This window comes from Scytonema sp. NUACC21 (genome assembly GCF_054684315.1).
The window spans coordinates 57672-106968 of sequence record NZ_BAAFZH010000075.1; the positions used below are offsets into that span (position 1 = coordinate 57672).

A 49297-nucleotide genomic window follows, 5' to 3' on the forward strand; every position below is an offset into this window, starting at 1 on the left:
GATAAGTCTTTACCCGGACATGATATGACCCCCCAATCTACTTGCCCTTCCCCTTATCCAAAATGCCAACACAACCAATAATAGCAAGCCCATCAACCCAGCTAGGGGATTCTTATTTACACCAGTTACCCAATCTGGTACCTGTCCGGAATATGTAATTAAATTCCCGACATTAATAATGTAATATCCCCAAGCCAAACCGCCATGCAATCCCATTGCTAAACCCAGGCGTCCTCTACGCCAGCGCTTACTCCATACCTGCGTTAAGCCAAGCAGAACCAACGCGGGAAATTGAGGAAGTGTATGAATAATTGCCTCTATTGGCTTAATAAAATGCAATACAGCAAAAACCACTCCATTTATCCAAAGGCTGAGACTTGGACTGTAATCCCGTTGCAACTCATCAAGCAACCAACCTCGGAAAAACAGTTCTTCGGCAAATCCTATACCTAAGCCTATAATGAAACCTTCTAAAACTATTTTTAATAAAAAAATGTTGGGCTGTTGCCAAACCAACCAACCTAAAACACCTTCTATTCCAAACAAAATTAAAACACTAATGACTCCGATCGCCAAACCGCGTAACAAATCCACACCATTGTGTCTTGTAAATTCCAAGCCATAGTGCTGCAGTATTTGAGGTTGACCGTAAATGTGCTTGCCCCACAGCCCAATCAAAATCAGAAACTCAACGTATAGCAACACCATTGTCACTATACTAACTAAGTTGGTATCACTAACCAATAAGTAAAAAGGTGCAGCTAGGGGCAACCACAGGGCTAGCAAACAAATCACAAAACAACCCAGCCTAATAGGGGCGGGGCGCTGTGACAACCGATGAAGTTCCGTTTTTAACAACTGTTGTTTTCTACTCTTCAGGTTCTATTGTGCTAATCAAACCATGATTTTTCAAGGTTTCACAATAGAACTCAGCATGCTCTTGAGCACAGGTAATGACTAAAGCAAGACCATTGGTGTGTGCTTCCATCATAATACTGACAGCCTGAGGCTGGGTAAGGTGAGGCACTGTGGTCAGTAGAACTTGAACGACATACTCCATAGCGTTGTAGTCGTCGTTATGGAGCAAAACTTTATATCGAGGCGCTAGCTTGCGCGATGTTGAACGCTTTTCTAGGGTTTCGACAGACACGGCTCTTTGCTCTTATTTTAGTGATTTACTACAACAAACTTATCTAACGATTGCTTAAGACTTATTAACCTATTGTATAGCATGGACACGTCGATCTCGGCGCAGTCAAAATTTTTGCTGGCACGAATTTGGTCATTTTAAGGGCAGTTGTTGCACAATCGTAGTGAAAGAGGTTTTAGAGCAAATTTTGCTATTCCAGCATCACTATGGACATCAGCCCAAACTTTCAACCAGGTCAAATTGTGTGTTTAGAGCATGGCGACAGGAGGCTGTATGCAGAAGTTATTCAAGTGGTGCCTTCCCGTGATTTATGCTGGGTGCGTCCTTTACTGTTAGCCGCTTTTACCCAAGACCCACCACTAGTAACTGACTTGCGAGAGGCTTCTGACTTGCTTTGGTCTCTTGGCTTATTTCAAAGTGCTTTGGATGTGGAAGTTATTGGTCTGTTAAGTCAGGTTCTGGGAAAAGAACCAAAACCCGAACTAGACTCTTTTGCCAAGCAGCAACTCAATCAATTTATTCACCAAATTTGGCACTCGCAGAAAAATAGTTCTTAAGCTGTTGCGCTTTTAATTTGCACGGGCGTCCTCGCCCGTCCAATTTGGCACAATGTCAGCAGAACAACTCAGTCCTTTTTCCCATACCACTTTCGGAAGAGCTGCTTTGTGGAAATATAAAGTCTTTCTTACGAGAAAATACCTAGAAGAGGTGGTGATGCCAAGATGAATTAATATAGATGTGCATCACCATAACTGTTAAAACAATTATACGTAAATTTAATATAAGGTATTTTAATAAGTTATATTAAATGCTAGGAACTAATTGAACGCGTCCGGCGTCCATCTCTGCCATAAGTAATTCTAAAGCTTCGTAGTCAACGTCAGATATATAACCCCTTTGGGTCAACTCTAAGTTAATTTCGTTTTCTATCTCTGGAGTTAGTTTTTTTATGTCAAGAGCTTTTTCTACTAAAAGACGAATAGAGTATCTGGCTTTCATATCAAGATAAACCAATTGTTTTATATTGTTATTATCCAAGGTTATATTTGGGACGAAAAGCGATCGAAAACCCTATTGTGCTGCGATCGAGATCACAGCTTTTTGGAAATTCAGTTCAGCTAAAAGCAGCAATCTTTATAAAGAATTGTATATAGCTTGATAGTTATAGAATGAAATATTTTGTCATATTGAAAGAAAACGTGAATACCCATAGCAAGGAATGTTTGTATGTTAACAGTTGTTGGTGTCAAAACCCCGTTAGCTGCAAAATACTGGGGTTTTCATCTCAATGAACGATTGAAGTTTGCCATGACTAGATGAGATTTCAAGCAAAGCAAGTCAAAAAACAGTTTTATCTTATAAGATACGCTTTTAAGCTATATACCTGAAGTTAGTGATTTGATAAGTCAAAATGTATAACCGAACACAGATTTCTCAGATTTGAAACAATCTTTAAACAGAAAGGCGATGGCAATAAAGATTCGGCAAAGATTCAGCAAAGAGACGTAAGACGAATGGTCGATGTGAGGAAAAAAGGATTATGGTCAAATACATCTAACTTTAAAATTACTTGGCTTAAACTAAGGATGTCACAATGCTGGCAATAGATTATCCGAAAATTACAGTTATTCACCCACAAGGCAGTTTAAATGGAACAAAAGCTCTTGAGTTTGAAAAAGACCTGAGAAATACTTTAACAAAAGATGATGTTTCTATCTTGCTAGTGGATTTAAAATATGTAGAATCGTTAGATTGCTCGGGGTTGATGGCCATGGTGGCTGCGCTTAAACAAGCTCAGACAATTGGAAAGCGCTTTAGCCTTTGCTCTGTTTCCCCATCCCTGAGAATGATTTTTGAGCTAACTCAACTAGATAGGGTTTTTGAAATATTTGATGGTGAAGCCGCGTTTAAAGCTACCTGCCCACCTTTAGAAGCAGCAACACTGGTGTGTGCCTGAGAATGTAAACAGTTAAAACGAGAGACTCTCTAGAAAGACCGAATAAATGCTAAGGTTGGAGGTGAGTAGCTGTATTATAAGGTAGCTCGAAGATAGCACAGTGGCTGTTGCATTTTCCAAGTTAATCTCACCGGATATATTAAAGCCAGCTCGTTACCTGGGTAACGAGCTCTTATCAGTTCATAAGCCTTGGGAATCAGCAGTAGTACGCTGGGTTCTCACTTACCCAGAGGTTTATGAAGTAGGCGCATCCAATCTAGGGCACATTATCCTATACAACATTTTAAATACCCAGCCGCGTCAGTTATGCGATCGCGCCTACTTACCAGGATCTGACTTAGCGGCGAAGTTGCGGGCAACAAATACACCGTTGTTTGCAGTAGAATCAAAGCGATCGCTCCTTGAGTTTGATATTTTAGGATTTAGCCTTAGTTACGAATTAGGAGCAACCAACATTCTGGAAATGTTGGATTTGGCTGGTATTCCCTTAACCTGGAGGGAACGGCTTGAGGCGGAGGAAAGGGGAAAAAGGGACAAGGTAGAAAATCCCATTTTGTCTCCCCCTACCCCAGAAGGAGTAGCCGAGTCTCCCCTACCCCAAGAGGAGTACCCGAGTCCCCTCTGCTACCCGTTAATCTTTGCGGGTGGACAAACTGCGACATCAAATCCCGAACCCTACGTCGATTTCTTTGATTTTATTGCCTTGGGAGATGGGGAAGAACTGTTACCAGAAATTGGTTTGGTGTTGGAAGAAGGGAAAAAAGCGGGGCTCAGCCGTAAAGAATTGTTGCTGGACTTAGCACAAATACCGGGCGTATACGTTCCTCAGTTTTACGATATGGCAGAGGATGGCTCAGTACACCCCAACCGTCCGGATGTGCCAAAGCGAATTTTGCGGCGAGTTGCAACTCCCATGCCAGCCTATTCCATTGGGTTGGTGCCCTATATGCAACCAGTGCACGATCGCCTGACCATTGAAATTCGGCGCGGCTGCACTCGTGGCTGTCGCTTCTGCCAACCGGGAATGCTCACCCGTCCGGCGCGAGACGTGGAACCGGAGCGTGTGGTGGAAGCAATTGAGCAAGGAATGCGGCAGACAGGTTATAATGAGTTCTCTCTGCTATCTCTAAGTTGTTCTGATTATCTGTCTTTACCAGCAGTAGGGATGGAAATCAAAAATCGTCTGAAACAAGAGAACATTACCCTTTCTTTACCAAGCCAACGGGTAGATAGATTTGATGAAAATATTGCCAATATCCTTGGTGGTACAAGGCAAGGGGGACTGACTTTTGCACCGGAAGCCGGAACTCAGCGGATGCGAGATATTGTCAATAAGGGTTTGACGAATGAAGAACTTTTGCGGGGTGTCAAAACAGCTTGGGAACAGGGATGGGATAAAATCAAGCTATATTTTATGATTGGCTTACCAGGTGAAACTGATGCTGATGTGTTGGGAATTGCGGAAACGGTAACTTGGTTACAAAGGGAGTGCCGCGCAAAAGGTAGGAAACCACTGTCATTTAACTTAACAATTTCCAACTTTACGCCCAAACCCCATACCCCTTTCCAGTGGCACTCAGTTTCAACAGCCGAGTTTCAACGCAAGCAACAGTTATTGCGCCGAGCTTTCCGTGGCGTCAAAGGAGTTAAGGTAAATTTCACTGATGTCCGGATTTCAGCAATGGAAGATTTTGTCGGCAGAGGAGATCGCACCCTTGGTCGAGTAGTACGTCGTGCTTGGGAACTCGGTGCTGGCATGGATTCCTGGTATGAGAGTATCGAGAGAGCATACAACGCTTGGGGGTCTGCAATCTCCGAAGCTGGCTTGGACTGGAAATACCGCCTGGTAGAAAACGGTGAATGGAATTTGTTTGCAACCGAAGCAACAGGGGAACAAGAAGACCGGGGCGATAAGGAAGCAACAGTTTCTCTACCTAATTGCCTCGACAAACCTCTTCCTTGGGATCACCTAGACACTGGTATAGATAAAAAATGGCTCAGGGAAGATCTGCAACGCGCCTTAGATGCAGCAACTGTACCAGATTGCTCTTTTGAGGGTTGTTCTCACTGTGGGGTTTGTAGCACTGACTTCGGTCACAATGTCGTAATTTCACCACCGGACATTCCAAAATTTGCTGGTGAGTTTGTCCCAAATACTAATAAAGTACAACGCTGGCGTGTTTGGTTTGGAAAACTCGGTGACATGGCTTTGGTCAGTCACTTAGATTTATTAAGGTTGTTTGACAGAGCTTTGCGACGAGCAGGATTGCCAATTTCTTTTACAGGCGGATTCCATCCCCATCCTCGCATCTCTATTGCCAGTGCTTTGCCTTTAGGGGCTACTAGCAGTGGTGAAATAGTAGATTTCGATCTGACAGAGCCAGTTGAAATGGAAAGTTTTCAGCAAAGATTAGCTGCGGTTTTACCATCAAATATTCCCCTGTATAGACTCGAACAGTTGGATTTAAAAGCTCCCGCATCTGCCCAAGTGTTGGAAGCAGCAGAGTATTTGCTGGCTGTAGCTTATTCTGGCGGTGCAGCGACACCCGTAGAATGGCAGAGTTGGATTGAGACAATCAAAGCAAAAGATGAAATTTGGTGGGAACACACTACAAAATCAGGCAAAAGCCAGAGGGTAAATCTGCGCGATCGTTTGAAAGAGTTAGAAGTGGTGGAACCATCAAGTTTGTCCTTAACTCCTGTGGTTGAGTGTTTTGAACGTCAAGGAGAATCAGCAGTCATTCTAGGTTATACGGGTAGTTATCGACAAGACGGAACAGTGTTGCGTCCCGAGCAAATCCTATCTATCCTAGAACAAGTAGCAAATGCAGAATTTTATCTGCTTCACATTCACCGCAGTCGGCTGGTTTTAGGGGTATAATCTTGATGAGGGCAATTTGCTAGTGGTTGCCGTCTAGATGCACATCTTGGTAATTGATTTTTGACAAGGTTGCGTTAGAATTAGATGAAGAGAAATTTTCTGGCGCTGCATTGAGTGACCTAAAGCAACAAGAAAGAAACCTTGAAAAACAAATTCAGAGTATTCAGTCACAACTATCCACTACCAGTAAAGAATTGCTCTTACAACAAAATGTCAGAGTTCTAGCACCAACAACAGGCGCGATCTGGTCAATTGATTCCCAGCCCCAGGAAATAGTCGAAGCTAATAAATCGATTATTCAATTACTCAATTGTCAAAATCTTTGGATAGAGGCATTTATAAATGAGACTGATGCATCGAAACTTGTCGTTGGACAAAAAGCCCAAATCAACTTTAATAACTCAAGTGATGTTCAATGGATTGGACGAGTAGAGACAATCAGAGCAGGTACGGGTCGTATTGAAGTTGGGCAATATGTTGTAGAACCACCACCAGAAATTGCCCGCCGTCAACTACCAGTACGGGTAGCGACAGTGCGAATCAAAGTTGATTGGCACAAAACCCCTAGATTTGACGATTTTTGTCTGGCAGGGAGGAGTGTCTTCGTTCGCTTTCTCGAGCCAAAGCCCTCTTTTGCACCAAACCGTTTGATGGATGCGATCGCTCCATCGCCAAAAAATTAGCAAAGATAGAGTTGAGTCAATATTTTCATAGTGTCAATTCTGAATTTAACGACCGACCTTCTGCGATTTCTGCTGTTGTTTTGTTCTAAACGCAGCATAGGCTGTTAAACTTGTACTAGTAAAACTATTCTAACGTTTTGCTTCTCTAGCTCAAAACAATACTTAGTTTATTCCGACACCCCAGTAGCTCACCAGTGCTGTCTTAAATTGCTCACAAACCTCAGACGAATAATTTGGATACTCAATTTCTACTGAAGGTGCAATTTCACGAATTTTGGAAAAGAGCGCAAACATAGCGTCTACCTCTGCACTTCCCCACTCAAGCCCCATGCGGTAGTCCAATGATATCGAGTCCTTAAATACAAAAATCCCCAAATCTGGGATAACTGTCTCTCCAAAAGTGAGTCCACCTACAACAATATGAAAGCATTCAGCTTCGTCCCTAACAACTAAACTTGCAGCGTTCTCAACTGAATCTACAGGAACTTCCTCTTGAGTTGCGATCGACCAGAAAGATGCTCCGCAAGAAACAATTTTAGAATTTAGTCGCAAATAGGCGTAAATATTCTCAATCTCCTCAGCCGTTAGATTGTTAAGTTCAATATCTGGCAATGAGCCATCGTCGGTGTCGAATAGATCGTATAACTGGCTCCATAGCTGACTCATCTACTTAGTCCATTCAAGGAAATTACAAATAGGTCTAACAGGAAAATTCATCGGCTGCAAGTAACTTCTCAATCCTAAGCGATCGCTCTTAGCACCTGATGCCATTCCCGAAGAAATTTTTACCAGAGGCGGGACCCAATTGGGGTGCAATCTTAGCCAATTAGTAGGCAAACCCTTAGATTTTGTGAAAGTCGTAGCAGAAGCGGGACGGTTTTCCCTAATTTACCGCAACGCAACCAATAAAACCTTTGATATTCACCGCCTGGTGCAGTTTGTTTTAAAAGCCGAGATGGATGAAGACATCTGCCGATCTGACTCCTTGAGGGTTCCTTTTGGTTTAAATACTTTGAAGATTAATGGAAAAGTTATGTTAGCATAAACTCCATAGGCGTTCACTGAAACTATTCCCGAATCTACTTTACCTACGCTTCCCAAATATTGTCTAGCCACATAATCTATCTTTTTACCTTTTTTCCTGTCTCCTGTTTCATCTATTACTACCGTAATTGCCTGACCATTTAATGCTCTTTTTATTTTCTTTAATCTTCGGTTTTTCAACTCATTTACTGACCAGTCTGAATTGGCTAGAAAATGATGTAATGATTGGGCTGAATTTATACTTACTACTTTCGCTATCTCTGGTAATGATTTTCTTTTGATTGGAGAAATTATCCCTAAGTGCAAATATTTCAAACATTCATAATTTCTTACTTCTTTGAACAGGTCTAGGTACTCTGCACAATATTCATCTACGAGCGCGACTGTTGGCTGGGCATCTCTTGCCAAATGTTTCAGGATTTGTAATTCTACATCCATTGCCTGCTCACCTTCCAGACTTTTTTCTTTTAATCCTTTTATTTAGAATACTCGGAAAGTGACAGAAGAGGGGTAATACATTAAATAAATTTAAAATGAATTTTTTTATCACTATTTTTTTAGTATTAGATAATAAATAGTTTATTTTATAATTGTAAAAGAATAATTTTAGTAGCAAAAAATGCATGACTGCCGATCCTCTTTTCTATGAAATATTTAAAGAAATACCTGAATTATTCTTTGAACTCATTGAGCAACCAGAAAAAGACCCCTCCATCTACAAATTCAGCGCCCCGGAAATTAAACAGAGGGGGTTTCGTTTAGATGGATTGCTGTCCACTTCCGAATCTTACCCGAATGAACCAATTTATTTTATTGAAGCTCAATCGTATAAAGATGATAATTTCTACAACCAGTTCGTTGCAAAGATTGTTCTTTATTTGACTCAATATCAACCTCCTAATGAAGAATGGTATGCTGTTGTCATCTATGATGCAAAAAGTAATGAAGGGGATTTCCCTGGATATTTGAATTTCTTTTTACCAAATTTACGTTGCTTTTATTTGGATGAACTGGCAAAAACTCCTAACCAATCTCTAGCCGTAGGAGTCATGCGATTAATAGTTGAGAAGAAAAGCCAAGAAAAAACAGGAGAGCTGGCTAGACAGTTAATAAGTCAAGCTCAACAGGAATTAACTGATGCCACCTTAGAGGAAAAGGTTTTAGAATTTATTAAAGCGGTGGTAATTGATAAATTTTGCAACTTGAGCCGGGAGGAACTTGAAGTGATGCTAAATTTAGATTCTTTGAAAAAAAGTAGAGTTTATCAGGAAGGCAAAGAAGAAGGTGTACTAGAGACAAAGTTAAAGACGATTCCCAAACTAATGAAGTTAGGGTTAAGCATTGAGCAAATTGCAGAATCCCTAGAAGTGGATGTAGAAACTGTGAGACAAAATACTCAACCGTAAAACCTAGTTGATAGGGCAGGCTGTAAATAGGGGCACTTCGGTTAAAAATGCCCCTATTTACAAGCTCTCAACTTCCAAGCAGAGTTTCTGGTTCTGACGAAGACCAGTTTTACTTCTAGATGGTTTCGTGCTACTTGTTGAAATGAGATAGCAGTGCTATTATGAGCTAAAGCTTCACTGCTCAGTATTCTGGTATTTTATAGTTATTCACAATTCCCAATCAAGGGTAAAAGTTTCTTCACCATCTTCAGATTCAACTTGGGGGTTATCTGGGGTATAAGTTGACTGAACCACAGGAGGAGGATTTTGTTCTGTGGGGGTTGTATGGGGGTTAACTACTGTAGACTGTACTGGTAACACACCCTGCTTGAATGCAAAGTAGCTATCTATTATAAAGTAAAGCGTCTCTAGATAACTTTTACCCAACCGTTGCGATTCTGCAAAGATACGCTCGCGATAGCTGTCTTTAATTCGGACTTTTTCTGGAGTTTTGTCGTGTTGAGAAACCATTTGAAAAGGGGTGTGGGGTGTAGGGGAAGAGATTTTTGTGTAGGAAAGTTCGCTCTCGGCGATCTCAATTTGAAATGAGCGGCTCATGAGTATCTCAATTTACCAAGTTTGCTTTCCACTATTATATGCAGCTTCATATTAAATTGGTATTAGAAAGACTAAAAAGATAAAATTTGTCCAATTATGTCTGCAAAATTTAGCTGTAAAACTTGAATCTCCAGATGGAATCGGAAAATATAAGAGAAGAATTTGGCGATTAAAGTTTAATCCTACCCCATACCGTTTCACTATATTGAGGAAGCGACCAATGGCTAGCATCACAATTTTCCACCTGCATCCTATTGATAACGAACGGCTTTTCGATGAACTAACTGCTAGGGAAATGAGGACTGTAGTTGGTGGAGCGTTAGTCTTTACACTAAACAACGTTAGTCCCAAACAACTAGAAATATTTAAGTTGTTTTCTGTTTTTAACAATACAGATAGAGAACCGATAACTATTACTTTGAATACTTTGGATCATTCTGGGAATTCTTATTAATTTTTTAGGTTTCATAACTTGGCAATGGCATAGTCAACAAATTTATCATCTACTGTACCTACAACTAACGTGAATTAGCTGTAGGTATAATTTATTGAAAATATTTTTTTAATAGACTATTTGCAAAACTTTTTTGATGTCTCAAACTGGAAGTTTGAGGCTAGTTACCCTTTTGGGAAATTCAAAATATGCCCACCGCACGCTACGCAAAAATAAATCTCTTAAAATTCAGTCCCCTTGACTCTCGGAGGTGCGGGTATTTAAGGCTAACTATTTTGAAAAAGACATAATTTGTCTATATATGTCGATTCCATCAGAGCGATCGCCTTGAATTTTCAAAATTTCTATTTAACAATGGCAATTATAAGGTTAAGCAATCAAAGCTTAATTCTCACACAAAAACTACTTAACTTCCGCTATTTTTTAGGAGAAAAATAATGGCGAACATTAAAGTTTCTGACATGAATCTTGCTGGTTCTGAACTGTTCATGGACTCCGAAAGCTTTCTCAACGACCTAACCGACATGGATGTAACATCCGTTCAAGGTGGTGAAGGCTACGGATTAGGTGAATTTTACGGCTTGAATTACAAGGTTCTTGAGGCTGGACTGGTAGGATTGGGAGTTACTAACGTTGTCTCCCTAGTCAAGTCATTTAGCGCCAACGGTTTAGGTGTTACTGGTACTGGTGGCATCATATAATGACCTCCTCTACTAATTTGTAGGTCGTTATTTAGCAGGATTTAGGAATGTCATCGCTTAATCCTGCTGAAGCTGCCAATTATCAGGATTAGTGCTTTTCAAACCACTAATCCTGCTCCAATTAACCAATGATTGTTTGAGGAGTGGAGGCATAAATGGCTAAAATCACAATTTCTGATTTACGTCCCGCTGACTCTGAAGATTCCGAAAGCTTTTTGCATGAAATAACTGATATAGAATCCACGATTGTACAAGGTGGTGTGGACTACGGACTCTCTCAGTTTCTAAACTTTGGTGTTAAGACTTTAGAGTATGCATTAATCGGGTTTGCTATCTATAACATTGTGTCGCTAGTCAAGTTATTTATGACCTCTCCTCGACATCGGTTTTAGTTGGTATCTCCTTTTCCCGCTTGTTTGCACTTACAAAATCAGCACTTGTTATCGCTTTAAATGTCTTGAATTTTAAGATTATTCATGAAATTTTACCTAACTATACAGTCATTAAAGCTTGAAAAAGCTCTGACATCATGACATTTCTATTAAGTTCTCAAAATGTTTTTGAGTACCTAGTTGAAAAGGGACTCTCTACTCACCAAAAGCAGTCTCTGAGCAAGATTGAACTAAAACCTGCCAAAAACTTTAACTTGTTACTCAGTTTGCCAGAAGGTCGTCAACTCCTGATTAAGCAAGAGCCTCACGACCATCAAGGAAAAACGGCAGGTGAGTTTTTGCGAGAATGGCAAGTTCAAAGGTTGTTACAACAATTCCCAGAACTTAGCCACATTCGTTCATCCGTTTGCGAGGCGATTTATTTTGATGCTGAGCATTCAATCATTGTGTTCAATTATCTCAATGATTATCGTGATTTAGCGGATTTCTACATCAAGGAGAATATTTTTCCCACTGCCATTGCAGCTACGGTGGGAGCTACTTTAGCTTCAATCCATCGCCTGACTTTAGACGCTCAAGACTATCGGGAATTCTTACAATCTAACACAGGAGCATTTAGTCACCAAGCTTTTAACCTAACGAGTGATTTGGAACGAATCACTCCGGAAATTTTTGGTACTGTTCCGGGCGATGGTTTGAAATTCTTTGTACTCTATCAGCGTTTCGACAGCCTGAGACAAGCGATCTCACAATTGAACGCGGCCATCGAACTGTGTTGTCTCACCCATAATGACCTGAAGTTGAATAATATCTTACTGGCCAATAATTGGGAGGAAGCGGTTTCTCAAACATCGTCGCCAACTCACAGCATGATTCGCTTAATTGACTGGGAGAAATCGAGTTGGGGAGATCCGGCTAGCGATTTAGGAATGCTAATTGCCCATTACTTGCAAATTTGGTTGTATGGCTTGACAGTTAGTAAAACGATTACGCTTGAAGAGTCTTTGCGCCTGAGCACGACTCCTTTGGAACGCCTCCAGCCTTCAATAGCAGCCCTGGCTAGTGCTTATTTAAATAACTTTCCAGAAATTTTGCGGCGGCGTCGGGATTTTTTGCTCAGAGTTGTGCAATTTTCCGGTCTTGCCTTGATTCAAGCAATTCTAGCAACAATACAGCACGAAAAAACCTTTGGTAATCTCGGTATCTGTATGTTACAGGTTGCCAAGGCTTTGTTATGCCGTCCGGAACAATCCATTGAGACTGTGTTTGGCATGACGGCTTTTGACCTGATTCACCGCAGAGTTTTGCGCTTGGTTAAGTAATTTAAGTTATGGGCATACAATTATGCAATTACTAGATTCACCGACATTACTAATATCAGAGACTTCGCTTAAGCAAGTACTATCTACTCTACAAGACATAGCCAAAAAAGTTGAAATTCAATCCAACTTTTGTATTTGCCATCCAGATTACAAACCCTTAAAACTTCCAGATGAAGTCGTATCCCGCTTTCAGCAATTACCATTGAACCTTCAGCACAAGTTTCTCAATTCGCAATTGTGTAATTTTCTCTACGGCATCTATTATAACGGCGCAGGTCAAACTCTCCTTGCTTTAGATGCAGAGTTAATGGATTCGACAAAGCTCCAGAATCTAGAGAACAATACCTTTTTAGGAGTAGATTTGGGGTTTTACGAGCAATTGCACAGAGCCAACAACGGTAAAGGCTATTTTGACCCCGGTTGGCAAGTGCTGAGGTTTGAGAGCGATCGCACTTTAGCGGTGAAAAAGGGCGAATTGACTTTGCATATAGAACGCGAGCGCCATCTCCAAGGCATAGAGCAATGTGCGCTCGTTGGCGACTCGGTTGCTATCAAGATGCCTCCTAATTTGGTGCAAAATGGTTTTTACATGGCAGTTGGTGATGCGGGACCACAAAGTCATGCTCATACACTCATCAATTCGCAGCTTGTGCGCGTCTACTTTAATTTAAGTCCTGAAGGTGCAGTTGCGGTTATGGGTAGCTTAACACGGCAACTCAACACTATGTTCATTCCCTTCAGTTTTAAAGCGCTATACAATCCTTCCGACTACAAGCGCTACGATACAGCCGTGCTTTACTTTGAAAGAAGTGACTATCGAATCATTCGGCTAGTGCTGCAATCTGTTTATACAAAGTATCAGTCGTATTTTAGTCAGGAAGTGCCACTCTTCACAAAATTGCTAGCACCAGGACTTGCTCTGGCAGAAGAACCAGACAATAAATTTAGTGAGAAAGAAAGTTTTGGTTTAAATCGCTGCCAAATTGTTGCCAATAGTTTGCTGGAAGCTTGGCAACAAGGAAATGAGTCAAAAGCCAATCGGATGGTACTGATGATTAAGCACTTCGGCAAACAGGGAATTGAATTGCAGCGTCCTTACCTCAATGCCGAATCTGAAGATATTTACGAGATTTTAGATTTATCCGATTCACAGTGATTCGCCTCAACTGACATCACTGTGAAGGACAGAGGTGTAATACAGATACCCAGGCGATTTTGAGAGTGATGCATGTTTCACGGACACATCTTGTGCTCCGCGAAGCGTCAAGCCTCCAGCTTATCGCCTGTTTTTTTGTTAAGTAGGTTCTAGCAAGTGCCGTGCGATGGGAGCATCCAAATTTGGCACATTGCCCTCAGAATATAATTCTGGGGCTATACAAACAAAGCCTGCCTTTGCAAACTATGATACATGAGTCCGCGTAGGCGGACTTCGTTTGTGTAGCTGCGATTTCCAATTGTAAGCGTGTTTTTCCAAATTAAGATGCTCCCTGTGCGCTGCGAAAAACCTTATCAAATTTATCCATTAATTTTTACCCCGCCCTCAACCATTATGTTGCGCGGGGTAGTTCATTATCTTAAGCTAGTTTTGGCAATTCCTGGGATGATTTAAAATTAGCATCTAGTTCAAGCCGCACCACAACTTTAACTTCCTCAAGTTGTTGCTTTAACCAAGTAGAAAACAAATCTCCCACAATCTTCAAGCGCAGCGCTTCGTTTAATTGCGGTGGAATGATTTCTTCAACCCTCAGGAGATGGACTCCTTTTTGGGTGACAATTGGCTTGAGAATCTGTGGCGGATGGGCGGCAAAGATACAAGCTGCAATCTCCGGTCTAAAATCACTACGGTGTCGTATCCCGCAATAACCCCCAGCGCGTCGCAGTTCTGGCTCTTGTATGTATTGACGGGCAATCTCTTGGAAACTGATTTCGTTTTCTTGCAGCGCATAAAACAGTTCCCAAGACAAGTCTTCATCATCTAACACAACTTCATAGGTTACAGCCCCGGCATAATCAAGTTGGTGTTCGTAAAAGAACGGTTCGACTTGCTCCGCAAATAAATAATTCGCTAACTTCGCAGAAAGCAGGTTAATATGGGCTAATTCCTCAAAATCATCGAGGGAAAGAAAATGTTTTTGCAGCCATGTCCAAGTGTCTTCAGCTTTTACAAGTTTGTTGGCTAATCGTAAGCTATCTGCTGAGCGCTGAAGTTCTTCTGGCTCGACTTTAATGTTTGCTTGAGCAGCAGCATCAGCAATAATTTTACGGTTAGCCATTGCTTCAATTATGTCAGGAATTTGGCAGGAAAGCTTGATTTGATGCTGAATGTCTTCAGCGGAAAAATTAAAAGTTTTTGCCATGCTTATGCTCCTTGAATTATTAACATTAGTTATTGTTTATTGCCATCTATTTGAGTTGGGAATTACCTCATGAAGGGAGGAAACAGGAAACAGGATTTTTTATAAATGATTCAGGATGGCTATATTAGGTAGTAATTATGAGTGACTACCTAATATTAATAACTAAAGATCTAAACCGCCTTTTTGCAATTTTTTAAACGGATCTAACAAGAAGTCAATCACACGGCGCTGACGGACAATCACCTCTGCTGTTGCTGTTTGACCAGGTGTTAACTCTATGCGTTTGTTTGCCGTCGGAATATAAGGCTGCTGCAGGGCTATGTCTAACTCATAAGTTTCTAACTTGCCAGAGTTAGTTTCACTGACTTTGGAGTCTGGTGAAATCCAACTCACGCGCCCTTGCACCACTCCATAATCTTGGAAGGGATAGGCGTCAAATTTAATTTTGACAGGCATCCCTGCTCGCAAAAAACCACTTTGTTGGCTAGTCATTTGGGCTTTAAGTATTAAAGTAGAACCCTTGGGCGCAACTTGTGCAATCATTTGACCGGGTTGTACCACGGCTCCGGGTTGTTGAATCGGCAACTGAAAAATTGTGCCATCAATGGGAGAACGTACCACTCGTTGAGCTAACTGAAGATTGAAAGATTGAATTTGGCTTTTAATTTGACCTACTTCCGATTGCAAAACGGTTATTTGAGATAACAAATCTTTCAGTTGTTGCTGACTTTTTAACAAAGTCAGTTTCCCTGCCTGAACCACACTTTGATAGTTATTTTCCTGCTCAGTTAAACGTAGCTGGGCTTGCTGGATATCAGATTCAGCTTGATGAATAGTTCTCTGATAATTAGTCTGTTGCTCTTTTAAATTGGACTGGGCTTGAGAAATATTGGACTGAGCTTGCACAAGTTGTTGGTAGTTTTCTTGTGCTAACTGTTCCACTTCTAGAAAGCGATCGTGTGAAATCGCACCCTCGTTCCAAACTTTTCTGTAGCGCGGTACTTTTTCCTGAGCGCTTTTCAAACGAACTTCTGCTAACTTATAGGCTGCAAGGCTAGAATCAAGTGCTTGCCGCATCTGGTTGACTTTAGCCAGTTTTTCCTCTTTTTGTAAGTTATAGCCCGTCTTAAGGGTATCAAGATTCTGTTGTGCCTGCTGTACTTGCGCTCTTTTTTCCAATTGTTGAGCTTGGTTTTGTTGCTCAGTGACGTTAACCGCCAGCATCAGTTGATTTTTAAGTAGCTGCAACTGCGCCAGTTGATTTTTATCTCCTTGGAGTTTTGTCTGGCTAGCCTGCACATTTGTTCGCAGTATATCAGACTCTTGTTCCACCAGTATCTGTCCTGCTCGAACTTGCTCTCCTTCTTTTACCTTCACAGCAATAACATTTCCCCCCACAGCAGCATCCAATCTTTGTGTTGCTCCTTTAGGTTCTATCCGCCCTCTGGCAGTTCCTGTCTCATCAACTTTAGAAAGCATTGACCAAGGTAAGATAATTCCTGCAAAACCTATTATTAAATACAGTAAAGAACGTGTCCAAACTCGTGGTAATGCATCTAGCAGTTCTTCGGTGCCGTAATGCCAATCTTTAGGATGGCTTGCTGTTAGCGTCTGATGATGAACAGTGGTAGAGTCTAGGGTATCAAGTTGTTCCTGACGTGGTTTGCTAAGAACAGACAATGAATTAAAAGATGGATTTGCCATAGCAATTTTTTACCCTTGAGTTTTTGGTTGCCTGGGAATGCCCTAAAATCTTTGTGAAACCCTCGTGTGGTTTTTTGCCCGAGAAGGCAGAGCCTTCCGGAATACGTTACCAAGCTAAGTCCGGTAATGAGCGTAAAACTCAAGCAACTTGAGGCAGTTGTTGTTGGTTGAGGTAGTAGAAATGACCTTTTCTTTTAATTAATTCATCGTGAGTACCGCTTTCAACTAATACGCCGCTGACCGACTATGGTTGCTAATGTTTCAATTGTTGGGTTTTCAAAAAGAGTCGATAGGGTAAGATTGTGCCTAAATCTGTCCTGAATTTGAGCCATTAAACGTACAGCTAAAAATGAGTGTCCCCCCAAGTCAAAGAAGTTATCTGTTACCCCTATAGGGCTAGTATTTAGGAGATTTTCCCAAAGTTTGACTAACGATAATTCTGTAAAATTACGCGGTGCGACGAAGGATTGAGCCGTATTCGGTCGAATAATGTCATCTTTGGGAAGGGCTTGCTTGTCTACTTTGCCATTAGGTGTTAGGGGTAGCTCCTCTATTACCACAAAGGCAGATGGTAGCATATAATTAGGCAATTTCTGTTGTAGATAGGGCAATAGTTGTGCAGTTATTTCCTGTTTTGCTGTGACGATGTAAGCAATCAAACGCTGATTGTCTTGAGCATCATCGCTGGCTACTACAACAGATTCTTGCACATCTGGGTGTTGTGCAATAACGTTGGCAATTTCACCCAGTTCTACTCGAAAACCTCTAATTTTTATTTGTTCATCATGGCGACCCAAATACTCAAGATGACCATCTTTGAGATAACGGACTAAGTCACCTGTTTTGTAAAGCTTAGTTCCTGGGATAAAGGGATTGTCAATAAATCTTTCCTGAGTTAATTCAGGACGATGTAAATAACCTCTCGCCAATCCGTCACCCCCTACATAAAGTTCACCGACAACTCCTAGAGGTGTTAGTTGTAAATCGCGATCCAGCACATAGACCAGGGTATTGTCAATAGGACGACCGATGGGAACACTGTTTGCTTGTTCTTGCAATAAACTCGTGTCGTAATATGTGGCATTGGCGGAAACTTCCGATGAGCCGTAGAGGTTGATTAGTTTTGCTGAGGGCATTAATTCTCGGAAAGTTTGAGCTAACTTAACAGAAAGTGCTTCCCCACTCGTTATCCAAATTTTTAGCTGCGACAATTTTTCGGTCAAATGACTGTAATTATCCAGGAGTAAGCGCAATAGTGAGGGTACAAGTATAAGACGGGTAACTTTGTAATGCCCCAGAGCTTTTATAAATAGTTGTGTGTCTAGTAAAGTTGCATCATTAATAATGACAGTAGGAATTCCTTGAAGTAAGGGAGCAAAAATTTCCCACACAGAATCTACAAAGCTAATAGCTGTTTTCTGACAACAAACTTCTCCTGGGGTGAAAGGATAGGTTTTCCACAACCAGTGTAAGCCGTTTACTGTACCGCGATGAGTGCCAAGAACGCCTTTAGGAGTTCCCGTTGAGCCAGAAGTGTAGATAATATAGGCAAGATTGTCAGCTTTTGAGGCGCTAATAAGGTTTTGTTGACTCTCTTGCTGAATTATTTCCCAGTCACTGTCTAGGGAGATAAGCGTCATTTGTCTTTTATCATTTGTCATGTGTTCAAAATTCTTAACAAATGACGAATGACTAATGACCAATGACGCTTGAGAATCCGAGAGCATAAAATTTAGACGCTCAACAGGATAACTTGGATCGAGGGGAATGTAGGCTCCGCCGGCTTTAAGAATAGCTAAAATTCCCACCACCATGTCTACGGATCGTTCCAGACATATAGCGACTAGGGTTTCTTCTGTGACACCCTGTTTTTGTAAATAATGTGCAAGCTGATTAACTCTGTGATTAAGTTGACGATAAGTCAGTTTCTCAGATTGACTAATTAGCACTGTTAGCTCGGGGGTTCGCTCAACTTGTTGCTCAAATAATTGATGGAGAGATACATCTTGAGGATAATCTGCACAAGTTTGATTGAAGTTAAATAATAATTGCTCTCGCTCTTGAGTAGTTAGTAGCGACAGTTCCTGAATGGGCTGTTCTGGATGAGCAATGATACTTTCCAATAAGGTTTGGAAATTGTCGATAAACTGGGTAATTGTTGCTGAATCAAAAATATCGGTATTGTACTCCAAACAGCCTGTTAACCCTGCTTGTGATTCAGACATTGATAGGAAAATATCTAGCTGTGCTGTACCACTATCAAACTCTAAAGGACGCAAGGTTAAACCAGAAACTTCCCGCACAGATACTGGGCTGTTTTGCAGGACAAACATGATTTCATAAAGGGGATTTCGGTTTAAGTCTCGTTCGGGTTGCAATTCTTCTACAAGCATCTCGAAAGGCAAATCTTGATGTGCATAAGCATTAAGAGTCACCTCTCGGACTCTATGTAGAAGTTCGCGGAAACTGGGATTACCACTTAGGTTATTACGGAACACCAAAGTGTTAACAAATAAACCAAGCATCCCTTCTAATTCAGGTCGGCTGCGGTTGGCAATTGGAGAACCAATTAAGATGTCTTCTTGGTCTGTATAGCGATATAGTAATACATTAAATGCCGCCAGCAAACTCATAAATAGAGTGGTGTCTTCTTGCTGGTTTAATTGTTTTAGTCCATCAGTTAGGGCTTTTGAAAATTTAAAGTATTGCTTGGCACCAGCAAATGTAGCGATCGCCGGTCGCGGACGGGCTGTGGGTAACTGTAGTACTGGTAACTCGCCTTTTAGTTGTTGCTTCCAATAATTTAATTGAGTTGCTAGGAATTCACCTTGCAAGCGATCGCGTTGCCAAACTGCAAAATCTGCATACTGAATGGGAAGTTCAGGTAAAGAAGAAGGTTGATTTGTAGAAAAAGCTGCATACAACGTTGACAACTCCCCCAAGAACACACCACAAGACCATCCATCCGTAATAATATGGTGCATGGTCACCAGTAGAACGTGTTCTTCTTCACTTAAGCGAAGTAAAGTGGCTCTAACTAAAAGCTCTTTAGCTAAATTAAAAGGTTTTTTTGCTTCTTCCGCTACAATTTGTTTAACCTCAACTTCCCAATCTTGACCAGACAAATGCTCAAGATTAATAATGGGTAAATCCCAAGTTAATTCTGGTACAATCTCCTGTACTGGTTCTCCATTAACTACGATAAAATTGGTGTGCCAAACTTCGTGACGTTTGAGAATTTCATTCAGGCTTTGCTGAATTGCTGTAACATTAAGCTTTCCTTGAATATGAAAAGCGATGGGAATATTGTAGAAGGCACTACCTTGGTAAAGCTGGTCAATAAACCATAGTCTTTGTTGTGAAAAAGATAAGGGAATATTCTTTGAGGCTTGACGCTTAGGAATAGTGTCAGCTTGAAACTTGCCTCTCTTCCATTTTTCTAAAAGAGCTTTTTTGGCAGGTGATAAATTAGAGTACTGTTTATCCATCGCTAAGATACTATAAAGAATTATGATTGAGGCGTAGAAGCTTTCATACACACAAAGCAAGCCATACCTGCTTCTTCACTACCACCGAAATCTTTGGTATTATAATAATTAATTTCTGTGAAGCCTACATCTTTTAAACTAGACTGAACTTCTGCTAGAAAGAAATCTTTTCTTAACCATGTAGTATCCGAGCGCTCCCAAATTTTTTCTATTAATTCAAATCCGGTCACTTTGATTTCCCACATTCTTTCTTCCGGTTGATAATAGAATAATTCAATCAAGGAGCATTGGTCATTTACATAGACATGATTGAAATTTTTCTTCTTAGCAATTTCATGTATCCAATCTGTTATTGGTATTGTGAATACAAACACACCATTATCTTGCAGTGCAGAATATACATTTCGGAAGACCGTTTTCAAATCTTCATTGTTAAGGATGAAGAGTAAAACATCGTTTGACAGAACCGCATTAAAGATGCCTGGGAATTCAAACTTACGTATATCACTAAGAATAAATTCACTTTCAGGCGAATTTTTTCGAGCATAGCTCAACAGTGCTTCAGAAGCATCAATTCCAGTGACTTTGTACCCTCTTATATGAAGCTGTTGTACTAAATGTCCGCACCCACAACCAAGGTCAAGAATACGTGCTCCCTTAGGAAGATGTGATAAGAGCATTTGCTCTAAGGCAGGTATTATACCTTCTATTAAAGTTTCACCTGTATTCTTGAATTCATTTTGTAACCGAGCAATGGGTTCATAGTTTGGAGGGCTAGTTAGTAAATACATAAGCTGTTTTTCCTGTTTTTAATTGAGTAATGTGAGATTTTGAAACGAACAAGGCTGTTTCTTTACCCTAAAAGAGCTTCTACCTCTTCCTCGGATAATTCTTCAATTTTTTCCACTAGAAGTTGCTCAATCATTTTTGCTTGTGTGGCTGGTATTACTCCTTCCAATAAAAAATTACGAAGTGGGATTTCTACAGGAAATCTTGCTCGCAACCGAGAGACTAATTGAGTGGCGATTAACGAATCTCCTCCTAAGTCGTAAAAGTTGTCGTAAATACCAACTTCTGCAATCCCAAGTACCTCTTGCCATATTTCTGTAATTTGTTTTTCCAACTCATTTGTCGGAGGAACATAGGAATTACTCAGGTTAGGTCTTGAATAGCGAGCAAATGAACCTAAGTGATGGGAAGATTCAGAATGAGCTAGAGAATCAGGGTTAAAGGTATGCTGGTTTCTAGCATTGAGATCTACTGTAGAAATAATAATCTGATTTCTTTCGCCTAAAGAAAATATTCGTTTAAATACTTCTACAACTTCTTTGCCAGTAATGGCTAATTCTACTCCAGGTACTTGTCCAAGTGTTGTTGCTTCTAGGGTTTTATTTAGTTGTAATTTGTCCCAATTCAGAGTGTACCACGGCAGAGAATCAGCCTGGTTGTGCCGATTAGTAAAGGTATCTATGAAATGATGAACTGCTGTATATAAGCCTAACCCAAATCCACCTAAAATGGAAGATAAAGAAGAACAAATGATACAAAAATCAACTTTTTTGTTTTGTAAAGTCTTTTCTAAAACAGTCAGACTATAAAGTTCCGAATTCAAAAACTTTCTTAGTTCTATATTATCAATTTCTGGAATCGAGTTAAATATACTTTCACGCTTGATTCCAATCGAATAAATCACCCCATGAATTTGCTCGATATTCTCAGATACAAGGTTCTGGTGTATTTGTTCATAGTTAGTTCTATCTGCACGTACCACAACAATTTCTGCACCCAACTGAGCCAAGGCTTGCAATTTTTGGATTTTGCGGCTCACTTCATTTTCTTGGGAGTGGCTTTCAATCCACTGTAAATAGTCATCTTTTTCTGGAAAATGAGAATCCTCAATAAATACCAGTTTTGGTTGTACAGTTTTTGCTAAATATTCTGCCAGTACAACTCCAAGACTTTCTAATCCGCCATAAAACAGGTAAACCCCCTGTTTTCTCAATGGTGCTTTTTCTTCAACTACTGGCTTTAACTGAACTGGCTCAAATGTTTGTACCCAACGGTGGCGATCGCGATAAGCAACAACTAAGTCTGAGGATACACTTGTAAACTCATTTAAGAGTTGGTCAATAATATTATAACCATTTCCCTTGCTACTGTTAATATCTTGAGGATTGGTCAAATGAATGTCAATATTCCGACAAATGATGTTAGGATACTCTTGAGGAATTACCTTGCATAAACTTAAGACTACTGATTTCTCTGGGTCTAGAATTTCATTGCCATTGACTTGTTGGGTGTTATTAGATACAATCCAAAGCTGCAAACTTTGGTTAGTCGTCAGTTTACTAAAACTTTGTGTTAAAAACAGTAAAGTGTTGAATTCTAAATAATTTTCCAGTGGACGATTTTCAAAATTACTTACGCTCCATAAATAAGCAATATTTTGGAGGGTTTTACCTGATGACACAAGCTCTTGGAACAAAGTATGATAGTCTTCGCGTAAGCATGGGTTAATTGTATAAGTATCCTCACCTATTTTACTAAACCTATCTCCCTGCTTAACCGTAATGACATTTTTACCTTGATTTTTCAATTTACAAATTAATTGGTCTCCCACACCGCACTCATCAACAAAAAACAGCCATTGCTCCTGTGCAGATTCTATTTGAGCAGCCTCTAAACTAGGGAGCAACGAGCGTTTCCATGAAGGAGTATAGAACCAATCGGCAATATCTTGTTTATTATCTAATGTTGCTACCTGAGGGCTTGAAGAAGGTGATAAAGATTGAGGATCGATCCAATATCTTTGTCGCTCAAAGGGGTAGGTAGGCAAAGGTATACGATGACGGAACTCGTGGGTATAGAATCCCGACCAATCTATCTCCACACCAAAAAGCCACAATCGACCTAATGTTTGCAATACAAAACTGATATCCGATTCTTGTTCTTTAACATGGTTTAATAAAGTCAACACCTGTTGTTTGGCATTTTTATCTAAATGCTGTGTTGTTAATGTGCTTAAAGTTCGTCCCGGTCCCACCTCTAAAAACACACCTTCAAACTGCTTTAATAGTTGGGATATGCCATCAGAAAATCGCACTGTTTGGCGCAAATGTTGACCCCAATAGCTGGGATTTGTGGCTTGTTCATCCGTAATCCAGGTGCCAGTCACATTGGAAATAAAGCGAATGCGAGGTGGTCTGAGCTTCACTGTTTTCAACAACTGTACAAATGGTTCCAATATTGGTTCCATCATGGCAGAATGAAAGGCATGGGATGTATGCAACAGACGACATTCAACCCCTTGGTCAGACAATTGGTTTTGTAGTGCGGAGATCGCCTCATTTGCACCAGAAACGACACAGGAAGATGGGCTGTTAACTACTGCTATTTCTACAGAGGCGCTATCTTTTGTCTCTCTGTTTAACAGGGATTGGACATCTTTATATGCTAGTCTAATTGCCAGCATACTGCCATCTGGCAATTGTTGCATTAGTTTACCTCTAGTTGCTACAACTGCTAAGGCATCTTCTAGAGAAAAGACACCTGCAATGGTTGCAGCGACATATTCCCCAATGCTATGACCGATGGTGGCTTCTGGACGTACTCCCCACTCCATTAATAATTGAGCCAGGGCATATTCGAGGGCGAACAGTGCTGGTTGGGTAAAAGCAGTTTGTTGTAGTTGTAAAGAAGCTCCTTCAGTATCTTGTTCTTCTGGATATAGTAGAGAACGGATATCAAGACCCAGGTGAGGCTGCAAAATCTCAGCGCAAGTATCTACGTGTTTGCGGAAGGTGGGTTCGACTGAGTACAACTCCCTCCCCATATTGACATACTGCGCCCCTTGTCCTGAAAACATGAAGATTACCGGACAATTAGTTGGTTTGCAATGGTAACTAAAAACACGTTGCGGGTCTTGGTTGTTAAGCAAGTTGACCGCATCTTCCCAGTTTTGGCAAAGGATCGTGCGGCGATGGTCAAAAGCGCGACGACCCACTTGTAGGGTATGAGCGACATCAGGGATGGAAAGATCGGGATTTTGCTGGAGGTAAGCAGCTAAATTGGCTGTTGCAGCTTCTAGGGCTGTACTGGTTTTCGCTGAGAGAACTAACAATTGCCAGGGACGGGAAGTGGCTGAAGGTTCAATAACGGGAGCTTCTTCCAAGATGACATGGGCATTGGTACCCCCTACACCAAAAGAACTGACACCTGCTCTTTTTGGAATTTCGTTAGTTTTCCACTCCAATAACGAAGTATTAACATAAAAGGGGCTATTGGTAAACTCTATCTCTGGATTTGGTTGTTCAAAGTGCAAGCTGGGCGGTATCATCTGATGCTTCAGCGCCATGACCGTTTTGATTAAACCAGTCATACCAGCCGCTACATTCAGATGCCCAACATTGGTCTTGACGGAACCAATAGCACAAAATCCCTTCTTCTTGGTGCGGGCTTCAAACACCTTCTTGAGGGCACTAATTTCAATAGGGTCTCCCAACGCTGTACCGGTTCCGTGGGCTTCAATATAAGTAATAGTCTCCGGATTCAAGCCAGCGATTGCAACAGCTTCAGCAATTGCCGAGGCTTGACCACCAACACTAGGAGCTGTATAACCTACCTTAGCAGCACCATCATTATTGATAGCTGAACTCTTAATCACCGCATGAATACAGTCCCCATCTGCTAAAGCATCCTCTAATCTTTTGAGTACGACAATGCCTACGCCATCGCCAAAAACAGTTCCCTGTGCTTTAGCATCAAAGGCGCGACAGTGACCGTCGGGAGAAGTTATCCCCCCTTCTTGATAAAAATACCCTTGCTTTTGCAGAGATTGTATGGAAACTCCACCCGCTAAAGCGAGATCGCACTCGTAGTTTAGCAATCCTTGGCATGCCGAGTGAACAGCGACCAACGATGTGGAGCAAGCCGTACTAATATTGATACTTGGCCCTTTCAAGTTTAATTTATACGAAACTCGTGTGGCTGCAAAGTCTTGAACATTGCTAAAGAAAATTGAGGAACCCATTGATTTGATTACGTCAGGGTTAGAACTCAAGTTATCAAGCATATAGATACTCAAGTTAGTTCCCACGTAAACACCTGTCAATTCTTTGCCTGCGCCTGGGGCATAACCCGCATTTTCTAGAGCTTGCCAAGCACACTCAAGGAGAATGCGGTGTTGGGGGTCCATGATTTCGGCTTCCCTTGGGGAGAAATCGAAGAAGGAAGCGTCAAACATCTCAATGTTTGACAGACGAGCACCCGCTTTGACATATTGGGGGTCATTCAGCCACGCTGGATCTATGCCTGAAGCTGCTAGTTCCTCGTCACTGAAAAAGGAAATTGACTCCTGCCCATCACAAAGATTCTGCCAAAATTCCTCAACGTTTTTGGCTCCTGGAAAACGACCAACCAGACCGATTACGGCTATACCTTTGACGGAATCATCAATTTCTTGGTTATCCATCTGCCATCCTCCTTTGTTTCGCTAATTTTCTTCTTTCTTGCATAGCCGCTTCTTTTCTGCTGGCACGTTCATCTGCTTGCTGCAATGTTGTTTCGTCAGCCGATTTTCCACCGAGATACTCTGCTAAAGCACCGATGGTTGGATATTCAAATAGGTTAGCAATTGAAATGTTTTTATTTAATGTTTTTATTAGTTTATTACGAACTTGAATTATAAGTATTGAATCTCCTCCTAATTCAAAAAAATTATCATGGAGACCCACATCTTTTATTCCAAGAATTTCGTGCCAAATGTTAGCAATGACTTGCTCAAGCTCATTTGTAAGAGGAACGTATAGGTTTTGTAAATCGGGTCTGAGATGAAGCGATCGCAAATCTGCTTGTTGGGATGATTTATCTTGAAAAGATTTGAGCTGAATCCATTGGTCAATTCTAGCTTGAAGTTCTGCAGTAGAAACAATGACATGGTTGAATTCACTAAAGTGCAAAATCCTTTGCAACGCTTCTACACCTTCTTGGGCGTTGAATGCAAATTCAGTTACACTTGTTCCAACTGATGTACCTTGTTTATTTTCTTTTTCAAGTTTCCAGCTATCCCAACTTACACTGCTCCACGGAACAGGATGGCTCTGATTGTGTTTGTGTACAAAAGCGTCCATGAATATATTAGCTGCTGAGTAAGCAGCAAATCCTAAGCCTCCTAAAACAGATGATAAGGAAGAAAGCAATAAACAAAAATCCAAATGCTTGTCTTGCAAAACTTTGTCTAATGCAATCAGTCCGTATACTTTTGGTTGAAATTGCTGCTCGCAATCAGTTTTAGTTATATTTTCAACAGCTGCAAAAGACTTGCCTTCAAGAATTCCAGCCGCGTGGATAACACCGTTTAGCGGTCCAAACTGCTGTTGAGCCAGACTAATAGCGTTATGCATTTGTTCTATGTTGCTCACATCAGCACTCACCACCAAAACAGATGCACCCAATTGTTGGAGTTGTTGAAGTTGGCGAATCTTGCGACTGGTGCTATCGGTCTCATCGTGAGTCGCCAGCCATTGCGACCACTCGTCTGGTTTGGGAAAAGCCTTTCGTCCTACCAACAAGAGTTTTGCTTGTACTGTTCGCGCCAAATACTCTGCTAAAACCAGTCCAATCCCTCCGAGTCCACCTGTAATTAAGTAGACTCCCTTTTCCCTGAGTCGCGGCTTTTCAATTTGAGTTTGCTCGAAGCGTACTGGCTCAAAAGTTTGCACCCAACGGTTTAGTCCTCGGTAAGCAATTAGCTTGGACGAATCTGAAACTGTCAAGTCTATGAGTAATTTTTCTAAGAGTTGTTCTTCTTGCCAAGTTCCGGGTGAGGGAAGAATAACATCAATACTACGGCAGTTAATATTTGAATATTCTTGGGGTATAACTTTAATCGGTCCAAGTATTGTTGCTTTGTCTGGACAAAGCACTTCTGTTCCACTCACGGGTTGTAGGTTGTTAGAAATCACCGTGATGTGAAAATCCTCAGTGGTTTGTTGTTTTCCTAAAGCTTGAGCAAGAAACAGTAGACTGTAAAATCCTGTTGTTTGAGCGGTTTCAACTTTTTCAAGGTCTAATTGTATCTCATCGATAGGTGTGACACTCCAGCAATGCACAATCGTTTTTGGTAATTTGTTTTGTTTGAGTAGTTGGTCGATGAGGAGATGATAATCCTGATGATTTTGAGGATTGATAGTATATTGTAACTCCCCTAGTTTGGTAAAATTTTCTCCAACTGTGACAGCGATCGCATCCCAGTTCTGTTTTTCTAGGGATTTGAGCAATTTTTCACCCAATCCACACTCATCCACAAACACTAAGGCGTAAGATTTTTGGTCGGTTAATTGATTGCTATCAAGTTGTACTGGGGGTAAAGCGGGCTTCCAAAAAGGGATGTAAAACCAGTCCGCGATATCGGGTTTTTTCGCAAATGATGTTGGAAGGCGATTGTCTCCAATCAGGTTTCTCTCCGAGACGTTATGCCCTCGCCCATTGCCATTTTGTCCAAATCCTGGTTTTGGCGGTTCAATCCAGTAGCGTTGTCGCTTGTCCTTGGTCATTTGTTTTTGGTCATGTGTCATTGGTCATTTGTCATTGGTCATGTGTCATTGGTCATTTGTCATTGGTCATTTGTTTTTGGTTATCAGCTATTAACTACTAACCACTAACCACTAACTAATTGCTGTAATTCACTAGAGGGGGTTGTGCAGGCGCTACGGTAGGCCAGCCCGATTTTACTGGCTCTTGTAATGCTTGAGCATATTCGGCAGCTGCTTGATTGGTTGCAGGGGATGGTTTACGACTAGCTGCTTTTTTAAGCCACTTTTTGTAATCTTCAGAGGACTCAACAACAACATCTGCCTGCATGGTTGCAAAGTAAGTACCGCTGAATTCGGAATCGGTCAATCTATATTGACCAGTGCGGATGGGTGTGAATTCAAAGTCAATTTTGCGGTTGGGAATAATGTCTTGCTTAACTCGGAAAGCCGGAATATAAAAGCCGTGAAGCACATCCTCTGACTGCATCGCTAAACGAATACGGTGATTGACAGGTAAGTGCAGTTCAGTACTTGTGACTCCCGTTTCTGGGTAGCGGAAGACCCAAGCCCATTGCTTGGCATCGACTTCAATGTCTTCAACTGGCAGTACACTGGCTTCAGAAGACTCGTTGGCTTTATCAAAAACATTCCCCGTGTCCTCATTCTTAGGCGCGGCATATGCTGTTTCCATTGCCATTGGTATATGGACGTGAACAGCTGAGCTTGGTCCTTGAATCCCCATTTGCTCGTAGACTTGGTAGCTGTATCCTGCAATCCAAAACACTAGCAATACAGGAATTGCAGTCCAGACAAATTCCAAAGTTAGGTTTCCTTCAATAGGGGGACCATCGCTTGTATCATATTTTCCGGCTCGATGGAAAATGATTGAATAGGTGAGTGTTCCCGTCACTCCTAGGAAGATAAATGCCCCTAGTGTTACTAAAAAGCTAAACAATTCATCAATAAGTTGCGATTCTGCTGCGGCTTGAGGAGGTAGCCAGGAATATGCTAGATGCCCTATCCAAAGACTAACAGCAGTTAAGACGAGAGCACACGCACTCAGTATCAAAATATTTCTGATTTTCATGGCGACAAAAGTCATTAGTCATTGGGTATTAGTCATTGTCATTAGCCATGAGTCATTAGTTAAAAACAAATGACACTAGACAAATGACGAAGGACTAATTTAGTTACTTCAGCAGTAAATTGGGGTCTTGACCCAAGCGCAATAGCATATCAGCAGTGTTGTGAACCCCAAATTCTGCGGCTAGATGTGCTCCTAAAGTACCGTGGACGTACATGAGGAACATAATGAACAGCCCGGAAAGTAAATAAGTCCACCGCACTTCTTGGCTGTTGTCCCTGCGCGAAAAATAGCGTTGGAATCCTCTCCAAGCAGTCATACCAACAATCACTGCTAGAAGAAAAACACCACCTACACCATGCCAAAGCATTGTTTCCATTGCCTGCAATCCCCAAGCACTCTTTACGTCTGTAGATGGTTCTGCCAACATCATTTCGTAAAAACCTGCAGCCACGGTGAAAAACGTGATGACCGCCGAAGCTAGCATATTGTACCAACCAACATCAAAGAAGTTGGAACGAATAACAGGAATTGCCAAAAACTTAAAGACTGGTTTTTGTAGGGGGAACAACGCACCAATAACATCCAGAGTCACCCCAAGGATAAACAAACCCAGAGTGAGATGGACTAGGTTTGGATGAATGGGTATCGTATAGGGTAACCCATTTGCCCCAAGCTGGCTTTTCAATTGATCCATAAGTTCAGGGTTCATTGCAGCAAGCCCTCCTTCACGGCTTCAACAACTGGTACAGTATGCAACCCATACACCCAAACCAGTTCATCTCCGTAATAGACCTGTATACCTACCAAAACAGTCAATAACAATCCTGCAGCTAGATAATAAATAGGCACTTTGTCTGGGGTACGGGCGCGAATCACATAACGCCAAGCTGTAATGGCAGCAAGAATTCCTGAAAGCGACCAGCCAAGAAGCGTGTGTACATTTAGCACTGGTCGAGCTGCATTATAAGGTTCTGCCAAACCTGCTTCAAATTGACCAAAAATTATGGCGACGAAGATGGAAATCGTAGCGAAAAACATATTCCACCAACTCACCTCAAAAAGACGCTGGTTCCGGGTAAAATATCCAACGACATCACAGAAGAAAGCAAAGATTACCATCGCAATCACAAAGTGAACGACGATGGGATGCATCGTATCGGGATACGGTAAATTATGGTCATTCAAAATTGGAAGATACGCAAGCATGGTATTCTCCTTAATGGTTCGTGGTTAGTGGCTAGTGGTTAGTAGTTAACAATTAACAACTAACTATTAACTACTAATTTCTAATTCCTAACTATCTAAATAGAGTCACTCCTAAATCAAATTTTCCAGTTCAAAAGTCCAAGGAGTTCTGACTTCAGTCAAAATTGAGTATTCCTACTTTTGACTTTTGAATTTTGACTTCTATAAGAACTTAGGTTAGACCTAAACCCTGTCTAATTAACAGCACCATGCCAGACTAGTTTGTTTGTGAGGGGTAAACTCTTCCCTTTGAGGTATTTACCACTGTTAGCTATCTTAAACTTATGTTAATTAATTTTGTGTATCTGATGATATTTTTAGATTTTTTTCATTTTGATATAATAGAGAATAAATTGAGTAACGCACCATCTTTTCGTTGAAATAGTCAAGGTGGTTGACTCGGTATTTTTTATTACTCTACAGGTTATGAATATAGCAGGATAAAAACAAGCATGTGGGTATCACGAAGCAACAGAAAGCGCTTTGAACAATAGTCTCTTAATATTCCTTAACATAATTGCTTTGATTTCTGCCGATCCAGTTATCTGGATTTTGTCAACCAATGGTTTACAATAGGGAATTTAGTAGGTGAGCGAGAATAAATCTTACTTTTTATGTTATCTGAATAACCTCTCTCTAAATCTCTCTCCTTATAGGAGAGAGACTTTGAATTTTGGGTTTGACAGTTAGATTTTTTGTGGGCTAGTCCATATAAGGTGAAAAGTCAGGAGAATAACTAAAGCAGGTACCAATGATGTCGAAGGTGACTGCGGCTGTTGTTTTCATTGAGAATGGGCTTTTAAGACAACTTAGCAGCATTATACCTGCTTACAAAGCATAAGACCTCATGATAAAGTTAGAGAATGGCGATCGCTCTAGAGGTGTTCGCTAGCACTAGGCATTTAGAAAAACTGCCCCAACACCATGTCTGCAGCCCCATACAAAAGACACAAATAACAAAAGGACGAGAAATAGATCGATGGGCTCAGGCTCTTGGAATACATGAAGATTTTGAGCAAGCGATCGTTGCGTATGATTTAGTGTTTGTGCTGTTGGGAGATAAATACCTACGAGCACTTGACCTTCCAGTGAAAACTGATTCAGAACAAACTCTCATTTTTTTAGCTTCCAAAAAAAGTACTTTTTTTATCCGTTTCCTGAACGCCAATACAAAGTCTTTCATTCTCACCCTTTCCAATGCGGAAGCCTCACGTTTTGGTTATGGTTTAGTGGGATTAAAAGGATACCTGTTTAAGCTATTTGCAACTGAAGCAGAAGATAAACCAGATTTACTGCAAAGGGTTTATCAAGAGCCAAAAATATTTTTACAATTTGTTGATAAGCAATTACATTAATTAGCCTTACAAAGGGAAAATGCAGTTGATTAACCACAAAAATTTGAAACTAATTGATTACAAAATAAGCCTCGCAAAATATCTTTTATGAAAGTAAATAGCAAGCTCTTACATTAGCTTACAAATATGTTATCTGGTTATCCTCGATTAACCCCCTCCTCATTCAGGAGAGAATTTGGGAATAACTTGCTAGCGATCGTGATTAGTTGATATTCCAAAGATGTAAGGCGCGTTGCTCCTACGTCTCTCCAAGCACCTACACTTATATAAGCCCCTCAAACTCATTGGTGCCCTGATGAAAATCAGCAAGTACTTTATTGACTTCGCGAATGACTCGATCTTCCATTACCATAGAGCGCTGTAGCAAGAGCCGTCGATCGTTACCATAAGGTGTTGTTAGGACAACATTTCCTTGGGTTTCAAATAAAGGTACACTGGTTTCAATAATGTTGTAATCACTGCAAAATTGCTCCCATAAACTAGCTGTCATATGTATAGCTTTACCATTTCTGACTCTATACTAAGTAAGAGTGCCCAGATTGAGAGCAAAAAGTAGCATTTCAGCTAACATAGCAGTTTCTGATGCTTACTAGTCTTAGTTGTGAGTAATATTGTTCTCATTAATTATCCTCGTATTACTATAAAGACTTAAGGTACCATCTAACACCACGCAAGCAGAGCGCTTTTTTAAGCATTGCTCATGTTAAGCTAGTATCAATCTTCTGAATTTATTTGAGTTTTATGACAGTTGCTCAGTCAAGAAAGCCCTCTAGCAGCGATATTATGGTGACATTGAAGCGGCTCGTTGCTCTTTTAGAAGAAGATGAAATGGATGAGTATGGGATTTTACAACCGAGCCAAGCCGCCTTTAATTTGGCGATGCGATTGGTTGTAGATACCTATGAAGCAATGGGCGATCGCTTTCCCAGAGCATCGGCTTCGACGGATGAGCAAGGCGGTATTCGACTAACATGGAGCAAACAGCCGCCCGAAGGTGAACTTCGGTTGGTTTGCCCACCTACAGCCGAACACCAAGCTTATTTGTACCATGAAATGGAAGATAATTATGCCGTCGAACGGGATATAACAGCATCCATGTTAGTGCAGTGGTTGGAGTGGCTCAATCAAGCATAAACCAGTTTGAGCCATTGCTAGAAGATGCAGTTGTTTATCAGGAGGTTCAATTGTTAACTCCAAGTCAGGAAAGCCACGGAAGTATTCTTTAAGGCGAGTAAACTCTTCGTGATAACGAATCCCTGAAAGCACCTCTTGTCGCACAGATCCTAACAAAACGACTCGACCATCGACTATCAAATCGCGTAACTGATTAACAACAACCATTGCTTGTGACGGAGTATTTCGCCGCAATGCCAATGACCATACGGATGTGTCTACAACAACTTTCATCACTGCCGTCGCTGCTCTTTATAGTCGTAATCTTCGTCATAGTCAATTGTCCCAAATAAATCCAGCACCATTAGCTGCTTGCGACGCTGTACATATTCGCGCAATGCTTCTTCAACCACATCACGTTCGGTTTGTTGATTGCCCACGGCTAGGGCTTCTTGGATTAAGGCTTCGTCGATTTGGAGATTGATGGTCATGCACTTGCTTTTACAAACGGTATTAACACAGAAATTTTATCAGCAAGTTAAAATTTGTTGCTAAGAAATAAAATGCCCATCATATCGTGTCTGATTAAAGACTTATCATTAAGGGCGATGGTGTGATGGGGAGCAGGTCTTGTGGTTTTTGCACTGCTCGTTTAATAATAACTCATTAACCGAACATAAGAGCGCTCCCCTAATATCAAGTTATGAACTTTTTTAGGCTTCTACAGCATTAGATCTATCTCGTAACCATTGTTCTAAATCAGCGATAGTCGAAAAATCCAGTAATGCTTCTGCTAATTCTTCTAACTGTGCAACAGGTAATTTACGAATTTGCTCAATGAATGGGGCTTCAATCTCACCTAGACGACGATTGAGTTGTCGTATAATGACTTTCTGCTCACCTATTATTTCGCCTTCTTCCCTACCTTCTTCCCTACCTTCTTCCCTACCTTCTTCCCTAGCAAGTTGTACCGTTGGGCTAACCAAAGCCATTAACATTTCCTCCTCAAAACGATTGATTTTGGTAACTAATCTTTTTTGTAGCTGTTGAGGCAGCGTCATCATTGTATCAATTATGTCAAAGAGCTTAACAATTTGCTGTTTTGTGAAACCCCGCTCATAAAGTCCGCGAATTAACTGCCATTTCCATTCTTCGCGTAGGGTCAAATTACTAGTGGTTGCTTTAGTTTTTAGGTGTGCCATCGTAATGATGGCAAATGGATTACTATTGGATTCTAACTCATGCCAACTCTGTTCGTAATCCATGAGCTTGACAGAAGGAAATGTGAAACTCAATGAGCAATCTAAAACAGATTTAGCATAACGGTTAGGTCGCCATGTAGGAATAGTGTCACCTAAAACCGCCAAACTAACAACAAATTTATCGTAAAGTTCGGCGGCGCGGTAATTATAAGTGTATATTCGCTTGGACAAGTTAACATCATAATCACTTTGCACCTCAACGTGGATTAAAATCCAAGCTTCTTTTTTGTCCAACAACCGAACTTTATAAAGTTTATCAGCCACTCCATCTCCCGCTTCTGCTGAAGCGGTAATATTAGTAAAGTCAACGACTCCCTCACGAGAGCCGTTGCTCTCCAAAACCGTGCTTAACAGTTTCCCGTTACACGGCTCCTCAGTGAAACAGTGCTTGTCATGCAGACCTCATTACCCATTTACCCAGGACTTTTTCAAGTCTTTTGGTGGGTTTAGGCTTGGCACGGTCAAAAATTGTCGGTATTCCTAAAGGTCGTTTTTCTTCGCTCCCTGGCTTGGGAATCCATACCCGTCTAGTTGGGCTGACCTTTGACCCAAGTTTTAATTTACCTATCAGGTGAAGACGTTGCTTAGGGGTCAATGATTTCACACCATCCACTCCCGCCGTCTTCTTGTCGGGTAAGAGGGCGCACGTCGCCGCGTCCTTCTCCCCTAAGAACCGTACATGACACTTACGCATCATACGGCTCAAGCCTTCTGCTTTCCAGTACGTTGAATCATCAGTTTCATCAGGTTCCGAACCTGATTCCACCGACCGTTCTGGGTGGCACGATAAATTCTCTGTCTTAGGTTTCTAACCCGCTTTTTAACCAGCTTCCAATTAATTTCAGCCCAATTATTCAGCGGTTCCTTGGCTCCGATGTCATTGCTGACTCTATCTTTCACTTTCGGTTCGATTCCTTTTACTTTGTTTATCGTTGAAGACCCGCTGGAAGTTTGCCATCTTTCAATGTGGGACAAATTTTGAATCCCTATCTCCCACGTTACTAGGAGCTTTTGCTTTCTCCAGCATCCTTTACCCTCTAGATAGTTCCGTTTTCCTTGCGGTCTACCTACTCAAATCATCGACCTGTTTGAGAATCTATAGGGCTTACCGTGTTTCGTACATTTAACTAGTGACCGCTTTGGGTTCCACCTATACTCCGGTGAGAGTTATGTTCTCTCGTTATTAACCCAAGGAACTGTTAATAACCTACTCACTTACCTTTTTGGTTAGAGTGTATCAGCCTTATTTCACTCTTCAGATATAACGGAATTTACAGTGATTCACTTTAAGTTAACCCGAATCGGTCTTCCCCTTACCCGTATTACTGATTTAGGCTTTCAGCTAACAGGTTTTCATGCCTTGCATTCCAACAAATTCATTACTTAATTTTGTTGTAGGCGAGGTGTTTCCACCTTTTTATGTGGGGACGGAGAGAGAGAATTCTCCGGGAGAGATGGCTCTCCAGTTTTGAAGGCGCGGATGCGCCTAATGTACAACTTTCACGTCGCACTCCCTGATTATCCTGGGTCACCCGACGTACCGCCAATGCTCTTGCTGACCAGGACTTCATCAGCATCTTCTGAAGTCCGCGATATGCTTTGACATCACCACGACTAGAGGCTTGATAAATTCGTTTTTGGAGCTGATAAACTCGACGCTCTAGCTTTCGCCAGTTAATCGCGTTCCATTCTACCGTAGTCTTGACACTCGTATTAGACATTTGCACTCCTACTGGTAACTTTATCTTCCACTTCACCGTGAGTCTGTTTGCATATCCTGGGCATTACCCCAGGCTTTCGCTTTTGACTCAATCTCCCCGACTCACTGCATCTGGTTAGTACCTACAATGAGATTTTGTTGTTCCCATTGAGCAAGTGAGCGGTTATCTCGTTCCGAAAGACCATCCTACATACCTTTAGGGATGATGCTATACACCGGGTTTGTTGGAAGTGCATATTGGTCGGTTTCACTCCCGCCAACTCCCTTATCCATTGCCTTTTGGCTCCAGCGCATTCAGCCTGATTTCGCTGGTTCAAGGTAACGATGTATCAAACACATCTTCAGGTTCTACCTTATCCATGGGTACTTTGCTCGGCAGATTACCAGATTAGGCTTCCAGTATTGCTGCCTTTTTACCCCGCTTCAGGCGTTGATGACTAGTCGCGAACCTGGGGGTAATGCTTTCACCGTTGCACCTACGGGGTAGGATTTACACCTACATGGTCTGTCAGTTGTCAGGGTTTTTGTTGAGGTTTTCCTCTTATTAATACCCTGCCTGTTTTCCCTAAGCTGTTCTAGGTTACTTAGCTTATTTCAACAGAACGATTCGCACTTGAAGCTCTTTATCCAGAGATTCAGGGGGCTGTGTCCAATCAATTGCTCTGTGTGCTGAGGGAAAGAAAAAGGATAAGAAGTCTTCAAAATATTCGTTTAAGGCTTCTTTCCAGGATTTATCATAGTTGGCTCTTACTTCAGTCATTTTGCTTTTACTAAATGATATTCCCTTAGAAAAATTTGGTGTTGTCTTAATTTTTTAAGCGAGCGTTTGGCTAGCTTTAATGGACTTAAGAACTAGAATCTAACTCTATTAAATTTTAGTAAAAATACACTAAAATTTAATTTTAAATTTATAATTAAAAATTTTATATATTGATGATTCCAACTAAACATAATTAAGCTGCTTTATCAAAAATATTATTAAGCAACAGAAGAATTTTGGCTCAATCTAACTATCAAAAACTCCATCCATAGGCACAACACCTACAAACTCTCGCAAAACCCTATGACAAGCATCTACCGTTGTTTTTGTATTAGACATCATTGGCTCTCCTGTTGCGCCAACTTGTGTGACTCCTCGTTCACGCCAAAATCCATTTCCCCTACGCCAGTCTATTTCCTCTAATCTACTCAACCACTTAACTAAATTCTCCGCAGGAACTCCTTCAAGGAATAAATCGCGGGCTAACATTCCCAATGCCTGGAAAACAATGGCACTGACTGCAACTGACTCTTGTCTCTGAGTTACCCGTTCCTGTTTGTTTTTAATCTGCCAAGGGTCATCAGGTAAGATGCTTGCTACTGCCGCCCAGAAAGTTGTCGCCCAGTCAATGAAGGGTTCTAAATCCTTTTTAGACTGTAAAGACGGGAACATATGCTGGGTAGCGGTAACTAAGGTTGAAAGAGTCAGTAACTTAGGATTGTGCTTGCCTAGACCGTTTTCAACCATCTCCACATTGTCACGGAATTGGGGGACTCGGTGTAGTAGTGCGATCGCCATGCAAAGCACGATACTATCTATGAAGAATGACAGCTAGTACTGTTTGAACATAAATGGTAGATTATGGTTTGTCAGGTAAGGTAGCTTTAGTGACTGGGGTCAGCCGACGCATTGGTATTGGGGCAGCGATCGCCCGTTCCCTAGCGTCATCTGGTGCTAATATTTTTACAACGTATTATCGACCATATGATAAGTTAATGCCTTGGGGCAGTCATTCAAAGGAGGCAGAAGAGATCGTTGAATCACTGAAAATGCTGGGAGTCAAAGCAGCAGGGCTTGAAGCTAACCTGGCTGAGCCAGAAATGCCCAAAAAATTGTTTGATACTGTTGAGCAAACCCTTGGCTCCGTAGATATTTTAGTTAACAACGCTGCTCATGACCAACAGGCGGATATCTATACCCTCGAAGCTGAGTTGCTTGATGTTCATTACGCAGTGAACGTGCGAGGGACTACATTATTATGTGCTGAATTTGCCAAGCGTCATCATGGCAAACCAGGAGGACGAATTATCAATCTGACATCTGGTCAAAGTTTGGCACCAATGCCTGAGAACTTACCGTATGCTATTACCAAAGGAGCGATAGAGGCACTAACAATTAGTTTGAGTGCCAGCCTAGCAAGCAAAGGTATTACCGTAAATGCTATAGACCCTGGTGCAACAAATACAGGTTGGATGAGTAACGAATTTCGTTCATCCCTTGAGGTAAAGGCACCCTTAGGTCGGGTTGGAACTCCAGAAGACGCTGCACGTATAGTGTTATTTCTTGCTTCATCACAAGGGCAATGGATCACAGGACAGGTTATTCGATCCAGAGGCGGACTATAAATTAAACTGTATTATTATATTATTCCAGGGTTAGGACTCCAGACTGCATATCTACCACCAACCGTCGATTTTTTAACCACTGGCGACCAAGTAAAACTTCTGATACTCCTTGTCCCACATAAACAGGAATATCAAAATCTTTTCCATCAATTCGCACTTTTCCTATGTAGATATCAAATTCCGCATCTCCTTGGGCTGTCCGCATTGTTTGCTGTTCTACATAAATCCAATCAAGTGCATCTAAATCTTGGCTATTAATTGCAAGCCACCAAGAAAAGCCTGTATCAAAAAGTGCATCTACTCGTAGTTCTAATCCGTCAGTAGCTATCAAATCTATCTCAAAAAATAATTCATCCTCATCACCGAACTTGCCCAAAATCATATTCTTCCGCACACTCCAGTTCCATTTATGCGAAAAATGTGCAACCTGACGTTTGGATACTTTTCATGTGCTTTCTCTGCAACTACTAATGCATCTTTATCCAGAAAATATTCTCCACTTTCTGGTTCAACTGCCATGTACCAGTTATAGTGAGTTTTAATTAATTCCGGTTGCAATTTGTCAAAAATTCGTTGACAACGCTCTTTAAACGCTAAGCGTTCAGCTTGCCATTGGGCTTTCTGTTCTTCTGTCCACTGAATTTCGCCTCTAGTGCCTGCTTATTAGTCACGCTGTAATATTCAGCCCGACCAATATCCTTCAAATAACTATGCTCTGGCCCTACGCCTGGATAGTCTAATCCAGCACTTATCGAATGCGTTTCGACTACCTGACCATCATCATTTTGTAGTAGATAGCTCATCGCGCCATGTAAAATTCCAACTTTTCCTCGCGCTAAAGTTGCTGCGTGTTTGTTCCTATCTATACCTTCACCTGCTCCCTCCACACCAATCAAGCGTACAGAAGGTTCGTTTACAAACTCATGGAACAATCCGATTGCATTAGAACCTCTACCTACACAAGCCAGAAGGATATCTGGTAACCTTCCCAATTTTTCTTGAAATTGAGTGCGAGTTTCTTTGCCAACTACCGCTTGAAATTCACGTACCATTGTAGGGTAGGGATGAGGTCCAATAACGGAACCCATGATATAATAAGTTGTTTCTATGTTTGTTACACAATCCCGAATTGCCTCTGAAGTTGCTTCTTTAAGGGTACCCATTCCTGCTTCCACTACACGAACTTCTGCGCCCATCAACTTCATCTGAAACAAGTTTAGGGATTGGCGTTCCATATCATGGCTACCCATGTAAATCACACATTGCAAACCAAATCGCGCACACAAGCTTGCAGTAGCGACTCCGTGTTGCCCTGCACCAGTTTCTGCAATAATTCGCTGCTTACCCATCCGTTTTGCTAGTAAAACCTGAGCTAAAGCATTGTTAATTTTGTGAGCGCCTGTATGATTTAAATCTTCACGCTTTAAATAAATTTGCGCCCCCGTTCCATCCAGTCGGGCATAGTGTCTTGTGAGGCGTTCGGCAAAATACAAGGGGCTGGGTCGTCCCACGTAGTCCTGCAATAAATCTTGTAGTTCAGCTTGAAAACTCGGTTCTTTACAATATTGATAAAACGCGGTTTCCAACTCACCTAATGGCGACATTAAGGTTTCAGGGACGTACTGACCACCGAACTGTCCAAACCTGCCCAAAGGATCGTGTTGAGTAGTAGCCAAGAAATTGACATTTCTGATATCCGAAGTGCTTGTCACCAGTCAAAACCTTTTAGATAAGTTTCACGAACTGCAAACATCAACTCCAACATTAAATAAGCAAATTTTGAATTATTTATTGTTGGAGTTGAATATAGTTACTTAAAACATATAGATTACTAATAGGGGCTTTTCTCTGGATATAGCAGCTTAATACACTTTTGCCGTAATTCTAATTCTTCTTGGTGTAGCTGCTCTAACTGCTCTACTATTAAATATCCAAGATGAACCAAGCTTTCTGATGTCAGACATAAGTTTCCCTCCTATTGACTAATTTTTTGTATGTCTATTCCAGCGGGGAATCATGCTGAAAGATTCTCACAACTAGAGCAAAAATACAAGGACAGTTAAGACAGTTAAGACAGTTAACAAAAAATGTCTTAATCTGCAAATATTTGCTAAGAAAATGCCTGATATTATACGAAGTTGCCAAAGATAATATCATTTGATGGAAGATAAATAGAGCGCTATCAACTATGCCACGTTCAAGAATTCAAATTGTGCCGCACTTGGAGTATGCGGAATTGACCCGTCGCTACCGACTAACAGAAGCAACTATTTGAACGCTTGCAAACACCACCTGATGATGGTGGGTTGTGGAGTGGACGGAAAGTTGGGTTGCTGCATCATCGCTTATGACAGTTGCTATGACAGTTGCGTAAGTCCTGTTGCCTATTGATGTTTAAATCCAGTAGAGATGTTGCACTGCAACGTCTCTACAACCTGTATGCGATCGCATTTGGCTAAGTTTTATCTATTTCCTCTGACAAGAAAGGCTCTTTGTGAAGATGCTTTTCATAAACGATTTCATAGGGTTGATAACCGGCTTTACGGTAGAACATTGCTGCTCTTTCATTGCTATGTAACAAACCGACTCTGACAACTTCCAACTTTAAATCTAAAAACCAATTCTCAGCTGCTTTCATAAGTGCAGCACCGACTCCCCGTTCTCGCCTCGTTTCCAGAACGTATAAATCGGAGATGTAACCGTATTTTCGCTCCCGCTCAACAATATGCAAGTCTCCTTCATCAAGTTCTTCTACAAAACAAACTACAAAACCAATGATGCTCTCGTTGGACTGGGCTACATAAATCTGACCATCTTGCTTCTTAACAATTTCTTCAAGATAAGCGAAATGTTTATCCCCAATCTGAGACCCTGATGGTCTGTTAGGATGAAATTCAGATTCAACATCTTGAAGCAATTCCATTAGTTTAACTAGAAACGGACGATCTTGAGGCTCGGCAGTGCGAATTGTAAAATTAGATGGCATAAATTAGTATTCCATGTCGAACCAGTCAGGCAACTGCATATCCTGTATGAGGACGAACATTAGGTGGATGAAATCCTAACACAATTTTGTCTTTAGGAATTCCTGCGGCTACTAATTCATAGGTAACGCCATCCTCTGTATCATCCCGTTGCACCCATACTTTGCCATCAATAATCTCAAGATGGACTAAACAACCATGAATCCGCTTTACACCATCCCAGCCCAAAGTAATAAGTAGATAGTTGTCATTTTCGCTATCAAAGGCTGTTTTACAGTGAATGTCTCCATGCGAATAAGGAATTTTTGTATATGGAATTAATACGTCTTTAATAATGCGTCGATAAGCGTCTAAGGTATCCATTGCACAATCGTCTCACTATCAGGATTGAACACGATTAGATAGAGATTTTCGCTCTCTATTAAAAGTTTACCAATTGGTTCCTCGAACAAAGCTGTAAATACATTGTCACGTACCGCTAAATACAACGTCCGTTCAGGTTCAATACGCTGAATAACAGCCCGATAAGTAACGAACCCTCCTATAGCATATTTTAGATCTTCCATTTCCGAAGGACTGACAAAACTTTTAATTTCTACAGCTATCTTTTTATTTCCCTGTTCTGCTGCTAGCAGTCGTTGTTCGGATAGTACAAGATGCAAATCAATAAGGCAGTTTATTTTATAGTGCTTTTGTACTATACTGATAAAACAAAAATAAGCCAGTATAATTGGTGCAAAACAGGCGGTGGGTGTTGCCACTGCTCTTGACCTCTAACAAAGGTGAGTAACAAAAATTCAGTTAGGTCTAATTGAGACTAAATCATGGCTAACAACCAGTCTATTAAATTTTCCTTAGAACAACAAGCCAAAGAAATGGAGTTTGAGTATCACCCCTATGTCTACCTTTTCCCCCGCTTAGGCAGACAAGAGTTTGAAAACCTCAAAAGCGATATAGAGACAAATGGGCAAGGAATTCCCATTGCTGTTCTAGCGGGAACCAACCTTATCATAGATGGTAGACATAGATATGAAGCTTGCCTGACGCTAGGAAGAACACCAAAGATTGAATATCTCACACTAACTGAATCTCAGATTTTATGGAAAGTTATCTCGCTAAATATTAAAAGACGGCATCTAAGTGAAAGTCAAAGAGCTATGATTGCAGCAAAAATTACAAATATAAAAAAAGGAGGCAATGGTAACAACCAGTTTATTAAGAAAAATGAAGCAAAAAAACGAATTCATTCTTTTGCTGTGCCGTTCATATCTCTGAAAGATGCGGCAGACAGCTTAAATGTAGGCAGAGACTCAGTTGTAAAAGCGTGTTCTATACTAGAAAGTTTCCCTGACATTGAGAGTTATATTGTTGATGGCAATATTACAATTCACGATGCTTATAAAGTAAAAGACGAAATGCCCGAAATCAAACAGGAGGTTATCAAGAGATTTCGCCTGGATAGAGAAACAAGGCGCAAAACCAAGCAATTAGCCCAGTATCGCAAAGAAGTCAAGCAGGAGATTGCTAAACAGTCGCTAGAGAAAGTGGTAAACAGCGTTTTGGGCATTGAGGTTAGTGAAACCCCTCGCGTCAATTTCGGTGATATTTGGCAGATGGGACAACATACCTTAACCTGCTGCGATTCTTCAACCTGGAACGCACCCAAAGCCACACTTGCTTTTGCCGATCCTCCTTACAATGCGGGGGTTGCAGATTGGGATATTGATTTTGAGTGGAAGCATGACTGGTTAATTAATAAAGCTGATTTAGTGGTTGTCACTCCGGGCGATGAATCATTTGCCGAGTTTCTTAAAAAAACTACTATGCCCTATAAATGCATGATCGCTCACTGGATAAAAAACGGCATGAGTAAAAGTCCAATGGGGTATGGCAATCACATTATTGCTGCTGTTTTTTGTAAAGAATCAAGTCCTTACAAAGTGACGGGTAAACGCAATCAAAACTACTCAGAAGGCATGATTGTTACGGATGTAGTTGATGATATCAACCACCCTGGGAGAAAACCGCTTGATTACATGGTGGCTTGGATTAGCCGCCTAACCGAACCTGAAAACGTCGTGATTGACCCGTTTTTGGGAAGTGGAACAACATTAATTGCGGCAGAACTAACTGGCAGAATTTGTCATGGGGCGGAAATTAATCCAGAATACTGCGCTTTTATTTTAGGTAGATGGATGAAATTAAATAAACAAATTCCTAAAAAAATTCAATTGACAGTTGACGTTTAAAACTCTACATTGTAATCTGGCATAAATGCCCAAATCATATAATTTTCCAACCAAAGGTTTTCAACCTATCGCAGGAGTGACAACTAAATGGTTGGGCGATTTGCTATCGGTAATTTATGTCAGACAATTTAACCATTCCTGTAACTTCTCGGTTTTTTCAAGAGGTTGACAACGACTTGCATTCTAACTTTCATCCCTTGATGAAACAGTTGGAAAACGAAATTACAGCCAAAAAAGAAGACATTCGATTAGAAGCTGAAAGTAAGAACTGGATTGCGAAATTTACAGGGAATTTGATTGAAGCACCTGTATTGGGTGTAGATGCGTCTACCGTATCTCATGACTATGGAGAGATATCAACCGCGATCGCTGTTGGAGTAGTAAGTTCCACTTGCGATACAGAGCCCAAATATTTTTATCAGGCTATTAGTGGCACGTCAAGTGAGACCTTTAACAAAGTTGCTCCTTACATCCGAGTTGCTCAAGAACTGACAGCTTTAAAATATGCTTGTGATTCCGGTAATTGGGTGATGTACGATGGCAGTTTTAGCTCTCTCAACATGGATTTGTGCAAGTTTGCTGCATCCATGCCAAAGGACATTACTCAGTCAATTACCGATCCTGATTTCTTAGAGTGGGAATTAGTTAAGGATAGTTATCAACGTTGTTTGCTCAACCCTAATTCTGATTGGTTTACCATCTTTGGGCAGCCAGGAGGTAAAGGCGCACGTAAGCTTATTGCTTTAAGCAAGAAGGGAATAGGCAAGATGTTCTCTAAAAGCTTAAAAGCTTTAAGTAATATCCTCAATACTGCATTTCTGCCGTCAGACAAACTCATACTGGGAATGATTTTGCAGGAAGGGGAATATACAAACCCCATCTCCTACGAACAAGCTTTTCAACAATCCCATGGTTCTAAAGTTCCAGGCTATGGCAAACCCTCCACAGGTAAAGACAACAAAAATTTAGAGACCCAGCATCAAGCAGTGGAACTTACTTTCAAAAATATGAGAATCGTCAATTTCCGCCCGTGGGGATGGTCGCCAGTGATGGCAATTCACTACAACAAGTCTGTTTGCAAGCTAGATGAAGTTTTAGGCGTTGTTGCCGCTCAAACTCTAACCAGAGGTGTCCTGGAACCAATGCCTTTGTACTTAGCCGATCTACTTTCTAAACAAGCATCATCAGTAATCCGCTTGTACGGGGAGGTTAACGCTGGACGTTACCCCAATCTATTCAAAGCTTATCGAACATCTATTAGGAAATAATCTCATGGTTATAGCTACTAACCTCCATCAAGATTACGTTGCTACTGTCAACTCATACAAGCGTGGTAAGTTGCATGTTACCATCTTGTCGCAGGCAAAAAATCGTAACATCTCAGGTAAGTTGTGTGAGTTGATCGTAAACTCTGATATTGGACAACAAAGGGTGTTATGCCGCATCAACCGAGTAGACATGACTAACCTAATTCATGAAAGCCTGGAGTTCCAGCAGGCAATTGCCGACCAAGGTTTTTTGCGATACTACTCCGGTGAATGCGACATTTTGACAGCTGAAGTAGAAGTTATTGCCTGTATTCGAGCTAATGACCATGCCTTTTGTGCAATCGCCTGTCCACCGAAGTCAGGAACCTTCTTAAGAGTTTTACACGGTACTGAGATTTCTAATTACCAAGTTGAAAAAACTTACCATGCGATTATTGGTCATTTACCTGACGAAGCCAATATGCCGATGTCAATCGTTAACCGCCATTTTGGTGATTGGGATTCAGGTGGATACGGGGAAGCAAAGCATACTTGCGTATTTGGTCAAAACGGTTCGGGAAAGACTGTTTTAGCTCTTTGTCTTATTGCTACTCAGCTTGCTGCCAATCCACAACAAGGATGCTTAATTCCTGATACTGCCGGGGATATTGCCAAAGGTGGTTCTCATTCTAAAGGGGACTTTAAATTTAACTTCATTGAGCTACTAGAGAAGGCAGGGCGTAGACCAGAATACATAGGTATTGAGCAAATTAGATTAACTAGTAAAACTTCTTTTAAACAATTATTAGAACCTGTTTTGCGACGAATTCTCAATATGCACTCCGAAAAATCAGTACTGCTTTGCGAGAGAGTAGCTGAAGGACTGTTTGAAAGAGAGGTAGATTTAGCAATTGCTCAGCCAAATCATGTTCTTGAAGCAGTACTCGAACATATTGAATCAGTTTACACGGGTAACAAACGCAGGGAAAAACTTGCTGAAGTACAACAGATAGCCGATAATCCCGGACAACTTAGAACTTTTGCTAACGCTTACAGGTCGGGAGTCATGCAGTATTTTGAAGGTAGATACAGCATTGATGAAATTGTTGAGGGTTTCTTAGATAAAGGACGCATAATCCTGCTAAATATGGCTACCATGTCCGAATCAGAACAACGCTTTGTTATGTACGAAATTTTTAGTAAAGTCAAGCGCAAGGCTGAATTAGATTTCAAAATACATGGTAGAACACGCAACGGACTAGTAGTTCTTGATGAAGGCCCACGTTGGGCACCTCAAAGTGGTGATGATGAAGTGACTCAAGTTATTCGTGATGCTTTCAATACTACCCGTAAACTGGGAGTAGGCTGGATGATAATTTCCCAACGCATAACGGCTATTAGCAAAGATATTATTGCCCAATGCCATACTAAGTATGTTGGTCGTGGAATGGGTATTGGGGCGGACAAAGATTATCTGAAGGAGTTTTTTCGTGAGGATGGGGTGGTAATGTATGACCAGTTAAGCCTACGAGGAGGCTTTTTTTGGCTAGCTACAGGACATCAAGTCAACTATGGTCAAGGGTCTCAATATGTTGCATTTGAAACCTTTGGTGGAGATGCCACTCAAGCAATCATTAACGCTAATCCTCAGATTTGGCAGGATTAATCTTACCAAAAATCAAATTACTGCCTCATGTGCAAGCGCTCTTCTTAAGTTCATACTTCCTGAAGTTATGAGAAAGTGCGATTGCATTTCCAACGCTTATACTTGGTAATTGCTCGCGCTATGACTCCAGAGTAGTTCTCAGGATACGAGGGCTACACATAAGGAAACAGCCTAGATAAACCAGGCTGTGACTAAACATATCTAAATTTATGCTAGCTCTATGATTCTCAAAAACACATCTGCGAAACCACTAAAAAGGAAACTTTCATCTGGGAAGTCTGCTTACTTATTGCTGATTGCAAGTCTCACACTACCTCCAGTGATTGCCGCTATTGTGTCACCTAGCTGTAATCCAGTGTCTGTGCATTTTAAGTCACCAGGCTTTGAGTATGAGTACCAGAAGGGTGCTTGCACTAATTTACCTGAACAACAGGGCGATAATAAGGAATAGCGGGACTTAGACAAAAAACACCTAGAAAAAAGTGTCAAATTTATATACAGAAAGATTTTGACATCGTTTTGCTCCCTTGGTTGATATATCTAAGTTTGGGACATTTTTGAGCATTTGGTGTATTTCCTTTACCCTGTATGGGTTTGAGGCTTATTTGTCCCTCAAAAATGTTTAAGTCCCGATAGTATTGAACATCTTGGGGGGTATTCAGAAATGTTTGAATATCCTCTACTTCAGCAAAATTAGTATTGAATTAATGGTGATTACTTTGTTATATTTTTGGCTACATATTTATATAGTTAGTAATTCGTAAAGAGATCGCACTCTCCAAATTTAAATCTCCTGACAGACCTCTCTCAAATGAGTGGCTGTAAGCGTAAGCCCCTGTTGTTTCAACGTTTCCAAATACTCCTCCGCTGTTTTGGGAGGATTTTTAAGAGTCTTTCTTTGTCTTTGAGCTGCTTCACAAACTACTGTAAAATTTTGTTCCAGTAAGTTAAGAATAAAATTATCTGGGTGCTGCGCTTCAATACGGTAGGGATTCAAATTCTTTACAGGAAAATCACTTAAATTAAAAGTAACAATAATGTTAGCACTACAGTGAATTGCTGCTGCGAGGATATGCCTGTCATCAGGATCGGGAAGTTGCAAATTTGGAATGATTGATTCATAACCTGTGACTAAACAATTCGGGACAGAACTATTCATCAGATTTTTTGTTCTAACCAATTGTTTTCTTGTAATGTCAGGACGGTTTTTCAAAACATTACGCATCCACTCATCATGAATCTTATCAGTCCATTTTGCATAGAACAAGTTTGTAAGTGCCAACCATACTAAAAAATCGCGTAGCGCCGCTGGATACAACACACAGGCATCATACACTACTGTCAAATTTGACATGAATTAGTATCCCATATTGAGTTCTTGCGCTTGAGCAGCAAGTTCCTCAAGGGCTTTCATCCTTTCGGCATCTTGACGGTGTTTATATTCAATAACATCTTCATAACGCATCTTGCGTATGTTCCCTTCTACTTTATATGGAATTGCTCCTACCTCAAGTAATTCCCACACATAATCCTTGGAAACACCCAAAATATCTCCTGTTTGAGCAATACCTAGCTCCTGCGGGAATGCAGTTACTTTTACAGTATTACCCTGACCCATAATTCCTAAAATCTCAATAAGTAAATCGAGAGCAGCAGCAGGTATAGTTACTTTCTTACCTTGTGTTTCATCTTGCATCACCTCAATATCGTAGTAGCTTTGGTCTTTTGGCAAGGATGCTAAAAGATTACGACTCGCTTGTGCAACAGCTGCTTGCTCTTGTGTCGGTAAAGTGTTTTTTGGCGTTTGATGGGCAGAGAGTGTCATATAGATTGAGGTTTGAGAATTTAGTAGGGAATAGCATTTGATATTACATATGATAATGTTGTCAACCTCATAGGGATTCAAACTTTAACCTTGATACACCTTGATTTATTTTTCATCAAGTAAGCTAGCAGCAAACTCTATTGCCTCTGCTGCGGTGGAAACCTTGCCCTCTATCTGCGCCACGGCAATTTCTGTTAAGAGTTGACCCACGAGTGGCGAAGCCGGAATTTTTAAAGCTATCATTATATCATTGCCACTCACTATTGATGTGGGATGAGCGACCAGATCGTCAGGGTTAAGGTAGCGGGTGATTAAGGGTGCAATCTCCCCTACCGGTGTGCCATGTGCTATGGCTAAAATCGCTATAGCCGGAAATGTCAATCCTGCTTCTTGAAACAAGAAGTATTGTTCTCTTAAAGATAATTGAGGTGTCTTTAACTGTGGTAATAGTCTTACAGCAGTCATGACAGCTTTCACTTCAGCACGGCTGTATGTGAGTTCCATCAACTCTGTTTCTGCTGTTTCTGGTTCTTGTTTAATGAGACACGCGAGTTTTGCAATTCCCACCCAAGTTGTTTTCACTGTATCGCGTATGTACTGGGACAGTTCTACACCCAGTTGATTCCACGTTTCTGCTATTCGCGCAGCCGCTTTGTCAATCTCTGTCAGCAAAGCAACACTATCTTTTGTAGCGTATTTAAAGAAAGATCCAAGCAACCCATCTTCCCAAGCACTGACAATCCAAGGAGTTCCTTGGGATGAAAGCAGCATATAACCTAATTCTGCCCTCACTCTTTCTGCGGCTACTTTGGTTATATGTGATGCCAAAGAACGAATTGTGTCTTGGGTATTTGGTTCTATCGTAAAACCGAGCTGAGCTGCTTGACGATATGCCCGCATTAACCGCAAGGGATCGTCTTTTAAGTTCGCTGGTGATATCATTCTTAAAAGGCGTTTTTTTATATCCGCACAGCCTTGCAGGGGATCGATGATTTCTTGGGTGTAGGGATTGTAGGCGATCGCATTCACTGTAAAATCCCGCCTGTTCAAGTCAGTTTCCAAACTATCGCCTTCCTGTTGGGCAAAGTCCGCTGTGGCATGAGGAAACACAACACGGGCAATTTGTCTTTCTGCATCAAGTAACACAAAACCGGCTTTGTAATGGGTTGCGATTTTTCGGGCTACTTTCACCGCATTAGATGGTAAAACAAAATCTATATCTAAATATTTTCCTGTAAAAGCTTGCGGCGCGTCTCTTAGTAAAAGCGCATCTCTTACAGCACCACCCACCATGTAAGCTGGTTGTGGCAATAACTCCAAACTAAAGGGCCAATGTTCTGGCAATAAGGTAGAAGGAACGAAAGCATTCATTGTAATAAAAATAAACCCAGCGATTCAGCAATAACAATTGCGCTTAAGCTAGATTAACAATAAAGGTTCCTGGAATTGGTTCGATTATGTGTATTTGCGTGAACTGCCACTATGTAGACC

At 41.1% G+C, this 49297-nt stretch carries 49 protein-coding genes and 1 pseudogene; 17 read left to right on the forward strand and 33 right to left on the reverse strand.

Annotation, left to right across the window (positions count from 1 at the left end; genetic code table 11):
• Nucleotides 1–9 precede the first annotated feature (9 nt).
• Nucleotides 10–858, reverse strand: coding sequence for a CPBP family intramembrane glutamic endopeptidase (locus tag ACYRY3_RS15340; RefSeq protein ID WP_460202502.1), 849 nt, complete (start codon nucleotides 856–858; stop codon nucleotides 10–12).
• 10 nt (nucleotides 859–868) lie between these two features.
• The gene (gene clpS, locus ACYRY3_RS15345) at nucleotides 869–1150 is read right to left on the reverse strand and encodes an ATP-dependent Clp protease adapter ClpS (RefSeq protein WP_460202503.1); all 282 of its coding nucleotides are present in this window, start codon (nucleotides 1148–1150) and stop codon (nucleotides 869–871) included.
• Between the two features lie 206 nt (nucleotides 1151–1356).
• On the opposite strand from clpS, the gene ACYRY3_RS15350 reads away from it, so the two are divergent.
• Nucleotides 1357–1707: a hypothetical protein gene (locus tag ACYRY3_RS15350; RefSeq protein ID WP_460202504.1), complete on the forward strand. Its 351-nt coding sequence runs from the start codon at nucleotides 1357–1359 to the stop codon at nucleotides 1705–1707.
• Between the two features lie 247 nt (nucleotides 1708–1954).
• On the opposite strand, the gene ACYRY3_RS15355 is transcribed toward ACYRY3_RS15350, so the two are convergent.
• Nucleotides 1955–2149 (reverse strand): hypothetical protein, encoded by a 195-nt coding sequence (locus ACYRY3_RS15355; protein WP_460202505.1) that lies wholly within the window; start codon nucleotides 2147–2149, stop codon nucleotides 1955–1957.
• 595 nt (nucleotides 2150–2744) lie between these two features.
• Here ACYRY3_RS15355 and ACYRY3_RS15360 point away from each other — a divergent pair.
• The 3 genes from ACYRY3_RS15360 (at nucleotide 2745) to ACYRY3_RS15370 (ending at nucleotide 6671) form a co-directional block, all read left to right on the forward strand.
• Complete coding sequence (locus ACYRY3_RS15360; RefSeq protein ID WP_460202506.1) at nucleotides 2745–3107, forward strand: STAS domain-containing protein; 363 nt, start codon at nucleotides 2745–2747, stop codon at nucleotides 3105–3107.
• Between the two features lie 100 nt (nucleotides 3108–3207).
• Nucleotides 3208–5988, forward strand: coding sequence for a TIGR03936 family radical SAM-associated protein (locus tag ACYRY3_RS15365; RefSeq protein ID WP_460202507.1), 2781 nt, complete (start codon nucleotides 3208–3210; stop codon nucleotides 5986–5988).
• A gap of 53 nt (nucleotides 5989–6041) precedes the next feature.
• Nucleotides 6042–6671 carry an HlyD family efflux transporter periplasmic adaptor subunit gene (locus tag ACYRY3_RS15370; RefSeq protein ID WP_460202508.1) on the forward strand — a complete coding sequence of 210 codons (630 nt, stop codon included), beginning with the start codon at nucleotides 6042–6044 and terminating at the stop codon, nucleotides 6669–6671.
• A 162-nt stretch (nucleotides 6672–6833) separates the two neighbouring features.
• Here the strand turns inward: ACYRY3_RS15370 and ACYRY3_RS15375 are convergent, their stop codons facing one another.
• Nucleotides 6834–7337: a hypothetical protein gene (locus tag ACYRY3_RS15375; protein WP_460202509.1), complete on the reverse strand. Its 504-nt coding sequence runs from the start codon at nucleotides 7335–7337 to the stop codon at nucleotides 6834–6836.
• A 139-nt stretch (nucleotides 7338–7476) separates the two neighbouring features.
• On the opposite strand from ACYRY3_RS15375, the gene ACYRY3_RS15380 reads away from it, so the two are divergent.
• Entirely contained in the window at nucleotides 7477–7716 is a 240-nt protein-coding gene (locus ACYRY3_RS15380) for a DUF7779 domain-containing protein (protein WP_460202510.1), read from the forward strand.
• Here ACYRY3_RS15380 and ACYRY3_RS15385 read toward each other — a convergent pair.
• A pseudogene (locus ACYRY3_RS15385) lies at nucleotides 7644–8153 on the reverse strand (transposase); the annotation flags it as partial. The gene ACYRY3_RS15380 and the pseudogene ACYRY3_RS15385 sit on opposite strands and share 73 nt — an antisense overlap.
• A gap of 185 nt (nucleotides 8154–8338) precedes the next feature.
• Between ACYRY3_RS15385 and ACYRY3_RS15390 the strand changes: the two are divergent.
• The gene (locus ACYRY3_RS15390) at nucleotides 8339–9121 is read left to right on the forward strand and encodes an Rpn family recombination-promoting nuclease/putative transposase (protein ID WP_460202511.1); all 783 of its coding nucleotides are present in this window, start codon (nucleotides 8339–8341) and stop codon (nucleotides 9119–9121) included.
• 207 nt (nucleotides 9122–9328) lie between these two features.
• Here the strand turns inward: ACYRY3_RS15390 and ACYRY3_RS15395 are convergent, their stop codons facing one another.
• A complete protein-coding gene (locus tag ACYRY3_RS15395; RefSeq protein WP_460202552.1) occupies nucleotides 9329–9631 on the reverse strand; it encodes a hypothetical protein in 303 nt (100 codons plus the stop codon).
• A 307-nt stretch (nucleotides 9632–9938) separates the two neighbouring features.
• On the opposite strand from ACYRY3_RS15395, the gene ACYRY3_RS15400 reads away from it, so the two are divergent.
• The 5 genes from ACYRY3_RS15400 to ACYRY3_RS15420 all read left to right on the forward strand — a co-directional run bounded on the left by ACYRY3_RS15400 (nucleotide 9939) and on the right by ACYRY3_RS15420 (nucleotide 13743).
• Nucleotides 9939–10172 carry a hypothetical protein gene (locus tag ACYRY3_RS15400; protein WP_460202512.1) on the forward strand — a complete coding sequence of 78 codons (234 nt, stop codon included), beginning with the start codon at nucleotides 9939–9941 and terminating at the stop codon, nucleotides 10170–10172.
• A 437-nt stretch (nucleotides 10173–10609) separates the two neighbouring features.
• Nucleotides 10610–10873 (forward strand): hypothetical protein, encoded by a 264-nt coding sequence (locus ACYRY3_RS15405; protein ID WP_460202513.1) that lies wholly within the window; start codon nucleotides 10610–10612, stop codon nucleotides 10871–10873.
• 155 nt (nucleotides 10874–11028) lie between these two features.
• Complete coding sequence (locus ACYRY3_RS15410) at nucleotides 11029–11265, forward strand: hypothetical protein (protein WP_460202514.1); 237 nt, start codon at nucleotides 11029–11031, stop codon at nucleotides 11263–11265.
• Nucleotides 11266–11402: 137 nt separating this feature from the next.
• Nucleotides 11403–12587 (forward strand): phosphotransferase, encoded by a 1185-nt coding sequence (locus ACYRY3_RS15415; RefSeq protein ID WP_460202515.1) that lies wholly within the window; start codon nucleotides 11403–11405, stop codon nucleotides 12585–12587.
• A gap of 22 nt (nucleotides 12588–12609) precedes the next feature.
• A complete protein-coding gene (locus ACYRY3_RS15420) occupies nucleotides 12610–13743 on the forward strand; it encodes a T3SS effector HopA1 family protein (RefSeq protein ID WP_460202516.1) in 1134 nt (377 codons plus the stop codon).
• 418 nt (nucleotides 13744–14161) lie between these two features.
• On the opposite strand, the gene ACYRY3_RS15425 is transcribed toward ACYRY3_RS15420, so the two are convergent.
• From ACYRY3_RS15425 to ACYRY3_RS15465, 9 genes are all read right to left on the reverse strand, one after another.
• Nucleotides 14162–14944: a peptidylprolyl isomerase gene (locus tag ACYRY3_RS15425; protein ID WP_460202517.1), complete on the reverse strand. Its 783-nt coding sequence runs from the start codon at nucleotides 14942–14944 to the stop codon at nucleotides 14162–14164.
• Between the two features lie 162 nt (nucleotides 14945–15106).
• Nucleotides 15107–16648, reverse strand: a complete 1542-nt coding sequence (locus ACYRY3_RS15430) for an HlyD family efflux transporter periplasmic adaptor subunit (RefSeq protein WP_460202518.1) — start codon at nucleotides 16646–16648, stop codon at nucleotides 15107–15109.
• A 221-nt stretch (nucleotides 16649–16869) separates the two neighbouring features.
• Nucleotides 16870–20136, reverse strand: a complete 3267-nt coding sequence (locus ACYRY3_RS15435; protein WP_460202519.1) for a non-ribosomal peptide synthetase — start codon at nucleotides 20134–20136, stop codon at nucleotides 16870–16872.
• Between the two features lie 20 nt (nucleotides 20137–20156).
• The gene (locus ACYRY3_RS15440) at nucleotides 20157–20927 is read right to left on the reverse strand and encodes a class I SAM-dependent DNA methyltransferase (RefSeq protein ID WP_460202520.1); all 771 of its coding nucleotides are present in this window, start codon (nucleotides 20925–20927) and stop codon (nucleotides 20157–20159) included.
• 62 nt (nucleotides 20928–20989) lie between these two features.
• Nucleotides 20990–25606, reverse strand: a complete 4617-nt coding sequence (locus ACYRY3_RS15445) for a type I polyketide synthase (protein ID WP_460202521.1) — start codon at nucleotides 25604–25606, stop codon at nucleotides 20990–20992.
• Complete coding sequence (locus ACYRY3_RS15450) at nucleotides 25599–27710, reverse strand: SDR family NAD(P)-dependent oxidoreductase (RefSeq protein ID WP_460202522.1); 2112 nt, start codon at nucleotides 27708–27710, stop codon at nucleotides 25599–25601. The genes ACYRY3_RS15445 and ACYRY3_RS15450 overlap by 8 nt, the downstream gene beginning before the upstream one ends.
• A gap of 94 nt (nucleotides 27711–27804) precedes the next feature.
• Nucleotides 27805–28755, reverse strand: a complete 951-nt coding sequence (locus ACYRY3_RS15455; RefSeq protein ID WP_460202553.1) for a cytochrome c oxidase subunit II — start codon at nucleotides 28753–28755, stop codon at nucleotides 27805–27807.
• A 103-nt stretch (nucleotides 28756–28858) separates the two neighbouring features.
• Nucleotides 28859–29464, reverse strand: a complete 606-nt coding sequence (locus tag ACYRY3_RS15460) for a DUF2231 domain-containing protein (protein ID WP_460202523.1) — start codon at nucleotides 29462–29464, stop codon at nucleotides 28859–28861.
• On the reverse strand, nucleotides 29461–29961 hold the full coding sequence (locus tag ACYRY3_RS15465) for a DUF2231 domain-containing protein (RefSeq protein WP_460202524.1): 501 nt from the start codon (nucleotides 29959–29961) through the stop codon (nucleotides 29461–29463). Before ACYRY3_RS15465 ends, ACYRY3_RS15460 begins: the two co-directional genes overlap by 4 nt.
• 902 nt (nucleotides 29962–30863) lie before the next feature.
• Here ACYRY3_RS15465 and ACYRY3_RS15470 point away from each other — a divergent pair.
• A complete protein-coding gene (locus ACYRY3_RS15470; protein ID WP_460202525.1) occupies nucleotides 30864–31355 on the forward strand; it encodes a hypothetical protein in 492 nt (163 codons plus the stop codon).
• Nucleotides 31356–31617: 262 nt separating this feature from the next.
• On the opposite strand, the gene ACYRY3_RS15475 is transcribed toward ACYRY3_RS15470, so the two are convergent.
• Nucleotides 31618–31845 carry a hypothetical protein gene (locus ACYRY3_RS15475; RefSeq protein ID WP_460202526.1) on the reverse strand — a complete coding sequence of 76 codons (228 nt, stop codon included), beginning with the start codon at nucleotides 31843–31845 and terminating at the stop codon, nucleotides 31618–31620.
• Nucleotides 31846–32096: 251 nt separating this feature from the next.
• Here ACYRY3_RS15475 and ACYRY3_RS15480 point away from each other — a divergent pair, with 251 nt between their 5' ends.
• Nucleotides 32097–32489 (forward strand): hypothetical protein, encoded by a 393-nt coding sequence (locus tag ACYRY3_RS15480; RefSeq protein ID WP_460202527.1) that lies wholly within the window; start codon nucleotides 32097–32099, stop codon nucleotides 32487–32489.
• Here ACYRY3_RS15480 and ACYRY3_RS15485 read toward each other — a convergent pair.
• The 8 genes from ACYRY3_RS15485 to ACYRY3_RS15520 form a co-directional block, all read right to left on the reverse strand.
• Nucleotides 32454–32765 carry a PIN domain-containing protein gene (locus tag ACYRY3_RS15485; RefSeq protein ID WP_460202528.1) on the reverse strand — a complete coding sequence of 104 codons (312 nt, stop codon included), beginning with the start codon at nucleotides 32763–32765 and terminating at the stop codon, nucleotides 32454–32456. The genes ACYRY3_RS15480 and ACYRY3_RS15485 overlap by 36 nt on opposite strands.
• Nucleotides 32762–32959 carry a type II toxin-antitoxin system VapB family antitoxin gene (locus ACYRY3_RS15490; protein ID WP_460202529.1) on the reverse strand — a complete coding sequence of 66 codons (198 nt, stop codon included), beginning with the start codon at nucleotides 32957–32959 and terminating at the stop codon, nucleotides 32762–32764. Before ACYRY3_RS15490 ends, ACYRY3_RS15485 begins: the two co-directional genes overlap by 4 nt.
• A gap of 222 nt (nucleotides 32960–33181) precedes the next feature.
• Nucleotides 33182–34069 carry a DUF4351 domain-containing protein gene (locus ACYRY3_RS15495; RefSeq protein WP_460202530.1) on the reverse strand — a complete coding sequence of 296 codons (888 nt, stop codon included), beginning with the start codon at nucleotides 34067–34069 and terminating at the stop codon, nucleotides 33182–33184.
• A gap of 52 nt (nucleotides 34070–34121) precedes the next feature.
• Complete coding sequence (locus ACYRY3_RS15500; protein WP_460202531.1) at nucleotides 34122–34496, reverse strand: hypothetical protein; 375 nt, start codon at nucleotides 34494–34496, stop codon at nucleotides 34122–34124.
• Complete coding sequence (locus tag ACYRY3_RS15505; protein ID WP_460202532.1) at nucleotides 34433–34630, reverse strand: reverse transcriptase N-terminal domain-containing protein; 198 nt, start codon at nucleotides 34628–34630, stop codon at nucleotides 34433–34435. Before ACYRY3_RS15505 ends, ACYRY3_RS15500 begins: the two co-directional genes overlap by 64 nt.
• A 479-nt stretch (nucleotides 34631–35109) precedes the next feature.
• Nucleotides 35110–35451: a reverse transcriptase N-terminal domain-containing protein gene (locus ACYRY3_RS15510; RefSeq protein ID WP_460202533.1), complete on the reverse strand. Its 342-nt coding sequence runs from the start codon at nucleotides 35449–35451 to the stop codon at nucleotides 35110–35112.
• Nucleotides 35452–36039: 588 nt separating this feature from the next.
• A complete protein-coding gene (locus ACYRY3_RS15515) occupies nucleotides 36040–36210 on the reverse strand; it encodes a hypothetical protein (RefSeq protein WP_460202534.1) in 171 nt (56 codons plus the stop codon).
• Between the two features lie 246 nt (nucleotides 36211–36456).
• Nucleotides 36457–37008 (reverse strand): DNA sulfur modification protein DndB, encoded by a 552-nt coding sequence (locus ACYRY3_RS15520; protein ID WP_460202535.1) that lies wholly within the window; start codon nucleotides 37006–37008, stop codon nucleotides 36457–36459.
• A gap of 53 nt (nucleotides 37009–37061) precedes the next feature.
• Between ACYRY3_RS15520 and ACYRY3_RS15525 the strand changes: the two genes are divergently transcribed.
• Nucleotides 37062–37835: an SDR family oxidoreductase gene (locus tag ACYRY3_RS15525; RefSeq protein WP_460202536.1), complete on the forward strand. Its 774-nt coding sequence runs from the start codon at nucleotides 37062–37064 to the stop codon at nucleotides 37833–37835.
• Nucleotides 37836–37854: 19 nt separating this feature from the next.
• Here ACYRY3_RS15525 and ACYRY3_RS15530 read toward each other — a convergent pair whose 3' ends face one another.
• From ACYRY3_RS15530 to ACYRY3_RS15555, 6 genes are all read right to left on the reverse strand, one after another.
• The gene (locus ACYRY3_RS15530) at nucleotides 37855–38217 is read right to left on the reverse strand and encodes an aspartyl protease (protein ID WP_460202537.1); all 363 of its coding nucleotides are present in this window, start codon (nucleotides 38215–38217) and stop codon (nucleotides 37855–37857) included.
• Nucleotides 38214–38393, reverse strand: coding sequence for a hypothetical protein (locus tag ACYRY3_RS15535; RefSeq protein ID WP_460202538.1), 180 nt, complete (start codon nucleotides 38391–38393; stop codon nucleotides 38214–38216). The genes ACYRY3_RS15530 and ACYRY3_RS15535 overlap by 4 nt, the downstream gene beginning before the upstream one ends.
• A 35-nt stretch (nucleotides 38394–38428) precedes the next feature.
• The gene (gene trpB / locus ACYRY3_RS15540) at nucleotides 38429–39547 is read right to left on the reverse strand and encodes a tryptophan synthase subunit beta (RefSeq protein ID WP_460202539.1); all 1119 of its coding nucleotides are present in this window, start codon (nucleotides 39545–39547) and stop codon (nucleotides 38429–38431) included.
• Nucleotides 39548–40290: 743 nt separating this feature from the next.
• On the reverse strand, nucleotides 40291–40821 hold the full coding sequence (locus ACYRY3_RS15545) for a GNAT family N-acetyltransferase (protein WP_460202540.1): 531 nt from the start codon (nucleotides 40819–40821) through the stop codon (nucleotides 40291–40293).
• Between the two features lie 25 nt (nucleotides 40822–40846).
• Nucleotides 40847–41182: an element excision factor XisI family protein gene (locus ACYRY3_RS15550; RefSeq protein WP_460202541.1), complete on the reverse strand. Its 336-nt coding sequence runs from the start codon at nucleotides 41180–41182 to the stop codon at nucleotides 40847–40849.
• Entirely contained in the window at nucleotides 41170–41580 is a 411-nt protein-coding gene (locus ACYRY3_RS15555; RefSeq protein ID WP_460202542.1) for an element excision factor XisH family protein, read from the reverse strand. Before ACYRY3_RS15555 ends, ACYRY3_RS15550 begins: the two co-directional genes overlap by 13 nt.
• 63 nt (nucleotides 41581–41643) lie before the next feature.
• On the opposite strand from ACYRY3_RS15555, the gene ACYRY3_RS15560 reads away from it, so the two are divergent.
• The 3 genes from ACYRY3_RS15560 to ACYRY3_RS15570 all read left to right on the forward strand — a co-directional run bounded on the left by ACYRY3_RS15560 (nucleotide 41644) and on the right by ACYRY3_RS15570 (nucleotide 45981).
• A complete protein-coding gene (locus ACYRY3_RS15560) occupies nucleotides 41644–43068 on the forward strand; it encodes a DNA methyltransferase (RefSeq protein WP_460202543.1) in 1425 nt (474 codons plus the stop codon).
• 116 nt (nucleotides 43069–43184) lie between these two features.
• Nucleotides 43185–44336: a hypothetical protein gene (locus ACYRY3_RS15565; RefSeq protein ID WP_460202544.1), complete on the forward strand. Its 1152-nt coding sequence runs from the start codon at nucleotides 43185–43187 to the stop codon at nucleotides 44334–44336.
• A 4-nt stretch (nucleotides 44337–44340) separates the two neighbouring features.
• On the forward strand, nucleotides 44341–45981 hold the full coding sequence (locus ACYRY3_RS15570) for an ATP-binding protein (protein ID WP_460202545.1): 1641 nt from the start codon (nucleotides 44341–44343) through the stop codon (nucleotides 45979–45981).
• A gap of 784 nt (nucleotides 45982–46765) precedes the next feature.
• On the opposite strand, the gene ACYRY3_RS15575 is transcribed toward ACYRY3_RS15570, so the two are convergent.
• The 3 genes from ACYRY3_RS15575 to ACYRY3_RS15585 all read right to left on the reverse strand — a co-directional run bounded on the left by ACYRY3_RS15575 (nucleotide 46766) and on the right by ACYRY3_RS15585 (nucleotide 49177).
• Nucleotides 46766–47335 (reverse strand): PIN domain-containing protein, encoded by a 570-nt coding sequence (locus ACYRY3_RS15575; RefSeq protein WP_460202546.1) that lies wholly within the window; start codon nucleotides 47333–47335, stop codon nucleotides 46766–46768.
• 3 nt (nucleotides 47336–47338) lie between these two features.
• The gene (locus tag ACYRY3_RS15580) at nucleotides 47339–47806 is read right to left on the reverse strand and encodes a MerR family transcriptional regulator (RefSeq protein WP_460202547.1); all 468 of its coding nucleotides are present in this window, start codon (nucleotides 47804–47806) and stop codon (nucleotides 47339–47341) included.
• A gap of 105 nt (nucleotides 47807–47911) precedes the next feature.
• Complete coding sequence (locus ACYRY3_RS15585; protein ID WP_460202548.1) at nucleotides 47912–49177, reverse strand: tRNA nucleotidyltransferase/poly(A) polymerase family protein; 1266 nt, start codon at nucleotides 49175–49177, stop codon at nucleotides 47912–47914.
• Between the last annotated feature and the right edge of the window lie 120 nt (nucleotides 49178–49297).

Bases quoted from the DNA above. Each gene is read 5' to 3' on its own strand.
- ACYRY3_RS15545 (WP_460202540.1), bottom strand. From the start codon at position 40,821: ATGCCATCTAATTTTACAATTCGCACTGCCGAGCCTCAAGATCGTCCG.
- ACYRY3_RS15355 (WP_460202505.1), bottom strand. From the start codon at position 2,149: ATGAAAGCCAGATACTCTATTCGTCTTTTAGTAGAAAAAGCTCTTGAC.
- ACYRY3_RS15515 (WP_460202534.1), bottom strand. From the start codon at position 36,210: ATGACTGAAGTAAGAGCCAACTATGATAAATCCTGGAAAGAAGCCTTA.
- ACYRY3_RS15360 (WP_460202506.1), top strand. From the start codon at position 2,745: ATGCTGGCAATAGATTATCCGAAAATTACAGTTATTCACCCACAAGGC.
- ACYRY3_RS15530 (WP_460202537.1), bottom strand. From the start codon at position 38,217: ATGATTTTGGGCAAGTTCGGTGATGAGGATGAATTATTTTTTGAGATA.
- ACYRY3_RS15585 (WP_460202548.1), bottom strand. From the start codon at position 49,177: ATGAATGCTTTCGTTCCTTCTACCTTATTGCCAGAACATTGGCCCTTT.
- ACYRY3_RS15480 (WP_460202527.1), top strand. From the start codon at position 32,097: ATGACAGTTGCTCAGTCAAGAAAGCCCTCTAGCAGCGATATTATGGTG.
- ACYRY3_RS15470 (WP_460202525.1), top strand. From the start codon at position 30,864: ATGGCGATCGCTCTAGAGGTGTTCGCTAGCACTAGGCATTTAGAAAAA.
- ACYRY3_RS15415 (WP_460202515.1), top strand. From the start codon at position 11,403: ATGACATTTCTATTAAGTTCTCAAAATGTTTTTGAGTACCTAGTTGAA.
- ACYRY3_RS15550 (WP_460202541.1), bottom strand. From the start codon at position 41,182: ATGGATACCTTAGACGCTTATCGACGCATTATTAAAGACGTATTAATT.
- ACYRY3_RS15390 (WP_460202511.1), top strand. From the start codon at position 8,339: ATGACTGCCGATCCTCTTTTCTATGAAATATTTAAAGAAATACCTGAA.
- ACYRY3_RS15405 (WP_460202513.1), top strand. From the start codon at position 10,610: ATGGCGAACATTAAAGTTTCTGACATGAATCTTGCTGGTTCTGAACTG.
- ACYRY3_RS15475 (WP_460202526.1), bottom strand. From the start codon at position 31,845: ATGACAGCTAGTTTATGGGAGCAATTTTGCAGTGATTACAACATTATT.
- ACYRY3_RS15430 (WP_460202518.1), bottom strand. From the start codon at position 16,648: ATGGCAAATCCATCTTTTAATTCATTGTCTGTTCTTAGCAAACCACGT.
- ACYRY3_RS15525 (WP_460202536.1), top strand. From the start codon at position 37,062: ATGGTAGATTATGGTTTGTCAGGTAAGGTAGCTTTAGTGACTGGGGTC.
- ACYRY3_RS15435 (WP_460202519.1), bottom strand. From the start codon at position 20,136: ATGGATAAACAGTACTCTAATTTATCACCTGCCAAAAAAGCTCTTTTA.
- ACYRY3_RS15395 (WP_460202552.1), bottom strand. From the start codon at position 9,631: ATGGTTTCTCAACACGACAAAACTCCAGAAAAAGTCCGAATTAAAGAC.
- ACYRY3_RS15560 (WP_460202543.1), top strand. From the start codon at position 41,644: ATGGCTAACAACCAGTCTATTAAATTTTCCTTAGAACAACAAGCCAAA.
- ACYRY3_RS15410 (WP_460202514.1), top strand. From the start codon at position 11,029: ATGGCTAAAATCACAATTTCTGATTTACGTCCCGCTGACTCTGAAGAT.
- ACYRY3_RS15350 (WP_460202504.1), top strand. From the start codon at position 1,357: ATGGACATCAGCCCAAACTTTCAACCAGGTCAAATTGTGTGTTTAGAG.
- ACYRY3_RS15490 (WP_460202529.1), bottom strand. From the start codon at position 32,959: ATGACCATCAATCTCCAAATCGACGAAGCCTTAATCCAAGAAGCCCTA.
- ACYRY3_RS15565 (WP_460202544.1), top strand. From the start codon at position 43,185: ATGTCAGACAATTTAACCATTCCTGTAACTTCTCGGTTTTTTCAAGAG.
- ACYRY3_RS15440 (WP_460202520.1), bottom strand. From the start codon at position 20,927: ATGTATTTACTAACTAGCCCTCCAAACTATGAACCCATTGCTCGGTTA.
- ACYRY3_RS15400 (WP_460202512.1), top strand. From the start codon at position 9,939: ATGGCTAGCATCACAATTTTCCACCTGCATCCTATTGATAACGAACGG.
- ACYRY3_RS15450 (WP_460202522.1), bottom strand. From the start codon at position 27,710: ATGACACATGACCAAAAACAAATGACCAAGGACAAGCGACAACGCTAC.
- ACYRY3_RS15445 (WP_460202521.1), bottom strand. From the start codon at position 25,606: ATGGATAACCAAGAAATTGATGATTCCGTCAAAGGTATAGCCGTAATC.
- ACYRY3_RS15580 (WP_460202547.1), bottom strand. From the start codon at position 47,806: ATGACACTCTCTGCCCATCAAACGCCAAAAAACACTTTACCGACACAA.
- ACYRY3_RS15575 (WP_460202546.1), bottom strand. From the start codon at position 47,335: ATGTCAAATTTGACAGTAGTGTATGATGCCTGTGTGTTGTATCCAGCG.
- ACYRY3_RS15520 (WP_460202535.1), bottom strand. From the start codon at position 37,008: ATGGCGATCGCACTACTACACCGAGTCCCCCAATTCCGTGACAATGTG.
- ACYRY3_RS15420 (WP_460202516.1), top strand. From the start codon at position 12,610: ATGCAATTACTAGATTCACCGACATTACTAATATCAGAGACTTCGCTT.
- ACYRY3_RS15455 (WP_460202553.1), bottom strand. From the start codon at position 28,755: ATGAAAATCAGAAATATTTTGATACTGAGTGCGTGTGCTCTCGTCTTA.
- ACYRY3_RS15510 (WP_460202533.1), bottom strand. From the start codon at position 35,451: ATGTCTAATACGAGTGTCAAGACTACGGTAGAATGGAACGCGATTAAC.
- ACYRY3_RS15375 (WP_460202509.1), bottom strand. From the start codon at position 7,337: ATGAGTCAGCTATGGAGCCAGTTATACGATCTATTCGACACCGACGAT.
- ACYRY3_RS15570 (WP_460202545.1), top strand. From the start codon at position 44,341: ATGGTTATAGCTACTAACCTCCATCAAGATTACGTTGCTACTGTCAAC.
- ACYRY3_RS15425 (WP_460202517.1), bottom strand. From the start codon at position 14,944: ATGGCAAAAACTTTTAATTTTTCCGCTGAAGACATTCAGCATCAAATC.
- ACYRY3_RS15465 (WP_460202524.1), bottom strand. From the start codon at position 29,961: ATGCTTGCGTATCTTCCAATTTTGAATGACCATAATTTACCGTATCCC.
- ACYRY3_RS15460 (WP_460202523.1), bottom strand. From the start codon at position 29,464: ATGAACCCTGAACTTATGGATCAATTGAAAAGCCAGCTTGGGGCAAAT.